The organism is Collimonas sp., assembly GCF_035566375.1.
In the GTDB taxonomy this organism is placed as follows: Bacteria; Pseudomonadota; Gammaproteobacteria; order Burkholderiales; family Burkholderiaceae_D; genus Collimonas.
Genome location: NZ_DATMRK010000070.1, coordinates 1 through 40,380 on the forward strand (window position 1 = coordinate 1; position 40,380 = coordinate 40,380).

37 protein-coding genes and 1 pseudogene are annotated in these 40,380 nt (G+C 56.6%); 23 read left to right on the plus strand and 15 right to left on the minus strand.

What is annotated here, in order from left to right:
• The first annotated feature begins 319 nt into the window (after positions 1-319).
• Positions 320-1,174 carry an SDR family NAD(P)-dependent oxidoreductase gene (locus VNZ60_RS21145; RefSeq protein ID WP_325662696.1) on the plus strand — a complete coding sequence of 285 codons (855 nt, stop codon included), beginning with the start codon at positions 320-322 and terminating at the stop codon, positions 1,172-1,174.
• 73 nt (positions 1,175-1,247) lie between these two features.
• Here the strand turns inward: VNZ60_RS21145 and amaB are convergent, their stop codons facing one another.
• Positions 1,248-2,777 carry an L-piperidine-6-carboxylate dehydrogenase gene (amaB, locus tag VNZ60_RS21150; protein WP_325662698.1) on the minus strand — a complete coding sequence of 510 codons (1,530 nt, stop codon included), beginning with the start codon at positions 2,775-2,777 and terminating at the stop codon, positions 1,248-1,250.
• Between the two features lie 229 nt (positions 2,778-3,006).
• Here amaB and VNZ60_RS21155 point away from each other — a divergent pair, with 229 nt between their 5' ends.
• Entirely contained in the window at positions 3,007-4,578 is a 1,572-nt protein-coding gene (locus VNZ60_RS21155) for a tetratricopeptide repeat protein (RefSeq protein ID WP_325662701.1), read from the plus strand.
• Between the two features lie 16 nt (positions 4,579-4,594).
• On the opposite strand, the gene gcvA is transcribed toward VNZ60_RS21155, so the two are convergent.
• From gcvA to ggt, 4 genes are all read right to left on the minus strand, one after another.
• Positions 4,595-5,479, minus strand: a complete 885-nt coding sequence (gene gcvA, locus VNZ60_RS21160; protein ID WP_325662703.1) for a transcriptional regulator GcvA — start codon at positions 5,477-5,479, stop codon at positions 4,595-4,597.
• Between the two features lie 122 nt (positions 5,480-5,601).
• Positions 5,602-7,020: an FAD-binding oxidoreductase gene (locus VNZ60_RS21165; protein ID WP_325662705.1), complete on the minus strand. Its 1,419-nt coding sequence runs from the start codon at positions 7,018-7,020 to the stop codon at positions 5,602-5,604.
• Between the two features lie 7 nt (positions 7,021-7,027).
• A complete protein-coding gene (locus tag VNZ60_RS21170) occupies positions 7,028-8,110 on the minus strand; it encodes a DUF1338 domain-containing protein (RefSeq protein WP_325662707.1) in 1,083 nt (360 codons plus the stop codon).
• 152 nt (positions 8,111-8,262) lie between these two features.
• Complete coding sequence (gene ggt, locus VNZ60_RS21175; RefSeq protein ID WP_325662761.1) at positions 8,263-9,924, minus strand: gamma-glutamyltransferase; 1,662 nt, start codon at positions 9,922-9,924, stop codon at positions 8,263-8,265.
• Positions 9,925-10,429: 505 nt separating this feature from the next.
• On the opposite strand from ggt, the gene recA reads away from it, so the two are divergent.
• On the plus strand, positions 10,430-11,536 hold the full coding sequence (gene recA, locus VNZ60_RS21180; RefSeq protein WP_325662708.1) for a recombinase RecA: 1,107 nt from the start codon (positions 10,430-10,432) through the stop codon (positions 11,534-11,536).
• A 129-nt stretch (positions 11,537-11,665) separates the two neighbouring features.
• Complete coding sequence (recX, locus tag VNZ60_RS21185) at positions 11,666-12,121, plus strand: recombination regulator RecX (protein ID WP_325662710.1); 456 nt, start codon at positions 11,666-11,668, stop codon at positions 12,119-12,121.
• A 63-nt stretch (positions 12,122-12,184) separates the two neighbouring features.
• On the opposite strand, the gene VNZ60_RS21190 is transcribed toward recX, so the two are convergent.
• Positions 12,185-12,766 carry a hypothetical protein gene (locus VNZ60_RS21190; protein WP_325662712.1) on the minus strand — a complete coding sequence of 194 codons (582 nt, stop codon included), beginning with the start codon at positions 12,764-12,766 and terminating at the stop codon, positions 12,185-12,187.
• Between the two features lie 438 nt (positions 12,767-13,204).
• On the opposite strand from VNZ60_RS21190, the gene VNZ60_RS21195 reads away from it, so the two are divergent.
• The 7 genes and pseudogenes from VNZ60_RS21195 to VNZ60_RS21225 all read left to right on the plus strand — a co-directional run bounded on the left by VNZ60_RS21195 (position 13,205) and on the right by VNZ60_RS21225 (position 20,490).
• The gene (locus VNZ60_RS21195; protein ID WP_325662714.1) at positions 13,205-13,816 is read left to right on the plus strand and encodes a DUF2889 domain-containing protein; all 612 of its coding nucleotides are present in this window, start codon (positions 13,205-13,207) and stop codon (positions 13,814-13,816) included.
• 83 nt (positions 13,817-13,899) lie between these two features.
• Positions 13,900-15,072: pseudogene (sucC, locus tag VNZ60_RS21200) on the plus strand (ADP-forming succinate--CoA ligase subunit beta); the annotation flags it as partial.
• A gap of 20 nt (positions 15,073-15,092) precedes the next feature.
• The gene (gene sucD / locus VNZ60_RS21205; RefSeq protein ID WP_092355167.1) at positions 15,093-15,974 is read left to right on the plus strand and encodes a succinate--CoA ligase subunit alpha; all 882 of its coding nucleotides are present in this window, start codon (positions 15,093-15,095) and stop codon (positions 15,972-15,974) included.
• A gap of 255 nt (positions 15,975-16,229) precedes the next feature.
• Positions 16,230-16,994, plus strand: a complete 765-nt coding sequence (locus VNZ60_RS21210; protein ID WP_325662763.1) for a Stp1/IreP family PP2C-type Ser/Thr phosphatase — start codon at positions 16,230-16,232, stop codon at positions 16,992-16,994.
• Between the two features lie 235 nt (positions 16,995-17,229).
• The gene (locus tag VNZ60_RS21215) at positions 17,230-17,832 is read left to right on the plus strand and encodes an FHA domain-containing protein (RefSeq protein WP_325662717.1); all 603 of its coding nucleotides are present in this window, start codon (positions 17,230-17,232) and stop codon (positions 17,830-17,832) included.
• 373 nt (positions 17,833-18,205) lie between these two features.
• Complete coding sequence (locus VNZ60_RS21220) at positions 18,206-18,670, plus strand: pilin (RefSeq protein ID WP_414648935.1); 465 nt, start codon at positions 18,206-18,208, stop codon at positions 18,668-18,670.
• 311 nt (positions 18,671-18,981) lie between these two features.
• A complete protein-coding gene (locus tag VNZ60_RS21225; RefSeq protein WP_325662721.1) occupies positions 18,982-20,490 on the plus strand; it encodes an O-antigen ligase family protein in 1,509 nt (502 codons plus the stop codon).
• A 26-nt stretch (positions 20,491-20,516) separates the two neighbouring features.
• On the opposite strand, the gene moaC is transcribed toward VNZ60_RS21225, so the two are convergent.
• Complete coding sequence (moaC, locus tag VNZ60_RS21230) at positions 20,517-21,017, minus strand: cyclic pyranopterin monophosphate synthase MoaC (RefSeq protein ID WP_325662723.1); 501 nt, start codon at positions 21,015-21,017, stop codon at positions 20,517-20,519.
• A gap of 133 nt (positions 21,018-21,150) precedes the next feature.
• Between moaC and VNZ60_RS21235 the strand changes: the two genes are divergently transcribed.
• Positions 21,151-22,656 carry a M48 family metalloprotease gene (locus VNZ60_RS21235; RefSeq protein WP_325662725.1) on the plus strand — a complete coding sequence of 502 codons (1,506 nt, stop codon included), beginning with the start codon at positions 21,151-21,153 and terminating at the stop codon, positions 22,654-22,656.
• 93 nt (positions 22,657-22,749) lie between these two features.
• Here the strand turns inward: VNZ60_RS21235 and VNZ60_RS21240 are convergent, their stop codons facing one another.
• From VNZ60_RS21240 to VNZ60_RS21260, 5 genes are read right to left on the minus strand one after another with little or no spacing between them, the layout of a single operon-like run.
• Positions 22,750-23,346 carry a DUF2946 family protein gene (locus VNZ60_RS21240; protein WP_325662727.1) on the minus strand — a complete coding sequence of 199 codons (597 nt, stop codon included), beginning with the start codon at positions 23,344-23,346 and terminating at the stop codon, positions 22,750-22,752.
• Entirely contained in the window at positions 23,346-24,329 is a 984-nt protein-coding gene (locus VNZ60_RS21245) for a YheT family hydrolase (RefSeq protein WP_325662729.1), read from the minus strand. The genes VNZ60_RS21240 and VNZ60_RS21245 overlap by 1 nt, the downstream gene beginning before the upstream one ends.
• Before the next feature lie 21 nt (positions 24,330-24,350).
• Positions 24,351-24,782, minus strand: coding sequence for a YybH family protein (locus VNZ60_RS21250; protein WP_325662731.1), 432 nt, complete (start codon positions 24,780-24,782; stop codon positions 24,351-24,353).
• Positions 24,783-24,833: 51 nt separating this feature from the next.
• Positions 24,834-25,034 carry a zinc-finger domain-containing protein gene (locus VNZ60_RS21255; RefSeq protein WP_211464447.1) on the minus strand — a complete coding sequence of 67 codons (201 nt, stop codon included), beginning with the start codon at positions 25,032-25,034 and terminating at the stop codon, positions 24,834-24,836.
• 46 nt (positions 25,035-25,080) lie between these two features.
• Complete coding sequence (locus tag VNZ60_RS21260) at positions 25,081-26,007, minus strand: branched-chain amino acid transaminase (protein WP_325662734.1); 927 nt, start codon at positions 26,005-26,007, stop codon at positions 25,081-25,083.
• A 258-nt stretch (positions 26,008-26,265) separates the two neighbouring features.
• Between VNZ60_RS21260 and VNZ60_RS21265 the strand changes: the two genes are divergently transcribed.
• The 9 genes from VNZ60_RS21265 (at position 26,266) to msrA (ending at position 35,618) form a co-directional block, all read left to right on the plus strand.
• Positions 26,266-27,456 carry a phosphoglycerate kinase gene (locus VNZ60_RS21265; protein ID WP_325662736.1) on the plus strand — a complete coding sequence of 397 codons (1,191 nt, stop codon included), beginning with the start codon at positions 26,266-26,268 and terminating at the stop codon, positions 27,454-27,456.
• Between the two features lie 94 nt (positions 27,457-27,550).
• Complete coding sequence (pyk, locus tag VNZ60_RS21270; RefSeq protein ID WP_325662738.1) at positions 27,551-28,984, plus strand: pyruvate kinase; 1,434 nt, start codon at positions 27,551-27,553, stop codon at positions 28,982-28,984.
• Positions 28,985-29,100: 116 nt separating this feature from the next.
• On the plus strand, positions 29,101-30,165 hold the full coding sequence (fba, locus tag VNZ60_RS21275) for a class II fructose-bisphosphate aldolase (RefSeq protein ID WP_211464456.1): 1,065 nt from the start codon (positions 29,101-29,103) through the stop codon (positions 30,163-30,165).
• Positions 30,166-30,277: 112 nt separating this feature from the next.
• On the plus strand, positions 30,278-31,174 hold the full coding sequence (locus VNZ60_RS21280) for a phosphoribosylaminoimidazolesuccinocarboxamide synthase (RefSeq protein ID WP_325662740.1): 897 nt from the start codon (positions 30,278-30,280) through the stop codon (positions 31,172-31,174).
• On the plus strand, positions 31,174-31,692 hold the full coding sequence (purE, locus tag VNZ60_RS21285) for a 5-(carboxyamino)imidazole ribonucleotide mutase (protein WP_325662742.1): 519 nt from the start codon (positions 31,174-31,176) through the stop codon (positions 31,690-31,692). The genes VNZ60_RS21280 and purE overlap by 1 nt, the downstream gene beginning before the upstream one ends.
• 5 nt (positions 31,693-31,697) lie before the next feature.
• Entirely contained in the window at positions 31,698-32,903 is a 1,206-nt protein-coding gene (locus VNZ60_RS21290) for a 5-(carboxyamino)imidazole ribonucleotide synthase (protein WP_325662744.1), read from the plus strand.
• Positions 32,904-33,938 carry an L-threonylcarbamoyladenylate synthase gene (locus VNZ60_RS21295; RefSeq protein ID WP_325662746.1) on the plus strand — a complete coding sequence of 345 codons (1,035 nt, stop codon included), beginning with the start codon at positions 32,904-32,906 and terminating at the stop codon, positions 33,936-33,938. It abuts the gene before it with no gap.
• A gap of 272 nt (positions 33,939-34,210) precedes the next feature.
• On the plus strand, positions 34,211-34,927 hold the full coding sequence (locus tag VNZ60_RS21300; RefSeq protein WP_325662748.1) for an OmpW/AlkL family protein: 717 nt from the start codon (positions 34,211-34,213) through the stop codon (positions 34,925-34,927).
• 157 nt (positions 34,928-35,084) lie between these two features.
• Positions 35,085-35,618: a peptide-methionine (S)-S-oxide reductase MsrA gene (gene msrA / locus VNZ60_RS21305; RefSeq protein ID WP_325662750.1), complete on the plus strand. Its 534-nt coding sequence runs from the start codon at positions 35,085-35,087 to the stop codon at positions 35,616-35,618.
• 50 nt (positions 35,619-35,668) lie between these two features.
• On the opposite strand, the gene VNZ60_RS21310 is transcribed toward msrA, so the two are convergent.
• From VNZ60_RS21310 to VNZ60_RS21320, 3 genes are all read right to left on the minus strand, one after another.
• On the minus strand, positions 35,669-36,883 hold the full coding sequence (locus VNZ60_RS21310) for a cyclopropane-fatty-acyl-phospholipid synthase family protein (protein ID WP_325662752.1): 1,215 nt from the start codon (positions 36,881-36,883) through the stop codon (positions 35,669-35,671).
• Positions 36,884-36,945: 62 nt separating this feature from the next.
• On the minus strand, positions 36,946-37,599 hold the full coding sequence (gene pdxH / locus VNZ60_RS21315) for a pyridoxamine 5'-phosphate oxidase (RefSeq protein ID WP_325662754.1): 654 nt from the start codon (positions 37,597-37,599) through the stop codon (positions 36,946-36,948).
• On the minus strand, positions 37,596-38,144 hold the full coding sequence (locus VNZ60_RS21320) for a hemerythrin domain-containing protein (protein ID WP_325662756.1): 549 nt from the start codon (positions 38,142-38,144) through the stop codon (positions 37,596-37,598). Before VNZ60_RS21320 ends, pdxH begins: the two co-directional genes overlap by 4 nt.
• 200 nt (positions 38,145-38,344) lie before the next feature.
• On the opposite strand from VNZ60_RS21320, the gene tcdA reads away from it, so the two are divergent.
• Both tcdA and VNZ60_RS21330 read left to right on the plus strand, forming a co-directional pair.
• Positions 38,345-39,199, plus strand: coding sequence for a tRNA cyclic N6-threonylcarbamoyladenosine(37) synthase TcdA (tcdA, locus tag VNZ60_RS21325; protein ID WP_325662758.1), 855 nt, complete (start codon positions 38,345-38,347; stop codon positions 39,197-39,199).
• Between the two features lie 309 nt (positions 39,200-39,508).
• The gene (locus VNZ60_RS21330; protein WP_211464478.1) at positions 39,509-40,213 is read left to right on the plus strand and encodes an MgtC/SapB family protein; all 705 of its coding nucleotides are present in this window, start codon (positions 39,509-39,511) and stop codon (positions 40,211-40,213) included.
• Positions 40,214-40,380: the final 167 nt, after the last annotated feature.

The following is a 40,380-nucleotide window of genomic DNA, read 5'->3' on the forward strand; positions in this document are numbered from 1 at the left end:
CGGCATGGCGAAAAAAGCGGTCATCGGGGCCGTCATGCACAAAATGACGCATCTTATTTACGGGGTGGTCCGTACTGGCAAGCCCTTCGATCCAAATTATTTAACCAACGGGCTTGCTATTCAAGACGGTATCTGACCCCACATGACGGATTCGGAGAAAGATAGAGCGCACTGCGTGGTTTTGTTCTTTTTAATGTAGAGGCAGCTGCTCCGTGGCCCGCTAAGTGGGGTCAGAGTGAAGTTTCTGCAAAAGGCGCGCAGAAAGTTCACTCTGACCCCAGTTAGCTGCGTTTGTTAAGCGCACTGAAAAGGAAACCATATGAAAAATTTGCAAGGCAAGGTTGCCGTCATCACTGGCGCGGCGGAGGGCATCGGCAAGGGCATTGCGGCGCGGGCTGCGGCGGAGGGAATGAAGCTGGTGCTGGCCGATATCAATGCGGCCAAGCTGGAAGTTACGGTGGCCGAGTTCAAGGCCAATGGCGTCGAAGTGATCGGCGTGCCTACCGATGTCGCCAAGGAGGAGCAGATCAATGCGCTGGCAGAACAGGCGTTTGCCAGATACGGCAACGTGCATTTGCTGGTGAATAACGCTGGCGTTGCCGTTGCCAAGCCAGCCTGGGAAACCACGCAAGCGGATTGGGACTGGGTCATGGGCGTCAATTTTTACGGCGTCACGCACGCCTTGCGCGCCTTCATCCCCACCATGTTGCAGCATGGCGAAGACGGCCATATCGTCAACACCGCTTCCATGGCCGGCTTGACCTCGCAGCCTAGCCTGGCCAGTTACAACGCCAGCAAACATGCGGTGGTGACGGTGTCAGAAGGCTTGCATCACGATCTCGCACTACGGCAGTCACGGATCAAGGTGTCGGTGTTGTGTCCGGGCTGGGTCAAGACCGGAGTCGGCCATTCGGAGCGCAATCGGGGTGCTGCAAGCAATGGCGGCGCGGCTGGCGAAAAATCGGCGGTCGATGCGGTGACACTGAAAGTCGGCATGTCGATATTGCAGGCCGTGCAGAACGGCATTCCAGTGGCACAGGTAGCTGACGAAGTGTTTGATGCGATTGCTGCGGAGCGTTTTTATATCCTGACGCATCCGGAAATGAAGCAGGCTATCAAGATCCGCATGGAGGACATATTGGAACAGCGGGCGCCGACTTTATTGAGGATTTGAAGATTGTCCAGCAAACAGAAGGGCGGATCAGCATTAGCTCATCCGCCCTGATTTTACGCTTCGGTATTAATGCTTAGTCGATATCAAACTTGACGCCCTGCGCCAGCGGCAGGGTGCGGCTGTAGTTGATAGTGTTAGTCGCACGGCGCATGTAAGTCTTCCACGCATCGGAACCGGATTCGCGGCCGCCGCCAGTTTCCTTCTCGCCGCCGAAAGCGCCGCCGATTTCAGCGCCGCTGGTGCCGATGTTGACGTTGGCCAGGCCGCAATCGCTGCCGCTGGCGGACATGAACGCCTCCGCTTCGCGCACGTCGTTGGTGAAGATGGCCGAAGACAAGCCTTGCGGCACGGCGTTGTTGAGGCGTACTGCATCCTCGAAATTATCGTAGCGCAGCACATACAGGATCGGCGCGAAGGTTTCGTGATGCACGATGTCGCTTTGCTGCGGCATGCGCACCAGCGCCGGCCGCACGTAGAATGCCTGGGCCGCATCGCCTACCGGCAAACGCTCGCCGCCTGTCACCACACCGCCTTCGGCCTTGGCTTGGACCAGCGCCGCCTGCATGGCTTCGAATGCAGCCTGGTCGACCAGCGGACCGACCAGTGTGCCGCCATCCAGCGGATCGCCGACCTTGACGCTGGCGTAGATGCGTTCGATGCGACTCACCACATCGTCATAAATGCTGCTGTGGACAAACAGCCGGCGCAAGCTGGTGCAGCGCTGGCCGGCAGTGCCGACCGCCGAGAAAGTAATGGCGCGCAAAGCCAGGCTCAAGTCAGCGCTAGGGGTGACGATCATGCCGTTGTTGCCTCCCAGTTCCAGCAAGCTGCGGCCCAGGCGCTCGGCTACCGTGGTGGCAACCTTGCGCCCCATGCGCACGCTGCCGGTGGCGCTGACCAGCGGCACCAATGGCGAGGCGGAAAGCGCGGCGCCGATCTCGGCGCGGCCCAGCAATACCTGGCACAGATTAGCCGGCAGCAGATCCGGACGTTGCGCCGAAAAACGCGCTGCGGCTTTTTCAAACAGGGCATGCACCGCGAGCGCGACAACCGGGGTTTTTTCCGATGGTTTCCAGATTACGGCGTTGCCGCAGACCAGCGCCAGCGCGGCATTCCAGGCCCATACCGCGACTGGGAAATTGAAGGCGGTGATGACACCGCAGACACCCAGCGGATGCCAGGTTTCCATCATCCGATGGCCTGGGCGTTCGGAAGCGATGGTAAGGCCGTACAGCTGACGCGAGAGACCGACGGCGAAATCGCAGATGTCGATCATTTCCTGTACTTCACCGATGCCTTCAGACAAGATCTTGCCGGATTCCAGCGTCACCAGCTTGCCCAGCGGTTCGCGATATTCGCGCAGCACTTCGCCCAGGATACGTACCAGCTCGCCGCGTACCGGCGCTGGCGCCACGCGCCATTTTTCGTAGGCTTGCTGGGCGTTCTTGATGGCGCTTTCGGCTTCTTGCACGGTGTGCGCGCGCAGTGAGGCGATCGGAGCGCCGTCACGCGGCGAGCGCGAATGGAGATCGTTGCCGGCATGGGCGGAAAAATCGAAGCCGAGCTCAGTGAAGATGGTCGAGATTGTGGAGATTTGCGTCATGGTGTCCTCTGATGTCGTACCGACGCTGCTGCGTCTGATCGTGTCGGCCGTTGGTTTACGGCAGGTTCTTAACGGATTTGGAGTCGAGTATAAGGAATAAGTCGGTGAAACTTAAAATCAAAAAATATCAGGACATCATTACCTTTGATCATGGAGCCTGCAGGGATGCGTCTATTATGAGCCAGCATGTAAAATTGGCAAAGATCCCGATATCCGAAAAGGAAATAACATGGAAAATGCGTCCCAGGCATCCTGGCTTAGCGGGCAAGCGCAGGAAGCGAGTCAGCAGGGGCGTTTCGATGAAGCGTTAGCGCTATGGGAAGCAGCGCTTGAGCATGATCCTGGCAATCAGCAGTACGCAATTGGCCTCACTAATTTCCTGGCGCAGAACGGGCGCCCGGAGCAAGCCTTGCAGGCTTGTGACAGCTGGTTGGGCGCGAACCCGGGCATGCCTCTGCTGTGGATACAAAAGGGCATCATCCAGATCAATCATTTATCGGATACGCCAGGCGCAATCGACAGTTTTCACGCTGCATTGCGCTGCGAACCGGACAATTCGCGGGCGCATGAAGCGCTGGCCCAGATATATCTCTTCAAGCTGCAGCCAGAGCTGATGCGGTTTCATGCCGCACAGGCAATAACAAACGCCGATTTAAGATCCTCGCTGAGTATCCGCTGCCGCTTTCTCTCCGATTACGCCGGTGCAATAGCTGCCGCTAAGCAGATGCTTGCCGGCGACCCGGCGGATGTCGAGACCCTGCTTACAATGGGCAAGGCCTTATATATGCAGGGCCGCTTCGACGCCGCGCTTGGCATGTTGGCGCGCGCTGTCGAGCACGCTCCGGCAAGGGTCGATGTGATCGGCCCCTTCGCTGATCTGCTGTTGCTTTGCGGCGATCACCGCGCCGGCTGGCGGCGCCTGGAAGCGCTGGCTAACGACACGCACTTGCGGGCCAATTATCCGGGCGTGGTTCCTTACCTGGATAAACAATGGCGCGGCCAGCCGCTGGATGGCAAGCGCATCCTGGTCGCCTACTACGCCGGCATCGGAGACAATCTGATGATGGCGCGATTTGTGCGCGATCTGAAGGCGGCCGGCGCCCATGTCACGTTTGCTTGCCGTCCGGAGCTGCTGCGCCTGTTGCAAGGGATGGACGGGGCCGATGAAGTGGCGCCGGATTGGCAGCTTGAGCGTTGGCACGAATTCGACTATTGGGTATTCGACTATTTATTGCCCGCCTACCTGGGAGCAGCCCAGGGACATATTCCCGCGTATCGCGACGGCTACCTGCGCTCGCCTGCCGCGCTGAAGACGCACTGGGCGATGCAACTGCAAAAGCATCCCGCACGTCTTAAGGTTGGACTGTGCTGGTACAGCATTCCGCATAACTTTAGCGGGCTCGACCGCTTCATACCGCCGCAAGAATTCGCGCCGCTGGCGGAACTAGAGGGCATTGAATGGTTCATTCTGCAGAAGAACCAGATGAACGGAGAACTAGTGGGGCGTTCAGGTCTCAAGGCGCACGACTATTCCGGTCAATGGCAGGATTTTGCCGATTCTTCAGCCATGATTGAGGGGCTGGATCTGGTGATCTCCATCGACTCATCGCCGCTGCATCTGGCCGGGGCGCTGGGCAAGCCTGTTTGGGGGCTGCTGCCAGCCGCGCCGGAATGGCGCTGGGGGCTCGCCGGCGAGCAATGCAGTTGGTATCCGACGCTACGGTTGTTCCGCCAGACAGGGTTGCATTGCTGGGCGCCGGTGATTCAGCGCGTCAAAGAGGAACTCTTGTTGCTTCTATAGCACCGGGTTGGAGGGCTCAGCTTTCAGCCAACTCACTCAGCAGCCATTCCTGGAATTTGATCACGGCGGCTTTGCTGGCGTTTTTCTCAGGATAGGTCAGGTAATAGGATTGCGGGCTTTTGACGGCGAACGGGAAGGGCACGTGCAACTGGCCGAGGGCGATTTCGGTTTCTACCAGGAATTTCGGCATCAGCGCCACGCCGAGGCCGGCGGCGGCGGCCTGGATCACCATCGACAGTTGTTCAAAGCGCGGACCGGAAAGGGCGTCCGGGCAGGCGACGCCGACGTGGTTAAACCAGTCCTGCCAGGCTTGCGGCCGGGTAGTGTGTTGCAATAACGTCATTTCCGGCAAATCTTCGATGCGCTTGATTTTGCGGCCCAGCTCCGGGCTGCAGACCGGCAGCACTTCTTCGCCCATCAGCCGCACCATGACCGCGCCGGGCCAGTTCGGCTCGCCGAAATGGATCGCGGCATCCACTGCGCGGCTGTTGAAATCGAAGGGCAGCACCTCGGTGCTCAGGTTGAGGATGACGTCGGGATGGGCGGCGGTGAATTTGGCCAGGCGCGGGATCAGCCATTTGACGCCGAAAGTCGGCAAGGTTGCCAGATTGAGTACGCCGCCGGAGTTCTTGTGCGCCATCACCTGAAACGTCGCCATCTCGATTTCTTTGAGGATGACGGCAACCTGGGCCGCATATTCGGCCCCGGCCGCGGTCAGGATCAGGCGGCGGTTGATGCGTTCGAACAGCTTGACGCCCAGATAATCTTCCAGAATCGCCGCCTGGCGGCTGACTGCGCCCTGGGTCATGTGCAGTTCGTTGGCGGCTTTGGTAAACGATAGGTGCCGCGCTGCCGTGTCGAACGCGATCAGGCAGGAGGTGGAGGGGATGAATCTGCGCATTTTTCTTGGTGCCGAATAGGTAGGTGCTGCCGAGCAGGCACTATACCAAACGCGCGGCCGCTTTTCAGCGCTACCTTTAGCGTCAACTTCAAGCTGCCTGCGCAGAGAGTCAGGCATAAGCGCTACGACGCCGACCCGAAGCGCGTCAGACCCAGCAGTTGGGCCGGATCGAAAACGCTTTGCATCCTGGCCGCCAGCGCCTGTGATTCGGGAACCGTGTAGCGTTCATAGAATTGCTGGTTGAACGGGCCGACGCCATGCTCGGCGCTGAAACTGCCGTGATATTTATGCACCGCCAGATCGTAGATTTCCTGGCGCAGGGCGTGGATCCGCTGCGGCGGGAAGTCCGCTACCAGCTGCTGCGGCAGAACCAGGTTGAAATGCAGGCCGCCATCGCCCCAATGGCCGAAATCGAATACCTTGACGCCGGGGTAACTGCGTTCCAGCAGCGCTACTGCCTCATCGCGGAACAGCGCCAGTTTCGAGCGCGGTACGGCGATGTCGAAGGCGATCACTTTGCCTTCCTGGCGCACGCTGTCGGTGATGGCGTGGCGGATGCGCCACAAGACTTCCGGTTTGTCGATCACTGCATCCAGGATCAGATCGCCGAAACAGGCTTCGAGCCAGGCGCCGAACAGTTTCTCCAGATCGAAGTCAGCGCTGCGCGGCCGGGCGCTGCTCAGTTCGATCAGGAAAGTGTAGGGCGGCAGCGGCTCGAACGGCGCTTGTATCGAGGGAATATGCTGCAATACGGACTGCATGGCATTTTGCGAGATGCCTTCAAACGCGCTCAGGAAATCCGAGAAATTGCGCTCGAGGTCGCGCAACAGCAAGGCGGCGGCTTGCAGCGACGCCGGCGCCACCAGCGCCGTCGCGGTTTGCTGCGGTAGCGGGTGCACCTGCAATACTGCCTGGGTGATGACGCCGTAAGCGCCGCCGCTGCCGATGAAGCATTGTTTCCAGTCCGGCCCGGTATTGTTTTTCCTGAGGCGGTTGGTCAGATCCAGACGCTGGCCGGGTGGATCGATCAGCAGCGCTTCCAGCCCCAGCACGTTATGCCGTACGTCGCCGTAGCGGATCAGGCGTGCGCCGCCGGTGTTGGCAGCCAGCATGCCGCCTAGCGAGGGATCGGCCGCGAGGTCGATCGGGAACTGCAGCTCATGCTGCTTGAGCGCCTGGTTCAGATCGGACAGGCGGGTGCCGGCATAGGCTTGCACTACCCGGTCGACCGGATCGATGTCGATGACGCCCTTGATGCGTTCCATGCTGAGTACTACATCGTGGCCGGAACGATCCGGCGACGCCGCGCCCACCAGGCCGGTATTCGCCCCTTGTGCAACGATGCGGATTTTTTCGCTGGCGCACAGGCGCATCAGCTCGGCCGCCTCTTCGATATTGGCCGGGCGGGCGATGCAAAGGCTTTGGCCGTCGCCGTAGCGCGCGCCTTTTTCGTAGGGCTGGCGTTGATCCGGCGCGATCAGACAACCTTGCGGGCCGAGCAGGTCGCTGATGTGTTTCAGGGGGATGCTTATATCGCTCATGTCGCTATCAGCAGGAGGAAGGCGAGGACGAGGACGACGCAGCAGCCGACGCGGTCATCTTGAAAATGCCCTGGGCGTTGCCGCTGTCGAAAGTCAGGTCGAGCTTTTCGCTTTGGGTTTCCTGATCCAGATAACGGTCGCGTGAAATGAATTCGTAGAATGAGCCTGGCACCTGCATCTCGACCAAAGCGCCGTCTGCATCGCGCATCGGGCGCGTGACGGTGCTGGCGCGGAACGCGGTTTGCCGCACCCGGCCGTTCCTGGAAACCTCGATTTTTTCCTTGATGGCGCGGCCTAGTGCGCGTTGCGCATCGGCCACCTGTTCCACATTGGGAACCCGATCGGTGGCGTGGTTGAAGGCGTTGCCTTCGGTCGAAATCCAGGCCATTTCGGCCGATTCCGCCAGCAGAGTCTGGTATTCGGCGATGCTGGGCAGCGCATGCTGACGGTCGAAACACGACAGCAATACAGGCAGCAGCGCCAACGCATCGGTCAGCGGCAAGGTTTTGTCGCGCTCGAGTTGCTGCAGCAGCTGCGCCGAGTGCGCATCTATCGGATCTTGCGAGGTCGACAGGACCTTGTTGACGGTGGCCTGGAACTCGTTGGAGAAGTGGTGCGGGTGCAGTTCGCTCAAGAAAAATTGGGCGATTTCCTCAGGGTCGTCTTGATGTGCGTAAGCGCGGCCGGTCATGCTGATCCGTTCTAAGGGATAGATACCGTTCACCTGATAACCCAGCGGCCGCAGAATCCGGGTGAAGGCCGCCTCGCCGGGCGGCAAGGCGCCGGTGCTGATGCCAAGCACGGTGCGCAAAGCGCCGTGATCGAAGCGGATCTTGTTACCGGCGCGCACCGAGTCTTGTACATAGTCGTTACCCTGCGGGACGGCCTTCAGCAGTTTTTCGAACAGCAACATGTTCAGCGCCTGCGCTATTTCGATGCGGGAAACCGTGTCGGCGCGTGGCCGCAAAGTGCTGGCGGGGATTTGCAGCAGATCGGACAACTGGTTGGCGTGCTCGGCGCCTAAGAGTGACGCCAGCATGAATTGCAGGTTGGGCAGGTTGGGCAGGTTGGGCAGGTTGGTAGTGGGCATATGCGCGCTCAAGAGAGGGGACGATAAGCGCAGTGTAGATTTGAATCGAGGCGGGATAAAACGATTAATACTGATGGTTCAATGCGTTTTTCTCATGATCAGGCGAAAAAAAACGGGTGCAAAGCACCCGTTTTCGGATCAAGCCGGCAATTTTAGTAACCGATAGCAGCGCCGGCAGGACGACGGACATCGTTTGCACCGTAATACAGGCCGGGACGGACAGTGCCCGATACGCTGGCATCATTGCCTGAGCTGGCGCCGGCAACGCCGGCGGCGCCTGGCAGGCCGATCATGATCAGTTCAGCCGCGCCCCAAGGGGTTTGCTCTTTCATCTTGTAGCCCATGCCGTCCAGGATTTTCAGCGTGTCCGGCGACAGGCCGCGGGTTTCGTAATACACCTCGTCCGGCAGCCATTGATGATGGATGCGGGGCGCATCCACCGCTTCTTGCGGCGCCATGCCGTAGTCGATCACGTTGAGGGCGGTTTCCAGGGTGATGCTAATGATCCGCGAACCGCCTGGGGAACCCAGCACCATATAGGTCTTGCCATCCTTGGTGACCAGGGTCGGCGCCATCGACGACAGTGGGCGCTTGCCCGGTGCGATCGAATTGGTGGCGCCTTGCACCAGGCCGAATAGGTTTTGCACGCCGGCCTTGACGGTAAAGTCATCCATTTCATCGTTGAGGAAGAAACCGGTGCCGGGAGCAATCACCACGGCGCCGAAGCGGCCGTTGATGGTGTAGGTGGTGGAAACCGCATTGCCGTCCTTGTCGACGATCGAGTAATGGGTGGTTTCAGGCTTTTCATGCGGCGCCATGCCCGGCTGTACTTCTTTCGACGGCGTGGCTTTGTCAGCGCTGATTTTTTCGCGTATCGAGGCGGCGTACTCTTTGCTCAGCAGACGCTCCAGCGGATTTTTGACAAATGCCGGATCGCCGAGAAAGGTGTTGCGGTCCATATACGAGTGACGCATGGCTTCGGTCATGTAATGCACTGCGGAGGCAGAGTGGAAGCCGAGCGCTTTCATGTCGTAGCCCTCAAGAATGTTGAGGATCTGGCACATGGTGGCGCCGCCAGAGCTAGGCGGCGGTGCGGAGACGAACACGTAGCCGCGGTAGTTGCACGACAGCGGCGCGCTTTCGCTCACTTTGTAGCTGGCGAAATCGGCTGCGGTGAGGATGCCGCCGCCGGCTTTCGAGGCACTTTCCACTGCTGCCGGAATCGCGCCTTTATAGAAAGCATCGGGACCGTTGCGCGAGATGGCTTCCAGCGTCTTCGCCAGATCCTTCTGCACCAGACGGTCGCCCGGCTGCAATGGCGTGCCGTCGCGGCGCAGGAACAGGCGCGCAGCTTCGGGGTCTTTTTTGAATTGGGCGATGGTGGTGTCGAGGATGTCGGTATCGCCACGGTTCAGGATATAACCGTCGCGCGCCAGCTTGATCGCCGGCTGCATTACCTGGGCGCGGGTCAGCTTGCCGTATTTGCGTTGCGCGGTGTCGAGTCCCAGCACGGTGCCCGGCACGCCTGCCGCCAGATAGCCATACAGGCTGGCGTTGTTGATGACTTTTCCGGCGGAGTCCAGATACATATTGGCGCTGGCTGCGGCAGGAGCCGTTTCGCGGAAATTGATGAAGGTATCGCGGCCGTCAGCCAGGTGGATGGTCATGAAACCGCCACCGCCGATATTGCCGCAGCAAGGGTTCACCACCGCTTGCGCATAACCTACCGCCACCGCCGCATCGATGGCGTTGCCGCCCATCTTCAGGATGTCGACCCCAACCTGCGAAGCCAGATGCTGGGAAGTCACCACCATGCCATTCTTTGCTTCCACCGCAGGGGCGGACGCCGCCTGCACGCTGCCCAGCAAGCCCAGCAGCAGCGCCGACGCCGCCAATGGTTTCAACCAATATGTAATACGCATACCTTCTCCCTTTTATTAGTGGGCAAAGCGCTTGCCCCTTCCTCGAAATATGACGCATAAGCTAACAGCGGACCGGCTGTTGGCGCGGATAATTTGCGCGACAATTATTGCATCCTCTTGCGCGTCCGGCATGTTTTTTACTTTGCCGGATAACGATATGCGCATTAAGCATAAATTGCGCCCGATGCATTCAAGCCGGTTCCCGTAAGTTCGCACCTAAAGCGTGCTCTCGCCGGTCAGATTTTGAATGGTTTGCATCCCGGCCAGCGATTTCTGCACATACAATACGCTCTACGTTTTCAGAAAAATGCGACAGTGCTTGCATAAATCACTGTTTTTTTATACAGTGCTTACCTGAAGTCTCAAATACCTCACCACTTTTGTCGAAAGAGCAATCATGGACGATAAAAAATCCGCAGCCAATCCGGATAAAAGCAAGGCCCTTGCCGCGGCCTTGGCGCAGATCGAAAAGCAATTCGGCAAGGGTTCGGTCATGCGGATGGACGACGGCGCCGTGGTCGAAGAAGTGCAAGTGGTCTCGACCGGCTCGCTCGGCCTGGATATCGCGCTAGGCGTCGGTGGCTTGCCACGCGGCCGCGTAGTTGAAATCTACGGTCCGGAATCGTCAGGCAAAACCACGCTGACGCTGCAAACCATCGCTGAAATGCAAAAGCTGGGCGGCACCTGCGCGTTCATCGATGCAGAGCATGCGCTGGATGTCGGTTATGCCCAGAAACTGGGCATCAATCTGTCCGAGCTGCTGATCTCGCAACCGGATACCGGCGAACAGGCGCTCGAAATCACCGATGCGCTGGTGCGCTCCGGCGGCGTTGACCTGATTGTGATCGACTCGGTTGCAGCGTTGACCCCGCGTGCTGAAATCGAAGGCGACATGGGCGATTCCCTGCCAGGCCTGCAAGCCCGTCTGATGTCGCAAGCACTGCGCAAGCTGACCGGCAGCATCAACCGCACCAACACGCTGGTGATCTTCATTAATCAGATCCGCATGAAGATCGGCGTCATGTTCGGTAATCCGGAAACCACCACCGGCGGTAACGCCCTGAAGTTCTACGCTTCGGTGCGTCTGGATATCCGCCGTACCGGCTCGATCAAATCGGGTGACGAAGTGATTGGCAATGAAACCAAGGTCAAGGTCGTCAAGAACAAGATTGCGCCGCCGTTCAAGGAAGCGCATTTCGATATCTTGTATGGCGAAGGCACATCACGTGAAGGTGAAATCCTCGATCTCGGTTCCGACGCCAAGATCGTTGAGAAGTCCGGCGCCTGGTACAGCTATAACGGCGAACGCATCGGCCAGGGCAAGGACAACGCCCGTACTTATTTGAAAGAACGGCCGGAACTGGCGCGTGAAATTGAAAACAAGGTACGTGCCTCGCTGGGCGTGCCTGAACTCGGTGCGATCAAATCGGACGGCGGTGACAAGGCTGAAAAAGCCGCTGCCAAGGCAAGCAAGGCTGCTGCCAAGGCGGAAGAGCCGGTTTAATATCCACCCTGGTAACAGCGCGCTGCGCAGCCGGCCCGGTCCGGCAAACGCCTTTCATGCATATCCGTAAAATGGATTGTTGAAAGGCGTTTTTGTTTCAGACACCTATTTGGACTACAGGAAACCGCCATGGCAAAACTGCAAATCAGCCTCAAAGCCAGGGCGCTGCGTTATTTGTCAGCACGCGAACACAGCCGCCTGGAACTGGCGCGCAAGCTGGCGCGTTATGCGCAGGAAGGTGACGACATCGAAGCCTTGCTGGATAAGCTGGAAGCAGCAAAACTCCTGTCCCAGGCGCGTTTTTCCGAATCCCTGATTCATCGGCGCGCCCATCGCTACGGCAACAGCCGTATCCTCTCTGAACTGCAAAGCCACGGCATCGATGCTGAAGCCCTGGTAGATATCAAGGCCGATCTGGCCAGCGGCGAAATTGCCCGCGCGCGCGAAGTCTGGCGCAAGAAATTCAAGCAGCCTGCGGCAGACGCTGCCGAGCGCGCCAAGCAAATGCGGTTTTTACTGCAACGGGGGTTTTCTCATCGGGCGATACAGGCTGCAGTCAGAGGTGATGAAGAGAGCGACGAGTAGTCATACTGACGGTTTCGGCATCGACAGCAGCGGGTTTCCAGACGCAGGAGCTATCTGCTGTGATCAACGAGTGTTTACGGCGATTGCATCAAGTTGTTCTTGTTCGAAATTTCCCAATGTGTACAGATTGAGTCCCTTGCCGACGGTTGTTCGACGGAAATGCATATATCTAAAAATATGTTGCATGGATTGCGCATATTTATTGCAATACGCTAAAAGTTTGGTATTTGCAGGTTGCATTGCGACAAACAAATTGATCATGTTTGTCCCGTGACCCTGTCCTCGTAGCTCATATTTGATAGCGCATTTATCTATTAGTTTGACAATGCTTCCATCTTCCTCTTGAGCTGTCTTGATCTGTAGAAAACCTATTGGCTCACCTTGATGAGTAAATACCAAAAGCTCACGGTCCATGTCCTTGCCGTGTTTTCTATTTCGTGGCCCCAAAAATTGCAGCTTTGAAAAAAAACGTACTGACGCAAGCAGTGAGAGAAATATCGCTATATGACCAGTCGAGGTTAGGAATGAATCTGTAAATGAACCATCCAGGCTGCCTCGTACTACAAGATCGAATATGAAAGGTATATCCAAGATGCCTGCATCGTGAATCGAGGTATCGGTAAGTAAATTGGAGATTGATGTCATATTGTTGGCCATCGACTACCCTCAGAAAAGCTGCGAGCAGGGCTCATTATATTCAGAAGAATAGCGATTTTGGGTATATTTCAAATTGGAAATGTGTCGTAACGGTTTGTAAAATAGTTTTGAATTTTGCCTGTTGTTAATACCAAAAATACTTGCGGTGCAATATCACACGTAACCGGAGGCGGCTTCTGAGAATGCAAAAGTTTCTTCGAAGCCGGAATATTCGAGGTGCCCCTGATTTATGCGACTCTGCCTGCGGCACAAGACCCCACCTCGTCAGCTTACAAGAGCCAGGCTCGCCGGAACTGCAACACAGTCAATAACAATTGGGGGGCGAAGCAGCGCAAGCTGTGCTACACTTTTGGGGTTTTTTGCAAACCGCAGGAGCGGCAGTTACCATAGAAACTGTGGTAACGATACGCAAATCAGTCCATCAATATGTCTCTGACAACCTCCATTTCCCGCCGAGCGTTAAAGCACACCCGCGCGATTCACATCGACGCGTTCGTACGTGATGACGACCTATGGGAAATCGACGCTCATGTTACCGATACCAAACCTTTCGATCTTGCTCTGCCATCCGGCAATCTGCCGGCAGGCCAGCCCCTACACAGTCTGTGGCTAAGGCTGACGCTGGATCGCCAGTTCGTCATCGTTGGCGCCGAGGCTCACTCCGAAGCGGTGCCTTACAGCAATCATTGCAACACCATCGAACCGGATTACAAGAAACTGATCGGCCTGAGCCTGGTCAAAGGATTTCGCCACACGCTCAAGGAGCGCATGGGCGGCGCGCTCGGCTGCACCCATTTGACCGAGCTGGCGCAGATATTGCCGACCGCCGCATTGCAGGCTTTCGGCGCCGAGATAGATCGCCAGAGTGACCCGGCTGCGGAGCCAAAGAAGCCGCCCCAGCTCGATCGCTGCCATGCTCTACGTAGTGATGGCGCAGTTGTCGCCAAATATTATCCGAAGTGGGCAAGCAGCTCACCAGCAAAAGTCGACATCGAATCGACGCCAGAATCACCGCATTTTTTAGAAGCAACGCATTGAGAACCACCGCATTTAGAACAAACGCATTTAGAACCACATTTATCCAACCAAGCAATTTCATTTAATTAAGTGTCAGAAGGGAAGCTCGTATGAAGATCCATGAGTATCAGGGTAAGGAAATTCTCCGCCAGTTCGGCGTGACAACACCGCGTGGCATCCCGTGCCTGAGCGTCGATGACGCGGTCAAGGCAGCCGAAACGCTCGGCGGTTCGGTGTGGGTGGTTAAGGCCCAGATCCATGCCGGCGGTCGCGGCAAGGGCGGCGGCGTGAAAGTTGCCAAGTCGCTGGAACAAGTGCGTGAATACGCCGGCCAGATTCTCGGCATGCAACTGATCACGCATCAAACCGGACCAGAAGGCCAGAAAGTCCGTCGCCTGCTGATCGAAGAAGGCGCTGACATCAAACAAGAACTGTACGTAAGTATGGTGACTGACCGCGTCAGCCAACGTGTGGTGCTGATGGCATCCAGCGAAGGCGGCATGGACATCGAAGAAGTGGCTGCCAGCCACCCGGAAAAGATTCATCAAGTGGTCATCGATCCGGCCACCGGCCTGACCGACGCTGAAGCAGACAGCATCTCGACCAAGATCGGCGTACCTGCCGGCTCGATCGCTGACGCCCGCAAGCAATTGCAAGGTCTGTACAAGGCCTACTGGGATACCGATTCCTCGCTGGCTGAAATCAACCCGCTGATCGTCACCGGCTCCGGCAAGGTTATCGCTCTGGACGCCAAGTTCAACTTTGACTCGAATGCCTTGTACCGCCATCCTGAAATCGTTGCCTATCGCGACCTGGACGAAGAAGATCCAGCTGAAATCGAAGCTTCCAAGTTCGATCTGGCTTACATCTCGCTCGACGGCAATATCGGTTGCCTGGTGAACGGCGCCGGCCTGGCCATGGCCACCATGGACACCATCAAGCTGTTCGGCGGCGAACCTGCCAACTTCCTCGACGTCGGCGGCGGCGCCACCACTGAGAAAGTGACTGAAGCATTCAAGCTGATGCTGACGAATCCGGGCTTGAAAGCCATCCTGGTCAACATTTTCGGCGGCATCATGCGTTGCGACGTGATCGCAGAAGGCGTGATTGCGGCTTCCAAGGCAGTGCACCTGTCGGTGCCGCTGGTGGTCCGCATGAAGGGCACCAACGAAGAAATCGGCAAGAAAATGCTGGCCGACTCCGGCCTGCCGATCATCTCGGCGGACAGCATGGAAGAAGCGGCGCAGAAGGTTGTTGCTGCGGCCAACGGTAAATAAGTAAATAACTAGGAACAGATATGTCGATCCTGATCAACAAAGACACTAAAGTCGTCACCCAAGGCATTACCGGCAAGACCGGCCAATTCCACACCCGCGGCTGCCGCGACTACGCAAACGGCAAGAACGCTTTTGTCGCTGGCGTGAATCCGAAAAAAGCTGGCGAAGATTTCGAAGGCATCCCGATTTTCGCTAACGTTTCCGAAGCCAAGGCCGCCACCGGCGCCAACGTCTCGGTGATCTATGTGCCGCCTGCCGGTGCAGCCGCTGCTATCTGGGAAGCCGTCGAAGCCGAACTCGACCTGGCCATCTGCATTACCGAAGGCATCCCGGTACGCGATATGCTGGCATTGAAAGACCGCATGGCAAAAGCCGGCAGCAAGACCTTGCTGCTGGGCCCGAACTGCCCAGGCTTGATCACGCCGGACGAAATCAAGATCGGCATCATGCCAGGCCATATCCACAAGAAGGGCCGTATCGGCGTGGTTTCGCGCTCCGGTACCCTGACTTATGAAGCAGTCGGTCAATTGACCGCACTGGGCCTGGGCCAATCGTCGGCAGTCGGCATCGGCGGCGATCCGATCAATGGCTTGAAGCACATCGACATCATGAAAATGTTCAACGATGATCCAGAAACCGACGCTGTCATCATGATCGGTGAAATCGGCGGTCCGGACGAAGCTAACGCCGCTTACTGGATCAAGGACAACATGAAGAAGCCGGTAGTCAGCTTCATCGCTGGTGTTACCGCTCCTCCGGGCAAGCGCATGGGCCATGCCGGCGCGCTGATCTCGGGCGGCGCCGATACTGCGCAAGCCAAGCTGGACATCATGGAAGCGTGTGGCATCACCGTGACCAAGAATCCATCGGAAATGGCGCGTTTGCTGAAGGCGATGCTGTAAGTTGCGCTGAATGGCAAGGCAGGGGTTTATCGTATAGATAAATACCTGTCAGCAAGATGAAATGGAAAGGGAGCTTCGGCTCCCTTTTTTATTGGCGTGCACAATCCGGCAATGGATTGCGGCTGTCGCATCCCGGGGCCGGGCCGCCGCCGACTTTGCAATTTGTCTTGCCGTCCCCTGCAGAACCAAGGAAAATGCTTGTAACAAGGCAATCGTTTGATCTGCCATAACTATTTATCGATCATGTCTCGACATATGCCGCTTGAGTTTGCCGCCAAAACGGATATTGGTATGGTGCGAGTACAAAACGAAGACACCGTCGTGGTCGACGCTGTCTTGCAGCTGGCGATCCTGGCCGACGGCATGGGCGGCTACAACGCCGGCGAAGTCGCCAGCAGCATCGCCACCGTCGCCATCCAGGAAGAAATCGAAAGCCAGCTGCAGGAATACCGCCGTCTGCAAAAGCCGGAGGCCGAGCTGCCGGTCCGCCAGTGGCTGATGCAGGCGGTGCGCCAGGCCAACAGCACCATCATCAACGCCGCCCGCCGCGAGCCGGAATATCGCGGCATGGGCACCACCCTGGTGGTGGCCTGGTTCGATCCGCTGGGCAGCGTCGGCATCGCCCATGTCGGCGATTCGCGTGCCTATCGCATCCGCGACGGCCTGCTGGAGCAACTGACGCGCGACCACTCCCTGCTGCAAGAACAGATCGACGCCGGCCTGATCCGCGCCGAAGATGCGCAATTCGCCCTCAACCGCAACATCGTTACGCGCGCCGTCGGCATCGACTACCAACTGGTGGTGGAAGTCCATCAGCATGAGGTGCAAGCCGGCGATCTTTACCTGCTGTGTTCCGACGGCTTGTCGGACCGGATCGGCGATGAGGATATCTTCAACATCGTCAGCGACGCCCAGGGCGATCTGAAGATGGCATGCACCATGCTTATCAATGCGGCCAATGCGTCTGGCGGCCAGGATAATGTGTCGGTGATCCTGATCAGGGTGCCGGACGAGGAGTAAGCCAAATTGCTGCTGGAGGCCGACGGCAAGCGCGATCGGCAAACTCGCAATATAAATCCCGAAATTTGAGTATCATTGCCCCGAAACAACATTAAACTGGGGGGGGGGGTGAAGTATGCAAAACCGGATGTTTGAGCAACGCCAACACCAATAACTGCGATAACTGTGGATATGGCCAGATCCGCAGCATGGTTTTAAATTAACTTACAGATAGCGTTTCCCAAGAGAGATAGGAATGGCGAAGATCATCCTGACCAAAGGCGGCACCGTGATACAAGAGATGACGCTCACCAAAGAGCGCACCACCATCGGCCGCCGCGCCCACAATGACCTGGTCATTGATAACCTCGCCATCAGCGGCGAGCATGCGGTCATCATCACTATCTACAACGATTCGTTTCTGGAAGACCTCAACAGCACCAACGGCACCCAGGTCAACGGCCATCCGGTCACCAAGCATTTTCTACAGCATAACGATGTGATCCAGATGGCCAGGTACAAGCTGTTGTACCAGGTCGATACGGACGAAGAAATCAAGGACAACCGGCCGAAGATGTTTCCGGTGCCGCGGCCGGACGCCACCATTACCGTGCTGGACGGGCCTAGTGCTGGTAAGGAAATGCTGCTGACTAAGGTTTTGACTACGATTGGTCGTCCTGGCATTCAGGTGGCGATTGTGACACGTCGGCCGCACGGCTACGAGTTGACCCATGTTGAAGGGCAGACTTATACTCGGGTCAATGACACCCCATTAAGCGCCGGTGCACGGGCGCTCAAGGATGACGATGTGATTGATATTGCAGGAACTCTGATGCGATTTTCCTGGAAGGCTGTTTAGTCTGTTGGTGATGTCGGCAAGCAATATTTTTTGTCACCATTTCCTTGCAGCACAAGTCATCCATCATACCTCTTGTCCACACTGCAACGAAATAATCTTGTGGCATGGCGTTCCGTCGATATTTAAGATTATTGCCGGTTTTATTTATCCCGGTAATTGCGCATGCTTTAAGTAGCGGGCGAAATCGTCAATGATGAATGGCCATATTTCTTTGTGACAAACTTTGTCAGCACAACATCGGGAATCTGCCAAATTTCCTCACTTTCCACAGCGCAAATCCACTAAATCCCGAAAGTTTCCACTGGCACAGACATTGCTCTATACCCCGTGTAGTGCAGCCCCTTTTTATTAACTGGAGAAACAAATGAAATCGATGAAAATGATTAAGCGCGTACAGCGCGGTTTTACCCTGATCGAATTGATGATCGTTGTTGCGATTATTGGTATCCTGGCGGCAATTGCCATTCCTCAGTATCAGGATTACGTCAGCCGTGCCAAATGGCAAGACAATATTTCGCAGGTTGAGTCGTATAAATTGATCATTGCCGAATGTCTGCAAAATAATAACAATACTTTTACTAACCTGTGCGACACTTCGGCTAATGTCACAGCAACCATGGGCGCAGCAGCCTTCCCTACGGCCGCAAACAATCTGGCTAGTGCCGATTATGGCACCACTGTTGCCAAGGCGATAACATTGGTTGGTAATGCTTCCGTTGGCGGCTGTACCGTAACTATCACTCCTACTCTTAACGGGACCAGTTCAGTATCATGGTCTTATATCACTACTAAAACTGCAACCTGCACTAAATCCAAGACGGGTTTCACTGCTAGCTAATTCGTGTAATGCAAACAGTAATTACGTAGCTGTACCCGTTAAAAACACCTCCGATATTTCGGAGGTGTTTTTTCTTATCGGTTGACTCAAAGCATGCGGTCATCTGCCGCATGTTTTAGTCGTTCCAGCATGAAGTTTTAGATAACGGCAGAGGCAAGCCGGATTTGGTTTAGTCTCGGAGCTATGTGCTCGACCGACTATTTTGGCTCAAGAAATTGTTGTGGACATAAGCTTGTCTTCTTGGTTTTGCGGCACGGTAGTTTCAACCCGCATGCTCATTGTGCTTATATGATTTTCTCTAAGGATTCGATGTGCCAAGCGTTCAAGGAACAAATACCTCGCTAGCGGCTAGCCGGATTTCGATTGTCTCATCAAGGTTATCAATTTCGGTATTGATTGCTTTTGCTGCGGCACTTGGCCCGTTATTGCACTTGGATTTGGTAAATGGTGCCGGCTATCATGACAATCAAAGAATTATCGAAATCTTTTGTGTCGTCTTGTCCGCACTTTTTGGCTCGGCGTCCCTGTTTATGGGATATGGAGAAAAAAGGCAGCAATTATTTGACCGGCATTTGTTGTTTTTTTTGGTGCTATTCTTTGTACTTGGCATTGCATCCGCAGCTATTGCTTATTCAACGCGATATGCCATGTTTGAGTGGGCTAACTTTCTTTTGTTGATGATCATGTCGATGATAGTTGCCACCGATATCGCGGCTAAGGGAAATGCTTTGTTGGATAGGGTCCTGCTTTTGTGCATGTCGGGTGTCGCTGTTTATGTTTCGATAACATTCATCATATACATTGCGATATTCTTTATCGGTAGCCAACCTCCGAACGATGCGCTCATTTTTGGCTATAGCAACTATCGGTTTTTCAATCACGTTCAGACTATTACTTTGCCATTGCTGGCGTTATTCACAATTCGCTGCAATAGCCGCAAGCAGAAAATATTTTGCTGGTTCGTGATATCGGCATGGTGGACTTTACTGCTGGTTTCCGCTGGGCGCGGTACTTTTGTCGGTTTGCTCGCGGGTATATGTGTAGTTGCCGTTTATCTGCGAAAAGATGCTTTCCCTTGGTGTCGCCTGATGTTATTTACCGCGCTCACTGGCCTGGTTGGATACCTATTTTTTTATGTGCTGATTCCAATGGCACTGGGCCTGGCGCCATTCGGGTTTTTGTTTTCCGTAGTAAAGCGATCAATCGAAAACCCAGATTCCAATCGTTGGGAGCTCTGGACACGCGCATGGGAAATGATCGTTGCGCATCCCTGGCTTGGCGCCGGGCCTCTGCACTTCGCGCATTTTGGCCGTTCCATACAAAACGGAGCGCATCCACACAATTGGATACTGCAGATTGCGTCTGAGTGGGGTATTCCTGCGTTGCTTTGTCTGGTGGCGGCGATTGTGCTTGCCATTAGAAAATTGCTGATGGTGCGCCAGTATTTGGTATCCACTGACACACAAAATCATTTCGCACTAGCTGCGTGGCTGACAATCGGTATTGCAATACTCGTGGATAGTTTGGTGTCCGGTTTGATTGTGATGCCAAGCAGTCAATTATGGATTGCCTTGTATATTGGCTGCGCTTGGGGATGGTCTGTTTCGATGACGCCGGCACAAACAACCGGTAACGTACGTCTGCCCGTAGCTGTACGTCTGTGCGGCGTGATTGGTGCGTTGGTCTTGATCTATTTTGTTTGTAATGGCTTGTGGCCCGAAATTGGCGATTTACCTTTTTATGAAGAGCAGAGTCTGCAGAGGGACCTGTATGTAAATCCAGTGCTACGGCCACGAATTTGGGCGGGCGGCTATTTTTGATGATGAAAAGAGCAATTTAGACTAACTCATAGCTCCGCTACCCAGTCCCCCGACTTGCCGCCATGCTTTTCCATCACCCGCACGTCGGTAATCACCATTCCCCTATCCACTGCCTTACACATGTCATAGATCGTCAATAAACCGATCTGCACCGCGGTCAGCGCTTCCATTTCCACGCCGGTCTTGCCCATCGTTTCCGCTTGCGCATGACAGCTAATGCTGGAAGCGCTTTCATCAATACCGAAATCGACCGTCACTCGCGTTAGCGCCAAAGGATGGCACAAGGGAATCAGATCGCTGGTACGTTTAGTGGCCATGATGGCGGCAATCCGGGCAATCCCCAGTACATCGCCTTTTTTTGCCGTGCCCGACTGGATCAGTGCCACGGTCTCGGCTTTCATGCGAATGCAACCGCTGGCGACGGCGATGCGGTGGGTGTCGTCCTTGCCGCCGACATCGACCATGTGGGCCTGCCCGGATGAGTCGAAGTGGGTCAGCTTGGGTTCTGCAGGGATTTTATTGATCATGGCGGTATTTTCTTTAGATGATGTGGTCAGGCCCGATCCGGATTTTTATCCGCCCGAGGCCACTTGCTGAATTTGGAACAATTATCCTCTGTTAGTATCATAGCATCGTGATTTTGACACTAGCCAGCATTCGATGACGCGACCCAAGCAACTTCCACTGCGGACACTGCTGGCAGCGCTGCTAAGCGTCTGTTGCGTGCTGCCGGCCATGACCGCAACGGCGGCCCAAAACCTGCCAACCCTGGGCGATACCTCGCGTGAATCGCTGTCGCCGTTGATGGAGCGCAAGCTGGGCGAAGAAGTCATGCACGATATCCGGCGCGATCCCGATTACATGAACGATGCTCCGCTGCTGGAGTATCTGAACAACTTCGGCTGGACCCTGGTTGCGGCCCGGCCCGAAGTGCGCGGCGAGGCCGGCTTCGATTTTTTCTTCTTTGCGGTGCGTGATCCGGTCTTGAATGCGTTTGCCTTGCCGGGCGGTTTTATCGGCGTCCATTCCGGTTTGATATTGGCGGCGCAAAGCGAATCGGAACTGGCTTCGGTGCTGGCGCATGAAATCGGCCATGTGGCGCAGCGTCATATCGCACGCATGGTGGGCAGTCAGAAGCAGGATTCGATGATTGCCCTGGCCGCTATGCTGCTGGGGGCGCTGACCATGCGCGGCAGCAGCGACGCCGGCGCGGCGGTGATGATGGGCGGCACCGGGCTGGCGATGCAAAGGCAGTTGAATTTCAGCCGCGACGCCGAGCGCGAGGCGGATCGTATCGGTCTGTCGATTCTGGACTCGGGCGGTTTTGAGACCAGCGGCATGGTGGCTTTTTTCGGGCGCATGCAAACCGCTTCGCGCAATTATTCGGATGTGGTCCCGCCGTATCTGCTGACGCATCCGCTGACCACCGAGCGGATTGCCGATATCGAGGCGCGCATCCGCGAGCAGCGTTATCGGCAGCACGCGGATAGTATGGATTTCCAATTGATACGCGCCCGTGTACGAGTGTTGCAAGACGATACCGAGCAGGGCCGGCGTGAGGCCCAGTTCGTTTTCGATGCGCAGCTGCAGCAAAATACCAAGCAGCAAATCGTTGCCGCTAAATATGGCATGGCTTTCCTGGCGTTCAAGCGTGAGGCCTATGCGCAGGCGGAGGATTTGCTGCAACAGGCTGTGGCGGCGGCGTCGCCGGCAAAACAAAGCCTGGTGCTGACCGATCTGGGGGTGGAGATCATGCTGGCCACCAAGCGCGAGGCGGATGCCTTGAAGCTGGTGCAACAGGCGCAGATTCAATATCCCTTGTCGCGTGGCTTGGCGCATCAGTATGCGCGGGTGTTGATTGCTGCCAGGCGTTTGGACGAAGCTACCAAATATTTGCGCGAGCAAGCTCGGTTGTATCGTCAGGATGCGGATGTGCAGGATTTGCTGGCTAAGGCGTATTCGGCGCAGGGCAAGCGGGCCTTGCAGCATATGGCTTTGGCGGAGTCTTATGTGTTGACTGGGAGTGTGCCGGCGGCGCTGGATCAGTTGCGGATTGCGCGGGATTCGGGGGATGCGGGGTTTTATGATCAGTCTATGATTGATGCGCGGGAGCGGGAGTTGCAGGAGCGGTGGAAGGAGGAGTTGAAGGCTTCTAAGGAGCGTTAGTGCTGAGGTTTTTGCTTCGTGGGCCGTTAAGTGGGGTCAGAGTAATTTTACGACGATGTAACGTGTCGTAAAAAAAACTCTGACCCCATTTAACTATGTCTGGCGGGGTTTTTGTATAAAACCGAAATGGGTTGCGATATTTTCTGTGGCGATGTGGGCGACGGGTAATGTTGTTCCTGTTTTCTGCCATGTGAGGATTTGATGCTCTGACGGGGTCGTCATCCATTCGAGCAGGGCTTCGTCGCTGACGGTTTCTCCATCCATGCGTAGGTCTGCCAGGCATTGCGCTAGATCGCGATCGTCGATTGCTGCAACCTGGCCTGGCGCGATTAGCAGCAGCCGGCCTTGTTCGGTCAGCATGACGGCATTGATTGCCGCCATTGGCTCGCCGGTTTGCAAGACAAAACCTCGGGCCGGATCAGTATGGGCGATATAGGGCGTCAGCTCGAGATCGACATACACCCGTTGCGGGCCGTTCTGGAAGTACCAGCAGCCTTGCTGGTCGGCGCTGTAATTGCGGTTGATAAAACCGGCCAGCGCCGCATGCATGATCTTGTCGCCGGGGAGGTTCTGGCGCTGCGCTGTTTCATCGCGCATGCGCCAGGCGCCGCGCGCGTCGAGGCCCAGCCAGCCATAGCAATGCGGAACATCCGGCCATTTGAGCATGGCTTGAGCGACGACTTGATCCATTAGTTATCCTGCAAAAAACGCAGCATGTGCTGCGGCAGCCAATCGAGCCGGCCGGGCGGGTTGCCGGTGGCGAAGCCGACGTGGCCGCCTTGTTCCGGGTATTCGAGGGTGACGCTGGCGGCGGCCTTGGGCGGCAAATGTTGCGGCGGCAGGAATGGATCGTTGCGGGCGTTGAGCACCAGCGTCGGCACGGTGATGTCGTTCATCACCAGCTTGGCGCTGGCGCGATGCCAGTAATCGTCGGTGTCGCGGAAACCGTGCAAGGGCGCGGTGACGATGTTGTCGAACTCGTACAGGTCGCGCGCGCGCAGCATTTTTTCGCGGTCGAACAGGCGCGGGAATTGCTGCAGTTTGTCGAGCGACTTGCTTTTCATGGTGCGCAGGAAGGAGCGGGTGTACACCATGTTGAAGCCATGCGACAGGGCGGCGCCACCGCCGGCCAGATCCAGCGGGGCGGAAATGGCGCAGGCGGCGTCGACGATTTCCGCCTGGTGCTGAGATTCGCCGAGCCAGCGCAGCAGCGCATTGCCGCCGAGCGAAACCCCGGTCGCATACAGTTTGCCGAATTGCTTGATCGCGCGGCTGGCGAGCAGGCGGCGCAATATCCAATCGACTTCTTCGGCGTCGCCGGAATGATAAAAGCGCGGCGCCTGATTGATTTCGCCGGAACAGCCGCGGAAATGCGGTACTGCGCCGGACCAGCCCAGCGTCACCAGTTGCGCCATCAAGGCGCGGCTGTAATGGCTGTCGGAAGAACCTTCCAGGCCGTGAAACAGCACCACCAGCGGCTGCCCGGGCTGGCCGTCGATAAAATCGATATCGATGAAATCGCCGTCCGGCGTATCCCAGCGCTCGCGCCGGTAGGCGACTGCCGGTTTGCTGATACAGGTGGCAGGGTAAATGGTTTGCAGGTGACCGCCGGGCAGCCATAACGGCGCGGGGTAGAAGCTGGTTGAGGAGCTGGGTGAGACGGAAGAACGCATACTATTCTGTGCTGCTCCTGTTCAGTGCAAGGTGGTGTTGGAAACGGTTTCGTCGGGCGCCGCACCTGGCGCTACCGAGGCGTGATGCAGCACGATGCGCCAGCCGCGCGGTGTCTTCATATAGATATTGGTCGCCAGGATATGCATCTCCCGATCGGCGTCGCTGGCTTGATGCAACTCTTCCACCAGGTTATGGATACTGGTCGACATATTATGTGTCACGTGCAGATGGCGCGCACGGATATGCACGCCGCCGCGTTCGAACAGGCTTTCGAAAGCCGCCCGGATCGCCGCATGCCCATGCAGCCGCGGCGCATTCGGATGGATGCAGACGATCTCATCGTCATCGGCCCACAAGGCCATCATGGCCTCGATATCGGCCCGGCTCATGGCGTCGTAAAAAGCGGTTTCGGTTTCTTCGGCTGAACCATGCATGAATTTGGCGTGCGGCATATGGCCTCCGTGCTGTCATCAAAAAAGGGAGCTGCGCTCCCTTGGTTTCGATCAATGGCCTTTGATCACGGCGCCCGGTTTCAGCCGGTATTGCGTGCCGCAATATGGGCATTTGGCGCTGCCGCTGCTATCGAGGTTGAGGAACACCCGGGGATGCGACGACCAGGTCGGCATCAGCGGGTTAGGGCAATGCGCCGGCAAATCCTTGCCGTCGAGTTCTACCGGGGTCTGAAGGTTTGTTGCTGTGTTCATCTGCTTCTCCAAAATTACTTGTGCTGTATTGAGTACTGATGCTGGCTTATTGTCCGACTACGGTAAGCCAGTGTTTATATTTGTCCGACTTGCCTGCCACCACATCGAAGAACATGGCCTGCAATTTTTCAGTGATCGGGCCGCGCTTGCCTTCGCCTATGGTGCGATTGTCGAGTTCGCGGATCGGCGTGATTTCTGCGGCGGTGCCGGTGAAGAAGGCTTCATCGGCGCAATACATTTCATCGCGAGTGATGCGCTTTTCGATGACTTCGATGCCGTTGTCGCGCGCCATGGTCAGCACGGCGTCACGGGTGATGCCGTCCAGGCAGGAGGCCAGGTCGGGGGTGTAGATCTTGCCGTTCCTGACGATAAACACGTTTTCGCCGGAGCCTTCCGAGACGTAGCCGTCGGTATCCAGCAGCAGTGCCTCGTCGTAACCGTCGGTCAGTGCTTCCTGGTTCGCCAGGATGGAATTGATGTAATAGCCGCTGGCTTTGGCGCGCACCAGCGAAACATTGACGTGATGGCGGCTGAATGAAGAAGTCTTGACGCGTATGCCTTTTGCCAGGCCGTCTTCGCCCAGGTAGGCGCCCCACGGCCAGGCGGCAATCGCGACGTGGATCGTGTTGCCCTTGGCGGCGATGCCGAGCTTTTCCGAACCGATCCAGATCAGCGGCCGCATATAGCAGGAGTCCAGCTGGTTCTCGCGCACCACCTGGATTTGCGCATCGATCAGGGTTTGCAGATCGTAAGGCACTTGCATCTGGAAAATCTTGGCCGAATTCAGCAGGCGCTGAGTGTGTTCTTTCAAGCGGAAAATCGCCGCGCCTTGATCTGTCTTATAGGCGCGCACGCCCTCGAAAACCGCCATGCCGTAGTGCAGCGAATGGGTCAGGACATGGATATTGGCGTCGCGCCAGTCTATCAGTTTGCCGTCTTTCCAGATCTTGCCGTCGCGGTCATCCATGGACATGTTTTACTCTCCAGTAAATAAAATCAGAGCTGCCGAATTGACAACGAAGCCGTGGCGGCTGGCGGCCGCTCGCCATTCGCTGCATCGGCAGATTCCTAGCGTTAAAGTGACATTTTAACGGATTCGACGAGGCCTACTCTGTAGAATATTGGTCTGGGCATCCGCGTTTTGAGAAGCGCTATGTGCGCAAAACCATGTTTTGCCGGAGGCTGCTGGAGTAAAATAGCGACTTTTCCTCACTGATATTGTCTGATCGACATGAAATTCAATCGACTAAGCGACTTGATCGCGCAACACCAGCTGCAAGGCAAGCGCGTGTTTATCCGTGCCGACCTCAATGTGCCGCAAGACGCGGCCGGCAATATTACTGAAGATACGCGCGTGCGCGCTTCAGTGCCGGCGATTCGCCAGGCGCTTGACGCGGGAGCGGCGGTGATGGTGACTTCACATCTTGGACGTCCGGTCGAAGGCGAATTCAAGCCGGAAGATTCGCTGGCGCCTATCGCCAGGCGTCTGGCGGAATTGCTGGGGCAGTCGGTTGAGTTGCGCCAGAACTGGGTCGATGGCGTGGAAGTGGCGCCGGGCCAGGTGGTGTTGCTGGAAAATTGCCGCGTCAACAAGGGCGAGAAAAAGAACAGCGACGAGCTGGCGCAAAAGATCGCCAAGCTCTGCGATATCTATGTAAACGACGCTTTCGGCACAGCCCATCGGGCCGAAGCCACCACTCACGGCATCGCCAAATTTGCGCCGATCGCATGCGCCGGCCCGTTGCTGGCGGCTGAACTGGATGCTTTGGGCAAAGCCTTGAACCAGCCGGCGCGGCCACTGGTGGCGATCGTTGCCGGCTCCAAGGTATCGAGCAAGCTGACTATATTGAAAGCGCTGGCTGACAAGGTCGACAATCTGATCGTCGGCGGCGGCATCGCCAATACCTTCTTGCTGGCCAGCGGCTTGAAAATCGGCAAATCGCTGGCGGAACCGGATCTGGTCGATGAAGCCAAAGCCATTATCGAGATGATGGCCAAACGCGGCGCTTCGGTGCCGATTCCGGTGGATGTTGTGTGCGCCAAGGAGTTTTCACCGACTGCGGCGGCACAGGTCAAGGATGTCGGCGATGTGGCTGACGATGACCTGATCCTGGACATCGGCCCCAAGACTGCGGCGATGCTGGCGGCGCAAATCAGCCAGGCCGGTACCATCGTCTGGAACGGTCCGGTCGGCGTGTTTGAATTCGACCAGTTCGGCGAAGGCACCAAGACGCTGGCGCTGGCGATTGCCGGCTCCAAGGCATTTTCGATTGCCGGCGGCGGCGATACGCTGGCGGCGATTGCCAAATACAAGATTACCGACAAGATCGGTTATATCTCCACCGGCGGCGGCGCTTTCCTGGAATTCCTGGAAGGCAAGACCTTGCCGGCGGTTGAGATTCTGTTGCAACGCGCTGCTTAGGCGCATCGCTAAGGGCTATTAGCGGCAAGTCGGACAATTGGTTGGAAGCGACCAACGTCCTGGTGTTTGTTCATGATGTACTGAAAGGTTGTCCATGCAAAGAGCTACCAAGATCGTCGCCACTATCGGACCCGCATCTAGCGATGCCGACACACTGGCGCGGATGTTCACCGCCGGGGTCGATGTGGTGCGCCTGAATTTTTCGCATGGCAAGGGGCAGGATCATATCGATCGCGCCAAGCTGGTGCGTGAAGTAGCTGCAGCCTGCGGCAAGCAAGTCGCCATCATGGCCGACTTGCAAGGGCCGAAAATCCGCGTCGGCAAGTTCGAGCAAGGCAAGATCGAATTGAAGAATGGCGAAAAATTCATTCTCGACGCCGATTGCGCCATGGGCGGCCAGGAGCGTGTCGGTCTCGATTACAAAGCCTTGCCGCGTGACTTGAAAGTGGCCGACGTACTGTTGCTCAACGATGGCTTGATTGTATTGACGGTCGAAAGAATCATCGGCAACGAGATTCACACTGTCGTCAAGATCGGCGGCGAACTGTCCAACAACAAGGGCATCAACCGCCAGGGCGGCGGCTTGTCGGCGCCGGCGCTGACCGCCAAGGACATGGACGACATCAAGACCGCCATGAGTTTCCGGGCTGACTACGTCGCCGTGTCGTTCCCGAAGAACGCTACCGATATGGAAATGGCGCGGCAACTGGCCAACGTGGCCGGCGAAGCTTACGATCACAAGCCGATGATGATCGCCAAGATCGAACGGGCAGAAGCGATCCCGGTGCTGCAAGAAATTCTCGATGCTTCCGACGGCATCATGGTGGCCCGCGGCGACCTGGCGGTGGAAGTCGGTAATGCCGCTGTGCCGGCGCTGCAAAAGCGCATGATCAAGATGGCGCGCGCGTCCAACAAGCTGGCGATCACCGCGACCCAGATGATGGAATCGATGATCGTCAATGCGGTGCCGACCCGGGCTGAAGTATCCGACGTCGCCAACGCTGTGCTGGATGGCACCGATGCCGTAATGACTTCGGCTGAAACCGCTTCCGGCAAATATCCGGTGGAGACGGTGGAAGCGATGGCGGCGATTTGCCTGGAAGCCGAGAAATCGGAAGACTGCAAGCTCGACGCCGATTTCCTGAATGTCCGTTTCACCCGTGTCGACCAATCGATTGCCTATGGCGCCTTGTTTACCGCGCACCATTTGCGGGTCAAGGCGATTGCGGCACTGACCGAATCCGGCTCGACGCCGCTGTGGATGAGCCGGCACAACATCGATATCCCGATTTTTGCTCTCACCCCGAGTGTTGCTACCCAGCGCAAGGCAGCCTTGTACCGCAATGTGCAAACTTTTGAACTGGGTAAATCCACTGACCGTGAGGCAGTGCTGAAAGCCGCGCAGAATTTGCTGCTGGCCAAGGGCGTGGTGCAACTGGGTGATCTGGTGGTGGTCACATGGGGCGAGCCGATGGGGCAAATCGGCGGCACCAATGCGCTCAAGATCATGAAGATCGGCGAGTATTAAATTAGTCGGAAATAGTCGGAATGCGTTGGAGCAGAATCGGTCGGGGCACTTTTCTTTCACATTGATGCCCAACTTGAACGCTGTTCCACAACAGGTTTTTATTATCGGAGTACAACATGCCTCTCGTATCCATGCGTCAATTGCTGGACCATGCAGCTGAAAATAGCTATGGCCTGCCTGCTTTCAACGTCAACAACCTGGAACAAGTCACTGCCATCATGCAGGCCGCCGATGAAGTCGGCGCGCCGGTCATCATGCAAGCGTCGGCCGGCGCCCGCAAATACGCCGGTGAAGCGTTTTTGCGTCACCTGATCGAAGCAGCGGTAGAAGCTTACCCGCACATCCCAGTGGTGATGCATCAGGATCACGGCCAGTCGCCGGCAGTATGCATGGCGGCGATCAAGTCCGGTTTCACCTCGGTGATGATGGACGGCTCGCTGATGGAAGATGGCAAATCGGTTGCCAGCTACGAATACAACGTAGAAGTATCGCGCAAAGTGGTGGAGTTCTCGCACGCAATCGGTGTCACCGTGGAAGCGGAACTGGGCGTGCTCGGTTCGCTGGAAACCATGATGGGCGACAAGGAAGACGGTCACGGCGCCGACGGCAAGATGACCCGCGAGCAGCTGCTGACCGACGTTTCGCAAGCGGCCGATTTCGTCAAGCAGACCCAGTGCGATGCGCTGGCGATTGCGATCGGTACTTCGCACGGTGCGTACAAGTTCTCGCGCAAGCCAACCGGCGATATCCTGGCGATTGAGCGCATCAAGGAAATCCACACCCGCATTCCCAACACCCATCTGGTGATGCACGGTTCGTCATCGGTACCGCAGGAATTGCTGGCGGAAATTCGTCAGTTCGGCGGCGACATGAAAGAAACCTACGGTGTGCCGGTCGAAGAAATCCAGGAAGGGATTCGTCACGGCGTGCGCAAGATCAATATCGATACCGATATCCGGTTGGCGATGACCGGTGCGATTCGCCGTTACCTGATCGAGAATCCAAGCAAATTCGACCCGCGCGATTACCTCAAGCCGGCTCGCGAAGCTGCCAAGGCAGTCGTAAAAGCCCGCTTCCTGGCGTTTGGCTGCGAAGGCCAAGCCGCCAAGATCAAGCCGGTTTCGCTGGAGAAAATTGCAGAGAAATACAAGAAGGGCGAGCTGGCGCAGATCGTTCAGTAATAAACAAATAGACGTTGTAATAGCGCCAGGCGAGGCTTGGCGCGATAATTTACCAGGTAACGGATGGTGCTTCAGCCATTCGCTATCTGGTTTTCTGACTTATGGAATAACCATGACAAGCCTTTACCAATCCACCATTACTTCCCTGCCGCTGCTGGGTCGCGGCAAGGTGCGCGAAAACTACGCTGTCGGTGAAGACAAGATCCTGATCGTGACCTCTGATCGTCTGTCGGCTTTCGACGTCATCATGAATCAACCTATCCCGGGCAAAGGCAAGGTCTTGAACCGCATGTCCGATTTCTGGTTTGACAAGCTGGCTGCGATTGTTCCTAACCATTTGACCGGGATTGCTCCGGAATCGGTAGTGGCGCCGGATGAAGTCGAGCAAGTGCGCGGCCGTGCGGTGGTGGCGAAGCGCCTGGAGCCGATCATGGTCGAGGCGGTGGTGCGTGGCTACATCATCGGATCGGGTTGGAAAGATTATCAGGCGACTGGTGCGATCTGCGGCATTGCCTTGCCGGCGGGTTTGCAGCAGGCCGAGAAGCTGGCTGAACCGATTTTCACTCCGGCCGCCAAGGCCGAGATGGGCGCGCATGACGAGAACATCAGTTTTGACGACATGGAAAGGCGGATCGGCACGGAATTGGCCGGCAAGATCCGCAGCATCAGTATCGAGCTATACAAGACCGCAGCCGACTATGCGGCGACGCGCGGCATCATCATCGCCGACACCAAATTCGAATTCGGCCTCGACCAGAACGGCGTCCTGCATCTGATGGATGAAGTGCTGACCGCCGATTCGTCGCGCTTCTGGCCGGCGTCCAGCTATCAGGTCGGGATCTCGCCGCCATCGTTCGACAAGCAATTCGTGCGCGATTACCTGGAAACCGTCACCAGCTGGGACAAGACGGCGCCTGCGCCAACCTTGCCGGCGGATGTGATTGAAAAAACCGGCGCCAAGTATCGCGAAGCGCTGTTCAGCCTGACCGGCGAAACGCTGAAGGACTGATGATGAGCACTGCAGCCGTGGTGAAAGACCAGCAGCCCTTGATCGGCATCGTCATGGGTTCCTCTTCCGATTGGGAGGTGATGCAGCACGCGGTCGCCATCCTGACCGAGTTTGGCGTTCCACACGAAGCACAAGTGATCTCGGCGCACCGCATGCCGGATCAGATGTTTGCTTATGCTGAAACGGCACGTGCGCGCGGCTTGCGCGCTATCATCGCCGGCGCCGGCGGCGCCGCCCATCTGCCGGGCATGATTGCGGCCAAGACCATCGTGCCGGTGCTGGGCGTACCGGTGCCATCCAAGTATTTGCGCGGCGAGGATTCCTTGCTGTCTATCGTGCAGATGCCGAAGGGGATTCCAGTCGCAACCTATGCCATAGGTGAAGCTGGCGCGGCAAACGCGGCGCTGTCGGCAATCGCTATGCTGGCCTGCACCGACGAGGTGCTGGCCGAGAAGTTGCTGGCGTTCCGCGTCAAGCAGACACAAATTGCCCTTGATATGAAATTGCCTCCGGTATGAGTGGTATGGAAGACAAAGTGCACGATTCGACAGATCCTATAGTTCCCGGCACCACGCCATCAACCTGGCTGGGCGTGATGGGCGGCGGCCAGCTGGGCCGCATGTTCACCCATGAAGCGCAAGCCATGGGTTACAAGGTGGCCGTGCTCGAACCAGAGCAGGATTGCCCCACCGCGCATGTCGCCGATCGCCATTTTCTGGCCGACTACAGCGATGAAGTTGCCTTGACCGAGATGGCAGGTTTGTGTGCGGCGGTGACCACCGAATTTGAAAACGTTGCCGCCGAGAGCCTGGCGCTTCTGGCGCAGCACAGCTTTGTGGCTCCCGCCGCTGCCTGTGTTTCGGTAGCCCAGGACCGTATGGTGGAAAAGCGGTTTTTTACCGAGTGCGCCAAGGCTTCGACGGTGCTGCCGGCGCCGCATCATCTGATTGAATCAGTAGCGGATATCGATAATATTCCCGCCGAATTATTGCCCGGCATCCTGAAAACGGTCCGGCTCGGTTATGACGGCAAGGGTCAGGTTCGGGTGCGCAGCCTGGACGAGGTGCGTCAGGCATTTGCCGGCATGAACGGCGTCGCTTGCGTGCTGGAAAAGATGCTGCCGCTGGCCTACGAGGTTTCGGTGCTGGTGGTGCGTGGCGTTGACGGTACGGCAGCGGTGTATCCGATTGCCGAAAACGTGCATCGCGACGGCATCCTGTTTACCACTACGGTACCAGGTCCGAATGTCTGCGACGAAACCGCCAGGCGCGCCCAGCATGCGGCGCTGGCCATCATTGAGCAACTCGCGTATGTCGGCGTCTTGTGCATTGAATTTTTTGTCTTGCAAGACGGTTCGCTGGTGGTCAACGAAATGGCGCCGCGCCCGCACAACAGTGGCCACTACACCATGGATGCCTGCGTCACCAGCCAGTTCGCACAACAGGTGCGGGCCATGGCGCGCATGCCTTTGGGCGATACCCGCCAGCATTCGCCGGCGGTGATGCTGAATATCCTGGGCGATGTATGGTTTGACGGCGACGGCCAGCAAGCGCGTGAACCGGCATGGGACCGGATCCTGGCTTTGCCGGCGGCGCATTTGCATTTGTACGGCAAGGCGCAGGCGCGCCGTGCGCGCAAGATGGGGCATATCACTTTCATCGCAGCGACCATGGCTGAAGCCCAGCAGCAACTGGCGCAAGCCTGCGATATCCTCGGCATCGCGGCGTAAATGAAAGACTCGATCATCGATCAGCAAGCAATCCGGCTGGCCGCGCGCAAGCTGGAGGCGGGCGCATTGGTCGCGTTTCCTACCGAAACGGTGTACGGGCTGGGAGCCGATGCCGAGAATGCGGCGGCGGTGGCCAGCATCTACGCTGCCAAAGGACGTCCGTCCAATCATCCGGTGATCGTCCATGTCGCGCCGGAAGCTGACATCGCTTATTGGGTGGAGTCGGTGCCGCCGCAGGCGCAAGCGCTGATCGCCGCTTTTTGGCCGGGGCCGCTGACGCTGATCTTGCCGCGCGCCGCGCACATACCGGACCAGGTTTCGGGCGGCCAGAGCTCGATCGGCTTGCGCTGCCCGTCGCATCCGGTGGCGCAGGCTTTGCTGCGCGAGTTCAAAGGCGGCAAGGGCGGCATTGCCGGCCCGTCTGCAAACAAGTTCGGCCATGTCAGCCCGACCACGGCGCAGCATGTGCGCGATGAATTCGACGCCGACGGCGATAGCCCGATTGCTTGTATCCTGGATGGCGGCCAGAGCGAGGTCGGCATCGAGTCGACCATCATCGATTTGTCGCGCCTGGCGTCGCATGGACCGGTGCTGCTGCGGCCCGGCCATATCAGCGCCGCGCAAATCGGCGCGGTGCTGGGAGTCGCGGTACAAGCCGCCGACGCCGCCGCTCCGCGCGCTTCAGGCACGCTGGAATCGCACTATGCGCCGCGCACCCCGGTGCTGCTGGTGCCCTCGGCGCAGCTGGCGGACACCCTGCAGCAGATGCGCCAGGCCGGACAAAGCCTGGCGCTGATCAGCTATTCCACGCTGGCCAAGGAGATTCCGCCTTTGGCCGCGCAATTTCCCATGGCAGCTTCAGCCCCGGCGTATGCCCATGATCTCTATGCCGCGCTGCGCAATATGGATCATGCGGCGGCCGACCTGATCGTGGTTGAAGCACCGCCGTCCGACCCGGACTGGCAGGGCGTCAATGACCGTTTACGCCGTGCCGCGCACGATTCATCTGCCGTCCTGGCAGGTTTCAAAAAATAATTTGAGGTAAAAAAGCTACAACTGTAGTCAAACGATTCTAAAGCTGGCATAGTGTAAAAAAAGAATAGCACGCGCGTTCTTTTCGATGGAAAAAAGCATGGAAAAAGATATCCGGAAGTTACGGATGCGCCAGTTCTGGTAAATGCAGTCGAATAAGAGAGCGTTGTCTGGCCAGGCCAGAACGGAAAAACGCCAAAAAAATGGGTTTGTACTGTATTCGCTGCAGGCAAAAATCCCGCTACTAAAAATGAAGTGTAACTTGGAGAAGACATATGAAAAAACAATTCAACGTATTGCCGAAACTGGCGGCCCTGTCCGTACTGGCAGCATTCGCGGCTCCTGCCATGGCGCAGCAGGCTGGCGACAATCTCCTCAACGTCGGCTGGGCACACCTCGGGCTGAACCAGTCCAGCGAGCCGTTGAAGCTCGGGACCTTCACGGTGCCAAATAGCGGCGCGCATGTTTCCAACGCTGACACTGTCATCCTGCAGATGACCCATTTCTTTACCGACAATATCGCCGTAACGGCGGACTTGGGCATTCCGCCGAAATTCAAGCTGAGCGGCGCAGGTTCCCTGAATAGCCTCGGCCAGCTTGGCACGGCCACGCAATGGAGTCCGGCGGTCGTGGCGAAATACTACTTCGGCGACGCTAACAGCCAATTCCGTCCTTTTGTCGGCGCCGGCGTTACATACGTCTGGTATTCGAACATCAAGCTGACCAGCAGCCTGACCGGACTTCTGGGCGGCGGCGATCCTGGCGCTTCCACCAGCGCCGATTTGAGCAGTTCTTTCGCGCCGGTCGGGACGGTTGGCATGGCCTATAATTTCGACAAGAACTGGTCCGCCAGCTTCTCCCTGTCGTATGTCCCGCTGGACACCAAGGCTGACCTGAGTACTCGCCACAGCGATGGAACAACGACCCACGCCACTACCAAAATCACTCTGAATCCTTTGGTGTCGATACTGACAGTCGGCTACAAGTTCTAAATCGCCGGATAAGGTTTGTACTAAATGCCCTGCATAGCCAGGGCATTTTTTTGCCCGCATGGATTGCATATGAGATTCTGCATATCTACATCGACAAGTGGCGGCAGATTGCGTTAAAGTGAAAGTGTTAGCGGAAAGTAACCAGGGAGTAGCGGCCATGACCAAGGAAGTTGCAGTTTTAGGGGGCGGATGCTTCTGGTGCCTGGAGGCGGTGTACCAGGAAATAAAGGGAGTGCAGCATGTCGAATCGGGATATACCGGCGGCCAGGTAGCGAACCCGACTTATGAGCAGGTCTGCGAAGGCACTACTGGTCACGCCGAAGTGGTGGCGGTGACATTCGACACGGATCAGATCAGTTTTCGTGAGTTGCTGGAAATCTTCTTTACGATTCACGACCCAACCACCTTGAACCGACAGGGCAACGACGTCGGCACGCAATACCGTTCTGCAATTTATTATCAGTCGCCGCAGCAGAAAAAAGCTGCGGAACAGGTGATTGCAGAAATGGCCAATGTCTGGGATGCGCCCATTATCACCGAGTTGAGTCCTGCAGAAACTTATTACAAGGCGGAGGACTACCATCAGAACTACTTCCGCCAACATCCGTTACAGGGTTATTGTGCGTTCGTAGTCGCGCCAAAAGTGGCAAAGTTGCGGAAGATATTTACCGAGAAGGTCATCGGCAGCTGAGGGTTTACCCACTGTTCCAGGCGGAGCAGTGGGTATGGATAGTCCACGGACTATTTCGACGCCTGATAAATATAATCCCGGGACCAAGGCAAGGTGCTCGCGCTGCGACCTGCTTTGCGGCAAACGACCTGGTACAGAGACATCCAGTCGCGGTCGAAACCGTAGGAACTGCCAGCCAGATAAATGCGCCAGATGCGGAAGCGGCGGTCATCGACGACTTTTCTAACCTCGTCGGCACGCGCTTCCAGATTGTCTGCCCAGATGCCGCAAGTCTTGGCATAGTGGCGCCGTAGATTTTCCACGTCGAATACTTCGAGCCCGCCTTCCTGCATGGTTTTCAACACCAGGCCGATATGCGGCAACTCGCCATGCGGAAACACATACTTTTCGATGAATTCGCCGCCGCCGTATGGGGATTCGCCATTGTCGATGTCGGTGGTGGTGATGCCGTGATTCATCGCGATGCCGTCGTCCGCCAGCAAGCTGCGGATACGCGAAAAATACCCAGGCAGGTGATTCAGGCCGACATGCTCGAACATGCCGACGCTGGTAATCCTGTCGAAGCTGCCGGTAATATCGCGATAGTCTTGCAGGCGAATCTCTATCCGGTCTTCAAGGCCGGCTTGCGCAACCCGCTCCTTGGCTAATGCGTACTGGTTTTCCGAGAGCGTGATGCCAACGCATCTAGCGCCGAATTTTTGCGCCGCCCGCAATACCAGAGCGCCCCAGCCACAGCCGATATCGAGCAGGGTTTGGCCCGGCTGGACCTGGATCTTGGTCAGGATGTGATCGATTTTCTTGAGTTGGGCAGTGGCCAGGTCTTCATCGCCGTTCTCGAAATAGGCGCAGGAATAGACCATGTTCTGGTCCAGCCACAGCTTGTAAAAATCATTGGAGACGTCGTAGTGATAACGAATCGCTTCGGCGTCCTTTTCCTTGTTGTGACGGAAAGTGCGGGTAATGCGGGAAAATTTGCCATCCGCCTTCAGTGTATTGGCGGCCAGTGCATTGCCGACAGCGATGATTTCCTTGATTTTCCCTTCGACTTCAATTTTGCCTTCGACATAGGCCTCGCCGAGATTGGCGAGAGATGGCGTCAGCAGGTAACTAAGCGAGGAGACATGCGGCACACGTACAGTAACCTCTGGCGCCGCATAGCTGCCAAAGTCAAACCGCTGGCCGTTCCACAATTCGAGCCGCAACGGTAGTGCGGCACGGTGACGGACTTCGTTGACCCAGTTTTCAAGCTTCTTTTCCCAGAACACGATTTCTCCTCCGGTGATTAAATACTTGTACCAAGCGGTCAGCGTTGACCGATGACGCAGAACTAAGGCTGCAGGCGTTGCCGCTGCCAGCTGCCTTCTGCGTTCAAAGTATACAAAATCCGGTCATGCAAACGGGACCGCCGTCCTTGCCAAAATTCTACCGTATCCGGAAAAAGTCTGTAGCCGCCCCAATGATTTGGACGCGGCGGGTGATCGCCAAACTCTTGTTCGGCCTTTGCATATTCGGCTTCCAGCACGTCACGGCTGCCTATGGGCTGGCTTTGTGCCGACGCGATCGCACTGAGTCGGCTGCGTAACGGACGGCTGTGAAAATAAGCATCGCTCTCGCTTTCGGAGACACGCTCGACTCTGCCTTCGATGCGTACCTGGCGTTCCAGCGCTATCCAGTGAAACAACAGCGCGCCGTAGGGATGCTCCAGAAGCTCGTGGCCCTTGCGGCTTTCGAAGTTGGTAAACCAGGTGAAACCACGTTCATCAAATTGCTTGATCAGTACGATGCGCGACGATGGCCGGCCATTGCTTCCCACCGTTGCCAGGCTCATTGCATTCGCTTCCGGCACTTCAGCCTGGATGGCTTCATCAAACCATTTTCCGAATTGCATAATTGGATCAGCGGCGCTGTCTGCTTCTGACAAGCTGGCTTGGCTGTAGTCGATTCTGAGATCTGCGATTGATCGGTCCTTGGTTTGGCTCATGCTGAAATACCTCGACGTTGTTGCATTGCTGCTCCTAGTTGTTGCATCTGCTGGTCATTGAAAATACGCTTTGCCATGGGGGCGATCCAGGTTTCTTCCTTTTCCATATGAGCAGAGTAGATGCTGGAAAATTGATGGACATCTTGCGCCGAAAGCAGCGTCGCCGGGGTTGCCGCTTCGCCGTCGGCGATATGGCTCAATTGTTGGTTAAGAGAATGCCAGAGACTATCCATCTGCTGATGTTCGGCCAGGATTTCCGGCATCAGTTTTTGCAGCACGGCGGCATCTTCTCCGGTTGCTGTGGAGTTCAACATCGGCAGCAGGTCGTGTTCTTCATCTGCGTGATGATGCGGGGCGGCTTGATTGAAATAGCGCATGACACTGTGGGCCGCTTGCTGTGCCTGGGCATCGTTGCCGTGTTGCGGCACATGGTCGAGCAAATTCTGCAGTGTTGCGAGCTGCTTGCGTATCCGTTCGTGGCAGTGTTTGAGGACGGCTATCGGCTGGCTGAAATCCGGCGCCGTGCTGATCAGTGCGTTTGGCATGATGATGTATCTCGTGGTTAACCTGGGGCGCTCTTGGCGAATAGATGCTTATCTGATAATTTTTCGATAAATGGCAATGTACTCATATTAAAGCACTTCAAAATAAATCCGTCTTGCGGAGCCGGTAAAATAGCGTCAATAGCGATATCTGGTCGTTCTCGGATATTTTGGCGATTGCCTGTATTTTTTTGCTTCCAACCATGCCTTCATCTGTCGTATCAAGCGCTTCCGGCGTTTCCGTTCCCACTGCCATCGACCTCGACGAGATCGATTTCGATCGGCGCTTTGGCGGTATTTCGCGCCTGTATGGCGCCGCCGCGCTGGCGCGTTTCCTGCAAGCGCATGTCTGCGTGATCGGGGTCGGCGGAGTTGGCTCTTGGGCCATCGAGGCATTGGCGCGTAGTGCGATCGGCAATTTGACCATGATCGATCTGGATAATCTGGCCGAATCCAACATCAACCGTCAGGTCCATGCGCTGACCGATACGCTTGGCCAAGCCAAAGTGAGCGCGCTAGCGGCCCGTATCGCCCAGATCAATCCCTACTGCCATGTGACCGAGGTGGAAGATTTCATCACTGCAGATAATTTGCCGGAAATGATAGGGGAGCAGCGCTACGATTATGTAATCGACGCCATCGATAATGTGCGCGCCAAGACGGCATTGATCGCCTATTGCCGAGACAAGGGTATTCGCCTGATCACGATTGGCGGCGCCGGCGGTCAGGTCGATCCTACCCGGATCGAAATCCGCGATCTCTCCAAGACCGAACAAGAGCCTTTGTTGGCCAAGGTGCGCAAGCGTTTACGCTCGGAACACCGTTTCCCGCGCGGCGACAGGAACCGCTTCGGCATTGACGCCGTTTTTTCCACCGAACCGTTAAGTGCGCCGCTCACCGAAGAGGCATGCAGCATCGACGCTGACGCCGCGCCCGGTGTCACAGGCCTGAATTGTGCCGGTTATGGCTCGGCGGTAGTAGTAACTGCAACCTTCGGCCTGGTCGCGGCGGCGCATGTTCTACGCAAGCTCGCCGCCGATGCAGAGGTTGTTGCTTGACTTGCCCATAGTGTCTAAATAGAATTCCGTGGACTATCGTTGCAGGGGATTCGCCTTTGGACAGTTGGACCAGTACCCGTGGATGGGCGCACAGCCCGCTGCAATTCATCTGCTAGTTAGTAGTCGCTCATTGCTACAGCTTGTGAATTGACGCGCTGTAGTATCTCGTGCGATCCCGCATCGCCACCATATATATCCCATCCATTCGTTTGTTTGCATTGTTCGCTGATCTTCAGTACCTGAAGCAGCGATGAGCACCCATGGAATGTCGCCAGCTGGCATGGCGATGCACACAGAAAGGTAGTGAAGATGGATTGGAAAATATTTACCTTGCGCGTATTGCTCGCCTTGACCTTAGGTTCGCTGATAGGCGCGGAGCGTCAAATGCGCCAGCGCATGGCCGGTTTGCGGACTAACGCCCTGGTATCGATCGGCGCATCCTTGTTCGTCATGGTCTCTGCATTCGAGTCTGATCCGCAGGGCGCGACCCGGATCGCATCTTATGTCGTGTCCGGTATCGGCTTTCTTGGCGCTGGCGTCATCATGCGTGAAGGGATTAACGTGCGCGGGCTCAATACCGCTGCGACATTGTGGTGCTCGGCGGCGGTTGGCGTGTTGTGCGGGCTCGGCCATGCATTGGAAGCAGCCATCGGCGCGGCTGCAATTTTGGGCGCCAATGTATTGTTGCGTGGGGTGTCTCACCTGATCAATCGCCAGGATCTGCATAGCGCGACTGAAATCGAGCAGGTATATCGCCTCTCTATAGTATGTCGGCCGGAAGACGAGGTGCAGGTGCGTACCTTGATGCTGCATATGTTGAATGGCATGCCGCACCTGGTTGTGCAGTCGCTGCATAGCGAGGACTTGGCTTCAGGTACCCAGCTTGAGGTGCGGGCAGATTTGATTACTTCACCTAGCAATCATTCGCAGCTGGAACAGATAGTCAGCCGGATCAGCCTGGAAAAGGGCGTGAGTGCCGCGCGCTGGGCGGTGTTGAATTCTGTTGATGTGTAGTGAGTGAGTGCTGTTGATAGGCGCGAATTTGGGCAAAAAGAGATAAATCGAAATATTTTTAACAAAGTACTTGCTGGGTTTTAAAAGGGTTGCTATAGTTCGCCTCCCGTTGAGAACGACGCGAAACAAGCGAAGCAGCTGAGAGGTAAATGAGCTGTTTTTGCGAG

Bases quoted from the DNA above. Each gene is read 5' to 3' on its own strand.
- VNZ60_RS21245 (WP_325662729.1), bottom strand. From the start codon at position 24,329: ATGCGTTCTTCCGTCTCACCCAGCTCCTCAACCAGCTTCTACCCCGCG.
- VNZ60_RS21300 (WP_325662748.1), top strand. From the start codon at position 34,211: ATGAAAAAACAATTCAACGTATTGCCGAAACTGGCGGCCCTGTCCGTA.
- purE (WP_325662742.1), top strand. From the start codon at position 31,174: ATGATGAGCACTGCAGCCGTGGTGAAAGACCAGCAGCCCTTGATCGGC.
- moaC (WP_325662723.1), bottom strand. From the start codon at position 21,017: ATGATCAATAAAATCCCTGCAGAACCCAAGCTGACCCACTTCGACTCA.
- ggt (WP_325662761.1), bottom strand. From the start codon at position 9,924: ATGGTGGTGACTTCCCAGCATCTGGCTTCGCAGGTTGGGGTCGACATC.
- VNZ60_RS21190 (WP_325662712.1), bottom strand. From the start codon at position 12,766: ATGACATCAATCTCCAATTTACTTACCGATACCTCGATTCACGATGCA.
- sucD (WP_092355167.1), top strand. From the start codon at position 15,093: ATGTCGATCCTGATCAACAAAGACACTAAAGTCGTCACCCAAGGCATT.
- VNZ60_RS21240 (WP_325662727.1), bottom strand. From the start codon at position 23,346: ATGGATCAAGTCGTCGCTCAAGCCATGCTCAAATGGCCGGATGTTCCG.
- pdxH (WP_325662754.1), bottom strand. From the start codon at position 37,599: ATGAGCCAAACCAAGGACCGATCAATCGCAGATCTCAGAATCGACTAC.
- msrA (WP_325662750.1), top strand. From the start codon at position 35,085: ATGACCAAGGAAGTTGCAGTTTTAGGGGGCGGATGCTTCTGGTGCCTG.
- amaB (WP_325662698.1), bottom strand. From the start codon at position 2,777: ATGACGCAAATCTCCACAATCTCGACCATCTTCACTGAGCTCGGCTTC.
- VNZ60_RS21215 (WP_325662717.1), top strand. From the start codon at position 17,230: ATGGCGAAGATCATCCTGACCAAAGGCGGCACCGTGATACAAGAGATG.
- VNZ60_RS21220 (WP_414648935.1), top strand. From the start codon at position 18,206: ATGAAAATGATTAAGCGCGTACAGCGCGGTTTTACCCTGATCGAATTG.
- VNZ60_RS21165 (WP_325662705.1), bottom strand. From the start codon at position 7,020: ATGAGCGATATAAGCATCCCCCTGAAACACATCAGCGACCTGCTCGGC.
- VNZ60_RS21210 (WP_325662763.1), top strand. From the start codon at position 16,230: ATGCCGCTTGAGTTTGCCGCCAAAACGGATATTGGTATGGTGCGAGTA.
- VNZ60_RS21320 (WP_325662756.1), bottom strand. From the start codon at position 38,144: ATGCCAAACGCACTGATCAGCACGGCGCCGGATTTCAGCCAGCCGATA.
- VNZ60_RS21255 (WP_211464447.1), bottom strand. From the start codon at position 25,034: ATGAACACAGCAACAAACCTTCAGACCCCGGTAGAACTCGACGGCAAG.
- VNZ60_RS21290 (WP_325662744.1), top strand. From the start codon at position 31,698: ATGGAAGACAAAGTGCACGATTCGACAGATCCTATAGTTCCCGGCACC.
- VNZ60_RS21170 (WP_325662707.1), bottom strand. From the start codon at position 8,110: ATGCCCACTACCAACCTGCCCAACCTGCCCAACCTGCCCAACCTGCAA.
- tcdA (WP_325662758.1), top strand. From the start codon at position 38,345: ATGCCTTCATCTGTCGTATCAAGCGCTTCCGGCGTTTCCGTTCCCACT.
- recX (WP_325662710.1), top strand. From the start codon at position 11,666: ATGGCAAAACTGCAAATCAGCCTCAAAGCCAGGGCGCTGCGTTATTTG.
- gcvA (WP_325662703.1), bottom strand. From the start codon at position 5,479: ATGCGCAGATTCATCCCCTCCACCTCCTGCCTGATCGCGTTCGACACG.
- fba (WP_211464456.1), top strand. From the start codon at position 29,101: ATGCCTCTCGTATCCATGCGTCAATTGCTGGACCATGCAGCTGAAAAT.
- VNZ60_RS21235 (WP_325662725.1), top strand. From the start codon at position 21,151: ATGACGCGACCCAAGCAACTTCCACTGCGGACACTGCTGGCAGCGCTG.
- VNZ60_RS21145 (WP_325662696.1), top strand. From the start codon at position 320: ATGAAAAATTTGCAAGGCAAGGTTGCCGTCATCACTGGCGCGGCGGAG.
- VNZ60_RS21250 (WP_325662731.1), bottom strand. From the start codon at position 24,782: ATGCCGCACGCCAAATTCATGCATGGTTCAGCCGAAGAAACCGAAACC.
- recA (WP_325662708.1), top strand. From the start codon at position 10,430: ATGGACGATAAAAAATCCGCAGCCAATCCGGATAAAAGCAAGGCCCTT.
- VNZ60_RS21195 (WP_325662714.1), top strand. From the start codon at position 13,205: ATGTCTCTGACAACCTCCATTTCCCGCCGAGCGTTAAAGCACACCCGC.
- VNZ60_RS21330 (WP_211464478.1), top strand. From the start codon at position 39,509: ATGGATTGGAAAATATTTACCTTGCGCGTATTGCTCGCCTTGACCTTA.
- VNZ60_RS21295 (WP_325662746.1), top strand. From the start codon at position 32,904: ATGAAAGACTCGATCATCGATCAGCAAGCAATCCGGCTGGCCGCGCGC.
- VNZ60_RS21155 (WP_325662701.1), top strand. From the start codon at position 3,007: ATGGAAAATGCGTCCCAGGCATCCTGGCTTAGCGGGCAAGCGCAGGAA.
- VNZ60_RS21280 (WP_325662740.1), top strand. From the start codon at position 30,278: ATGACAAGCCTTTACCAATCCACCATTACTTCCCTGCCGCTGCTGGGT.
- pyk (WP_325662738.1), top strand. From the start codon at position 27,551: ATGCAAAGAGCTACCAAGATCGTCGCCACTATCGGACCCGCATCTAGC.
- VNZ60_RS21260 (WP_325662734.1), bottom strand. From the start codon at position 26,007: ATGTCCATGGATGACCGCGACGGCAAGATCTGGAAAGACGGCAAACTG.
- VNZ60_RS21265 (WP_325662736.1), top strand. From the start codon at position 26,266: ATGAAATTCAATCGACTAAGCGACTTGATCGCGCAACACCAGCTGCAA.